The 53,508-nt window shown below is 32.9% G+C and carries 75 protein-coding genes and 22 tRNA genes (2 of these 97 running past the window's edge); 13 read left to right on the forward strand and 84 right to left on the reverse strand.

Annotation, left to right across the window (positions count from 1 at the left end; translation table 11 throughout):
* The 33 genes from CM54_RS05840 to CM54_RS12745 all read right to left on the reverse strand — a co-directional run.
* On the reverse strand, window positions 1-240 hold the 5' portion of the coding sequence (locus CM54_RS05840; RefSeq protein ID WP_037549639.1) for an HK97-gp10 family putative phage morphogenesis protein. 123 nt of this gene lie to the left of the window's left edge; the window shows 240 of its 363 coding nt (coding positions 1-240); the start codon lies at window positions 238-240; its stop codon lies beyond the left edge, outside the window.
* Window positions 240-542 carry a hypothetical protein gene (locus CM54_RS05845; protein WP_037549641.1) on the reverse strand — a complete coding sequence of 101 codons (303 nt, stop codon included), beginning with the start codon at window positions 540-542 and terminating at the stop codon, window positions 240-242. Before CM54_RS05845 ends, CM54_RS05840 begins: the two co-directional genes overlap by 1 nt.
* Window positions 539-868, reverse strand: coding sequence for a phage head-tail connector protein (locus tag CM54_RS05850; protein WP_037549643.1), 330 nt, complete (start codon window positions 866-868; stop codon window positions 539-541). Before CM54_RS05850 ends, CM54_RS05845 begins: the two co-directional genes overlap by 4 nt.
* Window position 869: 1 nt before the next feature.
* Complete coding sequence (locus CM54_RS05855) at window positions 870-1,139, reverse strand: hypothetical protein (protein ID WP_037549645.1); 270 nt, start codon at window positions 1,137-1,139, stop codon at window positions 870-872.
* Between the two features lie 20 nt (window positions 1,140-1,159).
* Window positions 1,160-2,089 (reverse strand): phage major capsid protein, encoded by a 930-nt coding sequence (locus tag CM54_RS05860; protein WP_037549646.1) that lies wholly within the window; start codon window positions 2,087-2,089, stop codon window positions 1,160-1,162.
* Between the two features lie 16 nt (window positions 2,090-2,105).
* Window positions 2,106-2,717 (reverse strand): capsid assembly scaffolding protein Gp46 family protein, encoded by a 612-nt coding sequence (locus CM54_RS05865; protein WP_037549648.1) that lies wholly within the window; start codon window positions 2,715-2,717, stop codon window positions 2,106-2,108.
* A 169-nt stretch (window positions 2,718-2,886) separates the two neighbouring features.
* Window positions 2,887-3,030, reverse strand: a complete 144-nt coding sequence (locus tag CM54_RS12730; RefSeq protein WP_197018894.1) for a hypothetical protein — start codon at window positions 3,028-3,030, stop codon at window positions 2,887-2,889.
* On the reverse strand, window positions 3,023-3,568 hold the full coding sequence (locus tag CM54_RS05870) for a hypothetical protein (protein ID WP_037549651.1): 546 nt from the start codon (window positions 3,566-3,568) through the stop codon (window positions 3,023-3,025). Before CM54_RS05870 ends, CM54_RS12730 begins: the two co-directional genes overlap by 8 nt.
* 19 nt (window positions 3,569-3,587) lie before the next feature.
* The gene (locus CM54_RS05875; RefSeq protein ID WP_037549654.1) at window positions 3,588-4,538 is read right to left on the reverse strand and encodes a minor capsid protein; all 951 of its coding nucleotides are present in this window, start codon (window positions 4,536-4,538) and stop codon (window positions 3,588-3,590) included.
* Between the two features lie 6 nt (window positions 4,539-4,544).
* On the reverse strand, window positions 4,545-6,071 hold the full coding sequence (locus tag CM54_RS05880) for a phage portal protein (RefSeq protein ID WP_037549657.1): 1,527 nt from the start codon (window positions 6,069-6,071) through the stop codon (window positions 4,545-4,547).
* A gap of 12 nt (window positions 6,072-6,083) precedes the next feature.
* Window positions 6,084-7,370, reverse strand: coding sequence for a PBSX family phage terminase large subunit (locus tag CM54_RS05885; RefSeq protein ID WP_037549658.1), 1,287 nt, complete (start codon window positions 7,368-7,370; stop codon window positions 6,084-6,086).
* 2 nt (window positions 7,371-7,372) lie between these two features.
* Window positions 7,373-7,759, reverse strand: coding sequence for a phBC6A51 family helix-turn-helix protein (locus CM54_RS05890; protein ID WP_037549661.1), 387 nt, complete (start codon window positions 7,757-7,759; stop codon window positions 7,373-7,375).
* 249 nt (window positions 7,760-8,008) lie between these two features.
* Entirely contained in the window at window positions 8,009-8,425 is a 417-nt protein-coding gene (locus CM54_RS05895) for a RinA family phage transcriptional regulator (protein ID WP_037549663.1), read from the reverse strand.
* Window positions 8,426-8,495: 70 nt separating this feature from the next.
* The gene (gene rinB, locus CM54_RS05900; protein ID WP_037549666.1) at window positions 8,496-8,666 is read right to left on the reverse strand and encodes a transcriptional activator RinB; all 171 of its coding nucleotides are present in this window, start codon (window positions 8,664-8,666) and stop codon (window positions 8,496-8,498) included.
* A 5-nt stretch (window positions 8,667-8,671) separates the two neighbouring features.
* Window positions 8,672-8,812 carry a DUF1381 domain-containing protein gene (locus CM54_RS12565; RefSeq protein WP_002470009.1) on the reverse strand — a complete coding sequence of 47 codons (141 nt, stop codon included), beginning with the start codon at window positions 8,810-8,812 and terminating at the stop codon, window positions 8,672-8,674.
* A 4-nt stretch (window positions 8,813-8,816) separates the two neighbouring features.
* Window positions 8,817-8,993 (reverse strand): hypothetical protein, encoded by a 177-nt coding sequence (locus CM54_RS12735; RefSeq protein ID WP_002469932.1) that lies wholly within the window; start codon window positions 8,991-8,993, stop codon window positions 8,817-8,819.
* 36 nt (window positions 8,994-9,029) lie between these two features.
* A complete protein-coding gene (gene dut, locus CM54_RS05910) occupies window positions 9,030-9,455 on the reverse strand; it encodes a dUTP diphosphatase (protein ID WP_037549669.1) in 426 nt (141 codons plus the stop codon).
* Between the two features lie 17 nt (window positions 9,456-9,472).
* On the reverse strand, window positions 9,473-10,051 hold the full coding sequence (locus tag CM54_RS05915; RefSeq protein WP_051600347.1) for an SAM-dependent methyltransferase: 579 nt from the start codon (window positions 10,049-10,051) through the stop codon (window positions 9,473-9,475).
* On the reverse strand, window positions 10,044-10,385 hold the full coding sequence (locus CM54_RS05920) for a hypothetical protein (protein WP_037549672.1): 342 nt from the start codon (window positions 10,383-10,385) through the stop codon (window positions 10,044-10,046). Before CM54_RS05920 ends, CM54_RS05915 begins: the two co-directional genes overlap by 8 nt.
* 5 nt (window positions 10,386-10,390) lie before the next feature.
* A complete protein-coding gene (locus CM54_RS05925) occupies window positions 10,391-10,573 on the reverse strand; it encodes a hypothetical protein (protein WP_037549675.1) in 183 nt (60 codons plus the stop codon).
* The gene (locus CM54_RS05930) at window positions 10,574-10,921 is read right to left on the reverse strand and encodes an SA1788 family PVL leukocidin-associated protein (RefSeq protein WP_037549679.1); all 348 of its coding nucleotides are present in this window, start codon (window positions 10,919-10,921) and stop codon (window positions 10,574-10,576) included.
* The gene (locus tag CM54_RS05935; RefSeq protein WP_051600348.1) at window positions 10,922-11,149 is read right to left on the reverse strand and encodes a hypothetical protein; all 228 of its coding nucleotides are present in this window, start codon (window positions 11,147-11,149) and stop codon (window positions 10,922-10,924) included.
* Window positions 11,115-11,294, reverse strand: coding sequence for a hypothetical protein (locus tag CM54_RS05940; protein ID WP_037549686.1), 180 nt, complete (start codon window positions 11,292-11,294; stop codon window positions 11,115-11,117). Before CM54_RS05940 ends, CM54_RS05935 begins: the two co-directional genes overlap by 35 nt.
* Window positions 11,295-11,296: 2 nt before the next feature.
* Complete coding sequence (locus tag CM54_RS12740) at window positions 11,297-11,452, reverse strand: hypothetical protein (RefSeq protein WP_037549689.1); 156 nt, start codon at window positions 11,450-11,452, stop codon at window positions 11,297-11,299.
* Window positions 11,446-12,216, reverse strand: coding sequence for an ATP-binding protein (locus CM54_RS05950; protein WP_037549692.1), 771 nt, complete (start codon window positions 12,214-12,216; stop codon window positions 11,446-11,448). The genes CM54_RS12740 and CM54_RS05950 overlap by 7 nt, the downstream gene beginning before the upstream one ends.
* Before the next feature lie 10 nt (window positions 12,217-12,226).
* Complete coding sequence (locus CM54_RS05955; protein ID WP_037549695.1) at window positions 12,227-13,012, reverse strand: conserved phage C-terminal domain-containing protein; 786 nt, start codon at window positions 13,010-13,012, stop codon at window positions 12,227-12,229.
* On the reverse strand, window positions 12,999-13,760 hold the full coding sequence (locus CM54_RS05960) for an HNH endonuclease (protein ID WP_037549698.1): 762 nt from the start codon (window positions 13,758-13,760) through the stop codon (window positions 12,999-13,001). Before CM54_RS05960 ends, CM54_RS05955 begins: the two co-directional genes overlap by 14 nt.
* On the reverse strand, window positions 13,757-14,428 hold the full coding sequence (locus CM54_RS05965) for a putative HNHc nuclease (RefSeq protein WP_037549713.1): 672 nt from the start codon (window positions 14,426-14,428) through the stop codon (window positions 13,757-13,759). The genes CM54_RS05960 and CM54_RS05965 overlap by 4 nt, the downstream gene beginning before the upstream one ends.
* Window positions 14,429-14,439: 11 nt before the next feature.
* Window positions 14,440-14,985, reverse strand: coding sequence for a hypothetical protein (locus CM54_RS05970; RefSeq protein ID WP_011276639.1), 546 nt, complete (start codon window positions 14,983-14,985; stop codon window positions 14,440-14,442).
* Window positions 14,986-15,016: 31 nt separating this feature from the next.
* The gene (locus tag CM54_RS05975) at window positions 15,017-15,802 is read right to left on the reverse strand and encodes an AAA family ATPase (RefSeq protein WP_037549715.1); all 786 of its coding nucleotides are present in this window, start codon (window positions 15,800-15,802) and stop codon (window positions 15,017-15,019) included.
* Window positions 15,803-16,288 carry a siphovirus Gp157 family protein gene (locus CM54_RS05980; protein WP_002469779.1) on the reverse strand — a complete coding sequence of 162 codons (486 nt, stop codon included), beginning with the start codon at window positions 16,286-16,288 and terminating at the stop codon, window positions 15,803-15,805.
* On the reverse strand, window positions 16,281-16,535 hold the full coding sequence (locus CM54_RS05985) for a hypothetical protein (RefSeq protein ID WP_037549718.1): 255 nt from the start codon (window positions 16,533-16,535) through the stop codon (window positions 16,281-16,283). Before CM54_RS05985 ends, CM54_RS05980 begins: the two co-directional genes overlap by 8 nt.
* A gap of 63 nt (window positions 16,536-16,598) precedes the next feature.
* Window positions 16,599-16,775 (reverse strand): hypothetical protein, encoded by a 177-nt coding sequence (locus tag CM54_RS12745; RefSeq protein WP_197018895.1) that lies wholly within the window; start codon window positions 16,773-16,775, stop codon window positions 16,599-16,601.
* Window positions 16,776-16,930: 155 nt separating this feature from the next.
* Between CM54_RS12745 and CM54_RS05990 the strand changes: the two genes are divergently transcribed.
* Window positions 16,931-17,164 carry a hypothetical protein gene (locus CM54_RS05990; RefSeq protein ID WP_037549720.1) on the forward strand — a complete coding sequence of 78 codons (234 nt, stop codon included), beginning with the start codon at window positions 16,931-16,933 and terminating at the stop codon, window positions 17,162-17,164.
* Here CM54_RS05990 and CM54_RS12750 read toward each other — a convergent pair.
* On the reverse strand, window positions 17,148-17,312 hold the full coding sequence (locus tag CM54_RS12750) for a hypothetical protein (protein ID WP_168997567.1): 165 nt from the start codon (window positions 17,310-17,312) through the stop codon (window positions 17,148-17,150). The two genes, CM54_RS05990 and CM54_RS12750, sit on opposite strands and share 17 nt — an antisense overlap.
* Window positions 17,313-17,325: 13 nt before the next feature.
* Window positions 17,326-17,535: a hypothetical protein gene (locus CM54_RS05995; RefSeq protein WP_037549723.1), complete on the reverse strand. Its 210-nt coding sequence runs from the start codon at window positions 17,533-17,535 to the stop codon at window positions 17,326-17,328.
* A gap of 54 nt (window positions 17,536-17,589) precedes the next feature.
* On the opposite strand from CM54_RS05995, the gene CM54_RS06000 reads away from it, so the two are divergent.
* Complete coding sequence (locus tag CM54_RS06000; protein WP_037549726.1) at window positions 17,590-17,772, forward strand: hypothetical protein; 183 nt, start codon at window positions 17,590-17,592, stop codon at window positions 17,770-17,772.
* On the opposite strand, the gene CM54_RS12755 is transcribed toward CM54_RS06000, so the two are convergent.
* Window positions 17,753-17,908: a hypothetical protein gene (locus tag CM54_RS12755; protein ID WP_197018896.1), complete on the reverse strand. Its 156-nt coding sequence runs from the start codon at window positions 17,906-17,908 to the stop codon at window positions 17,753-17,755. The two genes, CM54_RS06000 and CM54_RS12755, sit on opposite strands and share 20 nt — an antisense overlap.
* A gap of 87 nt (window positions 17,909-17,995) precedes the next feature.
* Here CM54_RS12755 and CM54_RS06005 point away from each other — a divergent pair, with 87 nt between their 5' ends.
* On the forward strand, window positions 17,996-18,334 hold the full coding sequence (locus CM54_RS06005; RefSeq protein ID WP_037549728.1) for a hypothetical protein: 339 nt from the start codon (window positions 17,996-17,998) through the stop codon (window positions 18,332-18,334).
* Here the strand turns inward: CM54_RS06005 and CM54_RS06010 are convergent.
* Both CM54_RS06010 and CM54_RS06015 read right to left on the reverse strand, forming a co-directional pair.
* Window positions 18,320-18,553, reverse strand: coding sequence for a Thoeris anti-defense Tad2 family protein (locus CM54_RS06010; protein ID WP_037549731.1), 234 nt, complete (start codon window positions 18,551-18,553; stop codon window positions 18,320-18,322). The two genes, CM54_RS06005 and CM54_RS06010, sit on opposite strands and share 15 nt — an antisense overlap.
* An 11-nt stretch (window positions 18,554-18,564) precedes the next feature.
* Window positions 18,565-18,807 (reverse strand): helix-turn-helix transcriptional regulator, encoded by a 243-nt coding sequence (locus CM54_RS06015; protein ID WP_037549734.1) that lies wholly within the window; start codon window positions 18,805-18,807, stop codon window positions 18,565-18,567.
* A 177-nt stretch (window positions 18,808-18,984) separates the two neighbouring features.
* Here CM54_RS06015 and CM54_RS06020 point away from each other — a divergent pair, with 177 nt between their 5' ends.
* From CM54_RS06020 to CM54_RS06035, 4 genes are all read left to right on the forward strand, one after another.
* Window positions 18,985-19,317, forward strand: a complete 333-nt coding sequence (locus CM54_RS06020; RefSeq protein WP_037549737.1) for a helix-turn-helix domain-containing protein — start codon at window positions 18,985-18,987, stop codon at window positions 19,315-19,317.
* A gap of 14 nt (window positions 19,318-19,331) precedes the next feature.
* Window positions 19,332-19,796, forward strand: a complete 465-nt coding sequence (locus CM54_RS06025) for an ImmA/IrrE family metallo-endopeptidase (protein ID WP_037549740.1) — start codon at window positions 19,332-19,334, stop codon at window positions 19,794-19,796.
* A 102-nt stretch (window positions 19,797-19,898) separates the two neighbouring features.
* Window positions 19,899-20,111 carry a hypothetical protein gene (locus CM54_RS06030; protein WP_037549742.1) on the forward strand — a complete coding sequence of 71 codons (213 nt, stop codon included), beginning with the start codon at window positions 19,899-19,901 and terminating at the stop codon, window positions 20,109-20,111.
* A 252-nt stretch (window positions 20,112-20,363) separates the two neighbouring features.
* Window positions 20,364-21,413 (forward strand): tyrosine-type recombinase/integrase, encoded by a 1,050-nt coding sequence (locus CM54_RS06035; protein WP_030058906.1) that lies wholly within the window; start codon window positions 20,364-20,366, stop codon window positions 21,411-21,413.
* A gap of 52 nt (window positions 21,414-21,465) precedes the next feature.
* On the opposite strand, the gene CM54_RS06040 is transcribed toward CM54_RS06035, so the two are convergent.
* The 12 genes from CM54_RS06040 to hemE form a co-directional block, all read right to left on the reverse strand.
* A tRNA-Ser gene (locus tag CM54_RS06040) sits at window positions 21,466-21,554 on the reverse strand.
* Window positions 21,555-21,613: 59 nt separating this feature from the next.
* Window positions 21,614-21,685: transfer RNA gene (locus tag CM54_RS06045), tRNA-Glu, on the reverse strand.
* A gap of 1 nt (window position 21,686) precedes the next feature.
* Window positions 21,687-21,761: transfer RNA gene (locus CM54_RS06050), tRNA-Asn, on the reverse strand.
* A 9-nt stretch (window positions 21,762-21,770) separates the two neighbouring features.
* A tRNA-Gly gene (locus tag CM54_RS06055) sits at window positions 21,771-21,844 on the reverse strand.
* 17 nt (window positions 21,845-21,861) lie between these two features.
* Window positions 21,862-21,937, reverse strand: a tRNA-His gene (locus tag CM54_RS06060).
* A 13-nt stretch (window positions 21,938-21,950) separates the two neighbouring features.
* Window positions 21,951-22,023 (reverse strand) — tRNA-Phe (locus tag CM54_RS06065).
* 10 nt (window positions 22,024-22,033) lie between these two features.
* Window positions 22,034-22,109 (reverse strand) — tRNA-Asp (locus CM54_RS06070).
* Between the two features lie 15 nt (window positions 22,110-22,124).
* Window positions 22,125-22,198: transfer RNA gene (locus tag CM54_RS06075), tRNA-Met, on the reverse strand.
* Window positions 22,199-22,508: 310 nt separating this feature from the next.
* Window positions 22,509-23,063 carry an RBBP9/YdeN family alpha/beta hydrolase gene (locus tag CM54_RS06080; protein ID WP_002434723.1) on the reverse strand — a complete coding sequence of 185 codons (555 nt, stop codon included), beginning with the start codon at window positions 23,061-23,063 and terminating at the stop codon, window positions 22,509-22,511.
* A gap of 148 nt (window positions 23,064-23,211) precedes the next feature.
* On the reverse strand, window positions 23,212-24,606 hold the full coding sequence (gene hemY, locus CM54_RS06085) for a protoporphyrinogen oxidase (RefSeq protein WP_002434806.1): 1,395 nt from the start codon (window positions 24,604-24,606) through the stop codon (window positions 23,212-23,214).
* 141 nt (window positions 24,607-24,747) lie between these two features.
* Window positions 24,748-25,671, reverse strand: coding sequence for a ferrochelatase (gene hemH, locus CM54_RS06090; RefSeq protein WP_002434744.1), 924 nt, complete (start codon window positions 25,669-25,671; stop codon window positions 24,748-24,750).
* Window positions 25,672-25,746: 75 nt separating this feature from the next.
* Window positions 25,747-26,781, reverse strand: coding sequence for a uroporphyrinogen decarboxylase (gene hemE / locus CM54_RS06095; RefSeq protein ID WP_037549746.1), 1,035 nt, complete (start codon window positions 26,779-26,781; stop codon window positions 25,747-25,749).
* A 339-nt stretch (window positions 26,782-27,120) separates the two neighbouring features.
* On the opposite strand from hemE, the gene traP reads away from it, so the two are divergent.
* Entirely contained in the window at window positions 27,121-27,624 is a 504-nt protein-coding gene (gene traP, locus CM54_RS06100) for a signal transduction protein TRAP (RefSeq protein ID WP_002434692.1), read from the forward strand.
* 50 nt (window positions 27,625-27,674) lie between these two features.
* Here the strand turns inward: traP and ecsB are convergent, their stop codons facing one another.
* A complete protein-coding gene (ecsB, locus tag CM54_RS06105) occupies window positions 27,675-28,898 on the reverse strand; it encodes an ABC transporter permease EcsB (protein ID WP_037549749.1) in 1,224 nt (407 codons plus the stop codon).
* Window positions 28,891-29,631, reverse strand: a complete 741-nt coding sequence (gene ecsA, locus CM54_RS06110) for an ABC transporter ATP-binding protein EcsA (protein WP_037549752.1) — start codon at window positions 29,629-29,631, stop codon at window positions 28,891-28,893. Before ecsA ends, ecsB begins: the two co-directional genes overlap by 8 nt.
* 132 nt (window positions 29,632-29,763) lie before the next feature.
* Between ecsA and CM54_RS06115 the strand changes: the two genes are divergently transcribed.
* The 4 genes from CM54_RS06115 to prsA all read left to right on the forward strand — a co-directional run bounded on the left by CM54_RS06115 (window position 29,764) and on the right by prsA (window position 32,603).
* Complete coding sequence (locus CM54_RS06115) at window positions 29,764-30,189, forward strand: HIT family protein (protein ID WP_037549755.1); 426 nt, start codon at window positions 29,764-29,766, stop codon at window positions 30,187-30,189.
* A 77-nt stretch (window positions 30,190-30,266) separates the two neighbouring features.
* Window positions 30,267-30,638 carry a YtxH domain-containing protein gene (locus tag CM54_RS06120; protein ID WP_002434824.1) on the forward strand — a complete coding sequence of 124 codons (372 nt, stop codon included), beginning with the start codon at window positions 30,267-30,269 and terminating at the stop codon, window positions 30,636-30,638.
* 192 nt (window positions 30,639-30,830) lie between these two features.
* Complete coding sequence (locus tag CM54_RS06125) at window positions 30,831-31,400, forward strand: DUF3267 domain-containing protein (protein WP_002434864.1); 570 nt, start codon at window positions 30,831-30,833, stop codon at window positions 31,398-31,400.
* Window positions 31,401-31,601: 201 nt separating this feature from the next.
* A complete protein-coding gene (prsA, locus tag CM54_RS06130) occupies window positions 31,602-32,603 on the forward strand; it encodes a peptidylprolyl isomerase PrsA (RefSeq protein ID WP_023350053.1) in 1,002 nt (333 codons plus the stop codon).
* Window positions 32,604-32,757: 154 nt separating this feature from the next.
* On the opposite strand, the gene CM54_RS06135 is transcribed toward prsA, so the two are convergent.
* From CM54_RS06135 to CM54_RS06175, 9 genes are all read right to left on the reverse strand, one after another.
* Window positions 32,758-32,862, reverse strand: a complete 105-nt coding sequence (locus tag CM54_RS06135; protein ID WP_030063529.1) for a type I toxin-antitoxin system Fst family toxin — start codon at window positions 32,860-32,862, stop codon at window positions 32,758-32,760.
* A gap of 190 nt (window positions 32,863-33,052) precedes the next feature.
* The gene (gene yhaM / locus CM54_RS06140) at window positions 33,053-33,994 is read right to left on the reverse strand and encodes a 3'-5' exoribonuclease YhaM (protein WP_002434737.1); all 942 of its coding nucleotides are present in this window, start codon (window positions 33,992-33,994) and stop codon (window positions 33,053-33,055) included.
* A complete protein-coding gene (locus CM54_RS06145) occupies window positions 33,991-36,930 on the reverse strand; it encodes an ATP-binding protein (protein WP_037549758.1) in 2,940 nt (979 codons plus the stop codon). Before CM54_RS06145 ends, yhaM begins: the two co-directional genes overlap by 4 nt.
* Entirely contained in the window at window positions 36,920-38,116 is a 1,197-nt protein-coding gene (locus CM54_RS06150) for a metallophosphoesterase family protein (RefSeq protein WP_002434873.1), read from the reverse strand. The genes CM54_RS06145 and CM54_RS06150 overlap by 11 nt, the downstream gene beginning before the upstream one ends.
* A gap of 404 nt (window positions 38,117-38,520) precedes the next feature.
* On the reverse strand, window positions 38,521-38,865 hold the full coding sequence (locus CM54_RS06155; protein WP_002434673.1) for a YlbF/YmcA family competence regulator: 345 nt from the start codon (window positions 38,863-38,865) through the stop codon (window positions 38,521-38,523).
* Window positions 38,866-38,936: 71 nt separating this feature from the next.
* Window positions 38,937-40,067 carry a DUF445 domain-containing protein gene (locus CM54_RS06160; RefSeq protein ID WP_023350051.1) on the reverse strand — a complete coding sequence of 377 codons (1,131 nt, stop codon included), beginning with the start codon at window positions 40,065-40,067 and terminating at the stop codon, window positions 38,937-38,939.
* 220 nt (window positions 40,068-40,287) lie between these two features.
* A complete protein-coding gene (gene xdrA, locus CM54_RS06165) occupies window positions 40,288-40,752 on the reverse strand; it encodes an XRE family transcriptional regulator XdrA (RefSeq protein ID WP_002434804.1) in 465 nt (154 codons plus the stop codon).
* A gap of 249 nt (window positions 40,753-41,001) precedes the next feature.
* On the reverse strand, window positions 41,002-41,625 hold the full coding sequence (locus tag CM54_RS06170) for a response regulator (RefSeq protein ID WP_002434769.1): 624 nt from the start codon (window positions 41,623-41,625) through the stop codon (window positions 41,002-41,004).
* A 19-nt stretch (window positions 41,626-41,644) separates the two neighbouring features.
* Window positions 41,645-42,757: a GAF domain-containing sensor histidine kinase gene (locus tag CM54_RS06175; RefSeq protein ID WP_037549760.1), complete on the reverse strand. Its 1,113-nt coding sequence runs from the start codon at window positions 42,755-42,757 to the stop codon at window positions 41,645-41,647.
* A 175-nt stretch (window positions 42,758-42,932) separates the two neighbouring features.
* Here CM54_RS06175 and CM54_RS06180 point away from each other — a divergent pair, with 175 nt between their 5' ends.
* On the forward strand, window positions 42,933-43,763 hold the full coding sequence (locus CM54_RS06180; protein WP_002434696.1) for an RluA family pseudouridine synthase: 831 nt from the start codon (window positions 42,933-42,935) through the stop codon (window positions 43,761-43,763).
* A 97-nt stretch (window positions 43,764-43,860) separates the two neighbouring features.
* On the opposite strand, the gene fumC is transcribed toward CM54_RS06180, so the two are convergent.
* The 23 genes from fumC to CM54_RS06290 form a co-directional block, all read right to left on the reverse strand.
* Window positions 43,861-45,246, reverse strand: a complete 1,386-nt coding sequence (gene fumC / locus CM54_RS06185) for a class II fumarate hydratase (RefSeq protein WP_023350047.1) — start codon at window positions 45,244-45,246, stop codon at window positions 43,861-43,863.
* A gap of 153 nt (window positions 45,247-45,399) precedes the next feature.
* Window positions 45,400-45,798: a hypothetical protein gene (locus CM54_RS06190; protein WP_002453579.1), complete on the reverse strand. Its 399-nt coding sequence runs from the start codon at window positions 45,796-45,798 to the stop codon at window positions 45,400-45,402.
* Window positions 45,799-45,962: 164 nt separating this feature from the next.
* A complete protein-coding gene (locus tag CM54_RS06195; protein WP_002434789.1) occupies window positions 45,963-46,142 on the reverse strand; it encodes an SAS053 family DNA gyrase inhibitor in 180 nt (59 codons plus the stop codon).
* A gap of 27 nt (window positions 46,143-46,169) precedes the next feature.
* Window positions 46,170-46,769: a 6-phosphogluconolactonase gene (locus tag CM54_RS06200; protein ID WP_037549763.1), complete on the reverse strand. Its 600-nt coding sequence runs from the start codon at window positions 46,767-46,769 to the stop codon at window positions 46,170-46,172.
* A gap of 180 nt (window positions 46,770-46,949) precedes the next feature.
* Window positions 46,950-47,420, reverse strand: a complete 471-nt coding sequence (gene trmL, locus CM54_RS06205; protein WP_037549766.1) for a tRNA (uridine(34)/cytosine(34)/5-carboxymethylaminomethyluridine(34)-2'-O)-methyltransferase TrmL — start codon at window positions 47,418-47,420, stop codon at window positions 46,950-46,952.
* A gap of 2 nt (window positions 47,421-47,422) precedes the next feature.
* Window positions 47,423-48,586 carry a tRNA epoxyqueuosine(34) reductase QueG gene (queG, locus tag CM54_RS06210; RefSeq protein WP_087671673.1) on the reverse strand — a complete coding sequence of 388 codons (1,164 nt, stop codon included), beginning with the start codon at window positions 48,584-48,586 and terminating at the stop codon, window positions 47,423-47,425.
* Window positions 48,587-48,707: 121 nt separating this feature from the next.
* Window positions 48,708-49,430, reverse strand: coding sequence for an amino acid ABC transporter ATP-binding protein (locus CM54_RS06215; protein WP_037549768.1), 723 nt, complete (start codon window positions 49,428-49,430; stop codon window positions 48,708-48,710).
* A complete protein-coding gene (locus CM54_RS06220; protein WP_023350042.1) occupies window positions 49,423-50,880 on the reverse strand; it encodes an ABC transporter substrate-binding protein/permease in 1,458 nt (485 codons plus the stop codon). Before CM54_RS06220 ends, CM54_RS06215 begins: the two co-directional genes overlap by 8 nt.
* Window positions 50,881-51,023: 143 nt before the next feature.
* Window positions 51,024-52,082: a PTS transporter subunit IIC gene (locus tag CM54_RS06225; protein ID WP_002434721.1), complete on the reverse strand. Its 1,059-nt coding sequence runs from the start codon at window positions 52,080-52,082 to the stop codon at window positions 51,024-51,026.
* Between the two features lie 246 nt (window positions 52,083-52,328).
* A tRNA-Leu gene (locus CM54_RS06230) sits at window positions 52,329-52,411 on the reverse strand.
* 40 nt (window positions 52,412-52,451) lie between these two features.
* A tRNA-Gly gene (locus tag CM54_RS12570) sits at window positions 52,452-52,526 on the reverse strand.
* 16 nt (window positions 52,527-52,542) lie between these two features.
* Window positions 52,543-52,617, reverse strand: a tRNA-Gly gene (locus tag CM54_RS06235).
* Between the two features lie 13 nt (window positions 52,618-52,630).
* Window positions 52,631-52,705 (reverse strand) — tRNA-Gly (locus CM54_RS06240).
* Window positions 52,706-52,712: 7 nt separating this feature from the next.
* Window positions 52,713-52,786, reverse strand: a tRNA-Cys gene (locus tag CM54_RS06245).
* Between the two features lie 5 nt (window positions 52,787-52,791).
* Window positions 52,792-52,863: transfer RNA gene (locus CM54_RS06250), tRNA-Gln, on the reverse strand.
* Between the two features lie 11 nt (window positions 52,864-52,874).
* A tRNA-His gene (locus tag CM54_RS06255) sits at window positions 52,875-52,947 on the reverse strand.
* A gap of 2 nt (window positions 52,948-52,949) precedes the next feature.
* Window positions 52,950-53,023 (reverse strand) — tRNA-Trp (locus CM54_RS06260).
* A 7-nt stretch (window positions 53,024-53,030) separates the two neighbouring features.
* Window positions 53,031-53,114: transfer RNA gene (locus CM54_RS06265), tRNA-Tyr, on the reverse strand.
* 6 nt (window positions 53,115-53,120) lie between these two features.
* Window positions 53,121-53,196 (reverse strand) — tRNA-Thr (locus tag CM54_RS06270).
* An 8-nt stretch (window positions 53,197-53,204) separates the two neighbouring features.
* Window positions 53,205-53,277 (reverse strand) — tRNA-Phe (locus tag CM54_RS06275).
* Between the two features lie 18 nt (window positions 53,278-53,295).
* Window positions 53,296-53,371 (reverse strand) — tRNA-Asp (locus CM54_RS06280).
* A 13-nt stretch (window positions 53,372-53,384) separates the two neighbouring features.
* Window positions 53,385-53,458, reverse strand: a tRNA-Met gene (locus CM54_RS06285).
* A 10-nt stretch (window positions 53,459-53,468) separates the two neighbouring features.
* Window positions 53,469-53,508 (reverse strand) — tRNA-Ser (locus CM54_RS06290); it runs 53 nt beyond the window's last position.

Raw genomic sequence — 53,508 nt, forward strand, 5'->3', positions numbered from 1 at the left:
GAACGAACTATATCCTGCATTAGAGGTAATAGCATACTTCATATCGCCAATTTTTGTATCTCTGATCATTCTAGCTAAATTTCCTGTCCAGTAACCTTTATTCATTACTGACTTAGCACTCACAACAGTATCTTTAGCAAACTCGCCAGCATTGTTTTTGAGAACTTCGTCAATGTCATCATCAATGCTACTGTGCATTCGATCTAGCTTTCTAATTAGAGCATCGATATCTCCAGCCACTATTTAACCTCCTCAGCATAGAATACAGTGTCATGTTCATAGTCGATACGTTTAGTGATAATGTACTTTGAATCTTTGATATAAGCATGAGTCACTTTTGGTTCAAAACGACCATTTAAGCGAATGACGTTAATATCTTTGGTTACATCTCCATACTCAAGATTAGTACGTTGCGGGGATAAAGGAGAAACGTTACAAGGAACTTCGTTGTACACTTGTTCCTTAACATCGTACTTACTTGTTTTAGGGTTGTAACTGCCTTTTGTTTCCTTAGAAAATGAAACGCGCTTGTTGTATCTCAATAGAAAACACCTCTACCACGTTTACTTGTCTCTTTTGGAAACAAAGCATCAATAACATCCATATACTCATCAAAATCATTACTTTGAAAAGTATTAGAACGTCCATCAATACTTTCTTGCGTCATTCCTTCGGCGCCAACACGATTAAAGCGTTTGACTGATACTTCTTCGATAATGTATTCCAATCGTTCTGGAACTTCTTCTATATCGATAGGAAGCAAACTAACCAAACGCTTTTCTGTATTGTTTATGATTATTTTGAGTAGTTCATCTTGCTTATCATCATCGATAGAGAGTAACATTTTTACATTTTTTAATGTAGCCATGTTATCCCTCCAACGTTTTTATAATTACCGCTTTTGTATCGTCCTTAGATACGTCTACGCCATGTTTTTTAGCTATTTCTAACAATTCAGCTTTTGTTGCTTTAGCATCAACATCTAAAGCGATATATTGCTCGTTATATACGTTTTGTTTATGGAATAGTTGTTCGATACGTTCATTAGTAATATCAGTGGAGAATTCATCTCCTACTTTATATTCTTTACCATCTTCTTTATCTACGAACGGTCGAACTACTTTGTAAGAATAAGCCATTGTAAGACCTCCTAGATTAATTATACGGTTTCAGTATTTCCACCAGTTGAAGCAGTACCAGCTGTTAATTTAGCGAATGCTTTGTCATCTGCAATATGGAATGCAACATCCATAGTTACACGTAAAGCAATTAATTCTTGTTCGAATAAGTTTACTGGTGAGCCGTCAGCATTTTGTACAGTTGATAATTGACCATCTTCTGAAATTTTGTAAGACATGTTGTAAGGAATTCCGTAGAACACTTTGTTGAAGTCCCCAGCGTATAAGTCGCCTTTTTTAAATTGATCTGATTTAAGGTCAACAACTGGTAGTCCGTCTAGTGTGTTGTTAGCACGGTCATAATAGCTTTCTTTAGTATCTTCATCACGAACTCCACGTAATGCAGTGCGATTTTGTGTTTTAGATAAGAAAGCGTTAGCTTCAACATCATCTTCTAATAAAGTGTCCTCTAAAGCAAAGATATTTTTTAAAGTGATATCACCTTTTACTACATTGTTAGCTGCAGTAGCTGATTGTTCTACTGATTGTTTGAATGGATTATCTACATTTAATAAACCTGCTTCGTCAAACTTTTTATAGAACTGTTCAGCAATTTGAGGTTTCATTGCTTCGAAGAAACGAGAGTAAGTGTAGTTTAAGTATTCACGAGAAGCAACGATGATAACACCTAATTTATGAGAACGCATAGACGCCTCAAGTAAGCTAGGTTTAGAAGTTTGGATTTTTTGACCTTCTCCTACCCAGTAAGCGCCTGGTTTATCTGCCCAGTAAGTGAACTTTTTCTCTGACTTTCCGCCCATATCTTGGTATTTACCTAATTGCATGATTTTAGAGTTTTGTAATACATCTAAAAGAATAGGCTCGTTGAAATCGTTTAATAATTCCCCTTCTTTGTGCTCATGCATCATTACATTATCTGGATTGAAATTTTGTGGTTTTACGTTTGCCATTTATAATGCCTCCAATTTATTGAATTATTCTATTTTGTCTTGCTATTTCTGCAAAACTATCGCTTGTCTTTTTGTTACTAGATACATCACTTCGTTGTCCAGACGGCGTTGATTGACGAGTAGCTTCTTTTACTTGTTCTTGAACTGCTCTGTCGAAATCTTCCTTAATCGCGTTGACAACTTCATTGATTTTTTCGTTATCTTCCAAATGGATTAGTGACTCTGCAAATGAAGTAGGTAAACCTTTGTCTTTAAGGTCATTCTCCACATCAGCTTTGAGTTCACGTAATCTGAATTCCTTTTCCTTTTCTGCTAAGGCTTGTTCGCGTTTCTCAAATTCTTTGTCTTTCTTCTCTTTTTCAGTTAACTTAGCGTAGCTTTCGCCTTCAGAACGCGCATTTTCAACAGCTTCTTTTAACCTTTGTTCGAATTTTTTCTCTTGATTTGCTAGTGCTGTATTTACAGCTTTATGTTTTTGACTATCCAACTCGCTTTGAGTTAATTCAAAAACCTTTTTGTCATCACTGTTTTGACTATTTTCCTTTGTTTCTTCTGTTTCTTGGTTATTGTTTGAATCATCTTCAGCGAAATGCTGTAAATTTAGCTTTAATCGTTTAATTTCATTCATTTATATCGTCCTTTCAAACAGTCCTAATACAAATGATTTTACGCATAAAAAAAGCACCCATTATAGTGCAATTAAGCCCAATAAAGTGTGCTGATATCTATGTTTATTACATTGTATTAATCCAGTTGATTACGTTATTAGCAGTTTAATGACTTACTTAGGTCATAGTTTAAATAAAATTCTTTGGTTCAAATGATTTCTTTTTATCTTGCTTAGGTTTCGCTTGTGCTCGGTTACTAGGGTTTGTGTCATTCAGACGCTTGAGTTCTTTGTGAATGCCTTCAAGAGCTGCAGCAATACGTTCGTTATACACCACTACCACCCTCTTGAATTGCATCAACAATTTTGTCTATTTTTTCTTGTGTTGTCATACTATCTTTAATGATGTCAGAAGGCTCTTTATTAAATATCTGATTGTATTCGTCATACACATCATCTAATCTATCTTGCAAGTAACTTTCATCGTACTTGTCATACTCATCGATTGTGTCACCATCAAGTTCAGTTACATCATAAAGACCTTCTTCTGTTTCGTAATCCTCTTCGTACTCTTCTTCTATTTCATCTCCAGGACCACCAAGTCCCTCTAAGAAATCTAAATCTTCTTGATCAAAGTCATCTGAAAAATCGTAATCTTCTTCCCAATTCTCTTCTTCAAATTCTTCGTCGTCTGGATCCATAAAGTCATCTTCATATTCTGAATCTTCTTCATCGCTAAAGTCTGTATCGATGACTTCTTCTTCTTCCCAATCAGCATCTTCATAGTCGCCTATGGAATTATCTACAATTTCTTCTGCTACACCTTCATTAGTAACTGGCGGTGTATTTGTAAGATTATTATCATCTGGCATTTACAACACCTCCTTTTAATCACTTAACAACGCCTCCGAAATATCTTCCTTCGCGCTCTTCAAAGAACTTATCACGCCAATCAGGATTGATGTGTGGCGCGACAGAACTCCGACAAAAAGGATGCATAGGCGGAGCGTTTACACCAGGTTGCATATCTTTAACTTTGAAAACTTTTTTGTTTAATCCTCTGCACGTCTTTGTTGTCTTACCATCAATCTTAGCGTGATATTCATATTCTGCGTCAGGTCCATGTTGTTCTAACATATGACGCTTTGCAGCTAACGTTTGCACTCTAGCAGTTTCTGTTATGAGTAAACGTCTTATCTCATACGTACTATTGCCAGTTTCTTTTCTAAATTCTTTTACGAATTCGTAAGGATGGCGACCTCTAAGTAATACTTGACTTGTCGCTTTCTCAACATGGTGTCTAACTACTTTCATATCACGCCATAAACGACGTGACCAGTTAGAGTTTTGAAATGGAGCAGTAACTATCGTTTTTACATCGTTGAGTGATACATGTATTGTTTCGCCTAAAATACCTGCTTGTTGCTCAAGAGAGCGATAATAGGACGATTCCATGTAATTATAAATAGATTGCTCTATACGAGCGTATGAGTACGTTACAATGAGCCCTAACTGTGCTTTAAGTAACTTCTCTCTATTCACATACATCGCTGTGTTGTATTGTTTAAGTTCTCTGTTCGCTCTATCGCTAAAGTCATTGTTTTTAACGTATGATTTCGCTTTATTAGCAAAAGATTGAACGTCGAAGTTATCAATTTTCTTTTTAGCTTCTGAAATACTAATACCTTCACTGTCTGCGTATTTTACATAGAACTTAGATATCTCATTCTCTATATCGTCAATCATGTTGTTAACAATGCGTTCAATCTCTTGGCTTATTTCCTTATCACTCAACGTTTCATCTTCAATAATCTCTTGAGCTCTTTTATCCCAATAAGTCATAGATCATCACTCCTCAATAGGTTGATTGGAGTTGTTAGGTTCATTGTCAGGATCTTGTTCGTTGTACATCAAACTATCAGAGTGCTTAATTTTTTCTTCTTGTTCTTTCTCGATACGTTTGACTTCATCTTGCGGATTGTCTATGAAAGATACAAGAGACATCAGTGTTTGTTGGCTAATTTCTCCACCAGCACTCATGTACATTTGCATTTCTTCTGTAATTGACTTAGGTAAGTTTCGAGTGAACGTAAATACTAAATCTTTGAGATTATCTTTGTCTATCTCTCTATTCACGCCCATGATTTCTCCGACTAACTTGTAACGTCTAACCAATCCCTTTCGGAACAATCCTTCTTTGATTGCTGTACGTTGTTCTAAACCAAATAGCTTATATTTCATGGCCTCACCAGAGGTCTGACCAGCAAAATTCTCGTCGCTCATATCTGGTGTGTTAGTAAGTGTATGAATATCTTTAGCAATTCTTGTTTTATATGATTCAACACCACTTACATCATATTGCTTGTAGATATATTGAGCGTCTACATTACCTTCAGTGACTTTGTCGTCCACTGTTGCGTATTCAGGAGGTGCTAAATGGAATACATTCGCTTCTTTCTGTAAAGTTGCTACCTCTTCGTTTAAATCAACGTTACCTTTAATTAACAACATTGCATCGTTTAAATCACTCATATAGTTAGCTGTATCTGATTGCGCTTCATCATATAAGTCAATAAGGGGAATAACCTTCTCAAAGTCTCCTCTACGTTTTTCATTGTTACTGAACTCTGTAATAGTAACTTTACCGAATGAATGTGCCTCTGGTGGTTTTCGCTCGGACAGCTCTAAGTTAGTTACACTGTTTGCCTCATAGAAGTATGTTGCTTTATCTGTAATAACATCAACATAGTAAATGTTACTTTCAACTTCCGTTAACTCTACGCTATCTTCTGTTGATACCTTCCAATATCTAATAGCCATCAAACTATTCTTCTCTACGCTGGTATCATATATAACAAAAGTATTGCGTGGATCTGATTTGTAAAATCTAACCTCATCTTCTTGGTTACGTATAATGTATTCATAAGCTCTACCAAAGATAGACAAGTCTAAACCTAAAGAGCGATTGTGACTATCTACATCGTTAAGACTGTGTAACTCATTTAATTTACTTTGTGTCATCTCTTTTTCTGATTGCACTTGTATTGCATGTCCGAAGCAATAACCATTAATAAAGTCAGTGATATATGAAGCAAAATCGTGTGCCGCTCTATTATCTGCTAAGTGTTTTTCTCTCCGACGTTTGTTACGCATGATGTTAAAGTTTAAACCTTGATAATAATCATCTAACATTTGTAATCTTGGAACTTGCGCCTCTAAATGATGACGAATGAAGTCACTGATATCGTTAGGGTTATCTAACAAGTCTTGTACTGTGCCATCGTATTTGTACGTTTCAACTGCGTCGCGTCTGTATATTTCATCGCGCATTTGTCGTCGTTCGATATCTCTTTCGAAATTGTTTACGTGTGCCATGTGTTACCTCCTTTATAAGCCCATTGCCTTTGCTCGGCTAATATTCTTCTTAATATTGACGTTCGTTCTGTTATTTCTAGGGAAATGGAAACGTTCTAGGGAATAGCGTAATCCATCGAGCAAATGGTTGTTTCTGTCGATAGGTTGGTTTAGCCAGTTACCTTCTTTGTCTTGGTCAAACGTGTAAGTGTTTAATTCTTCTATCGTATGTTCACAAGATGGATGTACGTATATTTTGAATCCTTGTATAAATTGAACACCTTGCATAATAGACCCTTGACCTTTAATTGATGGTTTAATGTTAGGAATACCTTTACGCTTAATCTCTGCAATCAAACGTTTCTCAGCACTATCTGCAACAATAAGCGCATCTTTATATCCTTTATCTACATACATTTGATATATCTCATCAGTGAGCATACCTTTTTCATAGTGTTCGTCATATATCCATAATTCTCTATTCTTTATGTCCACAACGGTGCTGATTAATGTTGTCGGGTCGTGAGTAAACCCAAAATCGCTTCCGTGCGCTTTCTCTTGAGTTCGTTTGTACACTTTTAACCAATCAAACTCTTTCACTTCGAAATTATCAAACACAAGCCCCTCAGCAACGCCCCACTCTCCATCACATACAATCCTTGCACGTCTCGGATTAGTTCTATACAAGTCCTCATAACGTGCAATATCAACCTCATCAAGCCATTCATTTACTCGATAGGTCGTCGTGTATGAGAATGTGTTGTTTAGCTTAGTATCTTCATCAAAGAATGTAGGTTTAAGCCAGTGACGCTCACTCCAAGGGTTGAACGTTATAGTGATTTGCTTAAAGAACTCTGGATCATCCACAGAACCACGTATAGATTCAACTACTGTACTGAACTTATCAAAGGTTTCTATCTGATAAGTTTCCTCAAACCAAGCCCAGCAAAGTATGCCGTTCTCTACAGTGATAGAAGTTATTTTCAACGGATCATCCAATCCTCTAAATAATATCTTCTGGCCAGTGGGTTTGTATGTTATCTCTGGCAAACTGTCATTAAATTTGAATAAGTGTTTAACTCCTAGTCTATTGGTAGCCCAACGTAAATCTGTGTATGTCGATTGTTTGTTAGTGTTGCTAAAACGTCTTACAACAAGCAAGTTAGACCAACTGTATTGCATAATTCTAAAGATAAAATTAAGTGCAGTTGTTTTTGATTTCTTGCTACCCCTAGAACCTTTAACTACACGATAAAAGTTTTTGTTGTTAAAGAATTTGTTATAGCCACCACCGACGATTTCATCTAATTTAATATCCACAGTTAATCCTCTAACGGTATATTGTTAATAATATTAGGGGTAGTGACTTCTAACTCTTGTTTGTCTACCGGTGTATATCCTGAACGGTCCAATATATCTTTCGAAGCTTGAAATCTAACCAATTCACTTTTAGCATCTAAAAGATTAATCATAGTTTGTAATGCCTTAGGTACTTGATTAGATAAGTATTCAACTTGATAACCTTTAAGACCTTCTCTAAATTTATTGTCATGTTTCCACCGCGATATAGTTGAACGGTTAACATCAATTTCAGCAGCGATTTCACCATCACTTAAACTCATCTCATTCTTGATGCGTATGTACTCTTGTTGTTTTTTAGTCAATTCCAAATACGCTCCAAATGTTGCATTATTTTGCATTTTTGTCATCTCATATATCACCAACTCTCACGATATGCTCTTTAGTTTATTTTTTAACATACAAAAACCTACCCGAATTGTCTTTCGGATAGGCTACTTAGGAGAAAATAATAACTCAATACATTTTTTCAAGGAGTAAAAATGTTAGAAAGGTTTAAGACTTATATCTAATAAGGGTGAATTATACTGTGAAGCGTTAATCTTCACAATATCATAATAACTCGTTTTTCAGAGGACTTATATATGTCAAAAGTCCACTTAAACATAGCCTATGTAATTGGCTAGTTTTTCAATCATTGCGTCACGTCTACGTAAAATGCTAGTTTTATTTGTTCCGAAGTATGCCGCTAAGTCCTCCCAGTGATAACAACCAATAGGACACTCCCAATATCTTTTATTAATTAGATCAAGTGTATCTTCATCTGCCTCATTTACAAGTTTATCCACACCGTTGACAATGTTCCTTAACGTGTTATATCTCTTGTTACTTAACTTCTTAACAGATTCTCTTTCAACTGGATTACCCGGCAAATTACTTTTACCTGCGCCGATGTTTTCAGGCTCATGATTTTCCAAAATTTCATACTCACAGATTTTCATTTCTTTTCTGTACCGTTCTACGTGCTTAATATATTCTTCTAGCTTTTTTATATCGTGTTTTTCAATTGTTATCACTTCTTACCCTCCTCCGACTTAACTACAATCCAAATGATGTAAACGATAGGTATAAGTACAATCCAACCTGTCATCGTCTTACTCCGTTAATATCATATTGGTCACTTTCATTCGCATAATCATTCGGCGCCTTATCCACTTCATCATTCGCACTTAACTTGTAATACAACTCTCTACCCAACCACTTACCTAACTCATACACTGCGATAGTAAACCATATCTTTAATATGCGTTTAACCATTCTGTTCACTCCTTAATTTTATTAATTGCCTGTTCTTTACTCTCTGCCTCCACAATAGAGAGAGTTTCGTTTGTGCGCGCTTTCTCAATGTTTGTGTGGATATGACCTGTGCTATCCGTAAATTCTCTGATTAAGAATTGTGGCATGGTATCACCAACCTACTCTTTCTAATCGTTTTTGATAATATGGTAAACTGTCATAAAACTCTCTGGCTTCTGTTTTCCAATAAAATCTTTTACCATGAGACTTCCCTTCATCGTCAATCCACACTACATTCCATTCGCTCATACTAAATGTATCTGTAAGTTCTTTGATAAGCCCTATCATTTCCCTAACACCTCTTTTACTTTTTCTACTATATCTTTATTCTCCTGTACTTCCATATGCGCCTCTGTCACTTTCATTTTCAAACTCCTTAACTTCTTTGGGTGTAGGATATACAACTGGTGCTACAACTAACTGTGCTAGTCTTTCGCCTTTTTCCACTGTGATATCTTCATCACCTATATTGTCTGTGATGATACCTATTTCTTTATGATATGTTTTGTCTATTGTTCCTAGTGCTACACGTAATTTAGTTTTAAGTGAATTACCTGATCTAGGTCTCACTTGTGCTTCATATCCATGAGTTAAATTAATAGCTACGTCAGTTTTAACTGCTTTTGTTTCTCCTGCTTTAATTGTTGTTGTTTCTGATACATACAAATCTAACCCACTATCTGTAGAATTTGCTCTCTTCGGCATAGTCGCGTTTTCTGATAATAATTTAATTTCTAATGTATTTGTCATTTATTGTTCCTCCTTAATTACTTTATCCATTCTATTGTTGGTTTTCCTTTATATCCGTGTTCAAATACAAACCATGCAAAACACATTGTACTAGCCCATTTTTTGCCGTTTTCATCTACTGGATTACCATTCCTCAATGGATTTTGTCTTTTTGTGAATACGTATACCGTTTTCAACGGTGAGTTTTTAAATAGTTCGTAACGCGAAACACCTTCTAATAACTGGATTTTACAAAACATAGCAACTTTATTGTTTGAAGTCTCTAGCGCTTTCTCAATGAATTCTTTCGCATATTTATATGGTGGATTTGTTATAATATTATCAACTTTCTCAAAGTCGTCATTCAAAAAATCTTTGTACGTTTCACCGTATCCTCGATTTATAATGTCATTTGAATGGACTGTGTGCCCCCTTGATTTCAACACTTCAGATATATGCCCTTCACCACAGCATGGTTCAAGTATATCTCCTTTAAAATCTTCAAAATCCAGTAATTTTAAAGTGCTTTCTGGTGGTGTTGCATAATAATCATTAATCACTCTTTTTCTCGTCAACGATGTTCCCGATAAAGATGTCCCTGTTAATGTATTACTCATCACTACCACGCTCCAAATCGTTCATTTTAGTTTTTATAACTTTAAATGCAGTTAATAAGTTTTCAAAGCGTTCAAATTGTTGTGGACTTTGTGCATAATCTTTTCTATCAATAAAGGTCTCATTTTTGTCTAATACGTATTCCTTTAACTTATCCCACGCCTCTGCTTTCCTTTTCACTTCTGCCATATCATTGATGAGTTCATCACGTTGTTTCTTATAAGCGTCACGTTCATTTCTAAATTTCCACCAATCACTACGTGGATAGCTTTCGTCTAAATCTAAGTCATTGTTTCTAATGAATTCTAATAATTGTTCCTTAGTTACTTCTGCCATCTAATTCACACCTTTACTATGTCGTATCTATCATCAATCTTTACACGCTCACTACCTACCAACACGGTTAAATAAGGTTCGCCATTAAAGTTATAGTGGAACTCTTCCACAACTGCTGGGAATGAGTTTGTAGCGTTAGGGTATTTAAACCAAATATCATCACCTTTATTTAATTTGTGTAATTCCATCTATCTCGCCACCTTTTTAGGAAAAATATCGTTTTCCATTAAATGACTGCACCACTTACCCCTACCGTGTTTTTGAGGCACGTTGAACAAGTGAGGTTTCTTACGTCTTAGTTCTTCCATTCTTCGTCTTTGGATACGTTCTTTTAAACTTTCGACTCGTTCCATTCTTTTTAGTGCATTCCACTCTTTGCGACGCATACCGACTGGCGCTTCAATTGCGTCGTAAAAATCCCAGCCCTTATTTATTCTTTGTCTCAAAGAGAACATGTTTATTCCACTTTCTTTCATTTTCATTTCATCTTTTTCAGTCATCACAAAAGTTTGTTTACCTACTCTAATGTTTTTCATTTAGTCCACCTCAACTAAATCTATAAATTCAAAGTTCTCGTTCATCAATTCTTTTTCTGGGTTCTCCGCAATCACATCAAGTAATTTCTCTTTTTCTTCCTCGATGTCCATCTGGTTTGTAAGTTCTCTGGTGTAATCGCACTTGATTTCAACTGTAGCGTGAACCGTAAACGTTTCCTCTCTCACATTCACTCTATCTCCTCCACACGATGTAAGTTGTATTAACATTGTCATTAAAAACTTTTTGAAAGTGCATACCTGCATAGTTGCCGATATTGAACGTATCTTCTGCTAAAGGTATGACACTGCACATTTTCCAACCGTCTATGGTATATAAGTAATATTTGTCTTTATATCCCTCACGTAGTCCCATCACTACACCTCCACAATCGGTTGTCTGTATGCTTTTTCTTCTAACTTTCTATTGATTAAGTTGTTTAGTTCCTCATCATCTTTCGCCCAATCAATCATCTTTTGAGCATACAGATCACTGCATTTCAATATCTCTATGATGTTTTCTTTTGTTACCATGCGTCACGCTCCCTAAAGTCATCGCCTAGCACTTTTACTGTTCTAGCGTTATGTTTCATTCTTGAATTGATACGCTGCCAATTCATATCTTGATTTAAGTGTTTATCACTAAAGTTAGTAGTAAAGATGTTATTTTTGCCTACTCTGTTATCTACTATGCTAAATAGCTTATTGAGTGTATGTTCTGTGTTTTCTACGCCTACATCATCAAGTACAAGCAAATCTATATTACTTAATAACTTAACGAGTTCGTCTGTCGTCTCAGTCGCATTTTTGTTGTAAGTCGCTTTAATACGCTCCATTAACATTGGAATGTGCATAAAAGCCACTGAATATCCTTCGTTTTTAATTGCTTTAGCTATGGCATACGCTATATGGCTTTTTCCGGTACCGTATGAGCCTTGTAAGATTAAAGACTTAGGTTTATCTACCGAGAATGTTTTGACGTACTCTATAGCTGTTTTTTTAGCGTATACTTGCTTTTCGTTCTGAGGTTGGTAATTATTTACTGTTGCATCTCTTAGCGAACCGTTTACAGTAGATTGATTGAAGATATTATTTATATATTTTTGCTTACGTTTTTTCTCTGCTTCTTTACCAGCTTGTATCATTGAACAGTCACAGCCATGTCTGAACTCATGACCGTTACTAAATTTGTAATAGTCGTATGTGTTCCCACATTTACTACATTTAAGGTTGTGTTGTTCTTCTACGATGTTTTTATTGGGCTTTATGTTTCTGGCTAGGCTTTCCATCGATTGCATTCAATCACTCCTAATCCCAGTAGCTAGGGTCGTATTTCATTCTTTCAAGTTGATCTACGCCACTAGGTTGTAACTCTTGATTAAGGTAACCCTCAAACTTAGTACCGAATAACGTTTCGGGTCTTAGATACTGATTCATTTTTTCGTCGTTTAACCATTGTGAAGTCATATTATCTATGACCTTCCTAAATTCGTTTTCTGTAAACCCTTCGTTCCACCGAGCTTCTATACATCTTTTAGTTTTACCAGTAGAATGTTTATAATGTTTTCCAGTTTTCAAATTGAGATAGTCTACTATATTTTCAAAAGGTATATATTCTTCTTTCCTTTCTTTTTTCTTTCCTTTTTCTTTTTCTTTTTCTTTATTCCATAGACTATCTATACTGTATGGATAGTCTATGTGAGAGGTATTTTTTTCTAAACTATTCACATAGTCTAAATATTGTTCAATAAAGCTAATTTCTTTTACATTGTCTAATTCTTGTTTGATACGGTTAACAACTTTTTCCGAATTATTCCAATTAAACTTAGCCCAATTTAATATAAAAAGTTCTTTTGTATTCTTTGAATATTTTATCTTTCCGTATTCTACGAATCTGTTTAATAGCTTTTCTACAGTTTCGCGATTATATCCAGTTTCTAACTCAATAACCCTATATGGTAATTCGTATATTCCACATTGAGAAGTTTTGCTGTTAGTCATGATATACAAGTAAAAATACTTTTCTTCTGGGGTGAGGTCTAAAACAAAAGCGTCTTGCCAAAATTCTACATTAACAAATCTATGCTTCCCCATTTCTGATCACCTCATCAATCTGATATAACAATTCCTCCTCGAAGACCTTATAAGTTTTAGTTTGTTTAGCTACATCAATAGGAATATCAAAACTATCAAAATTTTCGCTCCATATTCTCATAATCTCTTTTAACTCAAAATCTCTATAAAAAATGTTTCTGTTTTTGAAGATTCCTCTTATATAACTACTTTTTTTAATGTATTCTGCTACTGGGTGTTTTTCATAGTAAGCAATTTTTTCGATTTTATCGAATACAATATTACTATCAGATTCTTCATAGGCTGCAAAAGCTTTATCAGTAGCATAGACTAAATCTTTAAAATCATACTTCATTAACCAGCGTTTTAGTTTTTTCTTACCTACTTCCGTTATTCTTGTTGATAGAGTTTCTTCAATATATTCGGTTAACATATCTACTTTATGATTATCTAAATTAATCAATTCTTTCTTCCATTCCATCATTTGTTCTAGTTGTTTTTTACGTTCATTCAATAAAATCAATTCGTTATGTTGTTTTTCTAATTCAGATTTATCACTTAGTTTTTTGTTTCCTTTTCCGTTATTACACTCGAAACATGAAGTGATGAGGTTAGATATATCGTTTGAACCACCTTTAGAAACTGGTTCTATATGGTCTACGTTCAATACAACTTCAGGCGCTGATTTTCCGCAATATTGACAAGTGAAATTATCTCTTTTAAATATTTCAAATCTTGTTTTGTTAGATAAACTTTTTCTTTCGCTCACTTAATCCGTTCTCCTTTCAACATTTGGTTGAGCCGACTATCCACATCCACCCAACTGTCATGTAATTTGTATTTCTCGTTGAAACTGTCTATACCTATTTGATGTTGTTCTCTGTGGTGATTAGGACATAGTGCTAATACTTGATTGCCTATATGATTAATCTTGCGTCTGTTACGTCCTCGACCTACTGCGTGATAATGTGCAAGTTCAGCCTTTGGCTTACCACATATTACACAATTTCTGTTGATAGTAGCCCAGTAAAGATAACTCTTGTCTTCTTTCATCAACTTACTTGTCTTTAATCTCATAGGAACTTGATGATGAAACATAAAAGCAATAATCAATTCAATTAACTCTCTAGCTATTTTTTTAGAACAATTCTTTAAACTAATAGGATCATAGCCATTCATTATTTCTAATTCGAATTGAAAATCTTGCCTCATAGCTTCTTTAGGTTGACCTAAATGTAATTCAATATCTTCGCATAATAAGAAAATTGTTCTGCGTTGTTTATGAGTTATCTTTTCGTGGTCTGGAACTTCTATATCTGCATTAAGTGAGTAACCGTTATCTAATAAATCTATATGACTTTGCTCTAGTTCAACACCAGTGGCAACGACGGAGTATGTACCGTCGTTATCTTTCTGGTATCTTGTAATGCGTTGCATTTAATCACATCCTAGAATGCTAAATCATCTTCATAACCTAATGGGTCATTGTTACCAAACGGGTTATCTTGGCTTGTCATTGGCGTTTGTTGTGAATTGCTTTTCTCTTCAGCTTTTTGCTTTTCGGTTTTAGGGATCGGTTTATTAATTATTCCTTCTCCATTTTTGTAAGGTTTAATAAATGAAAAATCAGTGAAATATTTACCTTCATCTTTATTGAATTTCCATTTCAAAACTAAATGACATGGTTTTCCAATTAATTCGTTAGTATCAAAGTCTAAACTTGGAAGATTTAATTTAATGCCTAATCTAGTTAGTAGTTCTATCAATTGTTTTTCTTGGAAATCATATTTGTAAGGTGGAACAAATTGATTGTGTTTGTATTGTTTACCTTCATCATTTTCGAATACGATTGTAAAATATCTATTCTCTCTATCATTAAATTCAATATTTTTAACTTTTACTGTGAATTCTCCAGCTTGAAAACCTGTTGTACCGTTATAGAACTTTTCTTGATTTGTTTCTTTAATATATTGAGCTTGTCCTGAAATTTTCATAATTGATTACCGTCCTTTTTATTTATAATTTTTAATTTCCGTTTTGTGCCATATCTACAATTTTTGAAATCGAAGCATTCTTAATGTTTGGGTTGTTTATTGTTATTTCTGGATTGTGTCTGACTTTCGTTGTATATAAATTAGATGGCTCAACCGAAAAAACATAATCATGTGTTGAATTACCATCTTCATCGGTGTGATCTTCTATAAACGTATGACCTATAATGTCAAATTGTGTTACTAAATTATTGTGTATTGCAGCTTGTACTTCGATTGATATTCTAGGATTTATAATGTTTCCGTTTTCGTCTTTATCTTCTGAATTAAGCCCTTCATGTCCTGTTATAACAACGTGGAAACCCAATTTATCTTTTAGTTTTAATAAATGTCTAATTGAATTAACAATGAGTTTCGACGTTTCTCCATAATCTTGAATTCTAGCTTTAGGCACAGCGTTTATTTGTAATACATGGGCTAATGTTATATCTCTTAATTTTTGTGCAGTTTCAATCACAACTACATCTACTGGTATGCCTCTGTTTCGTGCTTCTTCGATTATTTTGTCTATATTAGCTACTATTTTTCTAAAAGAATTATAACTATCAACTTTCTTAACAAATCCTTTTTTGGTAACTCTAGTCCCATCTTCATGAACATCTATAATAAAAGCATTGTTTTCTCTAGTTGCTAAAGTCGTTTTGCCGGTTCCTGATTTACCGTATGCCATAATTGAATAATACTTTTGAATATTTTCATTGATTTGTTCAATACCTAATTCTTTAAAGATATCAATTTGTTTATTGTTTTTTTCAGCCATCTACTTCACCACCAGACTAACTGTTTGTTTTAGTTGCGCACCTGGTATTTCTTTACCTGCCTTTAAGTCATCAGTTAGCATTTTTGAATTTAGTTTAGGCGCTTGTGAAACCCAGTATTCTTTAGGTATTTTAGATTCATCTACTACATCTTTACTCGCACCATTTTTACGTTTGTAAATGTAATTCTTAGATGTTCTGTAGTTATCTAATTGGCGTTGGTCTAGCATGTCAGAAAGATAACCTTTCAAACGGTCTGAAAATTTTACTTTTGATTTTTTTAACTCTTGTAGACGTTTAAGTTCTTTGTCTATAGCGTCCACATCTGAATCAACACTACGTTTAAGTCCAACAATGTTATCTACTTTTTCGTTTAGTTCTAATTCAATCGAGTCCAGTGTGTCTTGTATAACTTGTGGGTCAACATCTTCATCAGCCATGTTTAAAACTGATAAGAATTTATCGTTAATTTGGTAAATGTTACTCATCAATCAAACACTCCCCTTTAATCACTTTTTTAGCTAAGTCGAATTTGTCACGAAGTTGTTCTGATGTGTGATATTCAGCGAATATAATGTTTTTAACTTCTGCCTCATACTCATCTGAGTAATGAAAGAAGAATAAGACGACTTCGTCATCGTAAATTCCTGTTCCAAATTGACATTCAACATTCTCTTTACTATGGATAATTAATGCATTTAAGTCGTTAGCAATTTTTAGTAATTTGTGTTTCAACTTGACGACCTCCTTATTTAGTTGTAAATTTTAAGTACATATATTTTTAAAAATCTTCGACTGTTACTCATTGGCGTGGGTATCAGTCTTTTTTGTTATCTCAAGCCACTTTTCCCAAAAGAATGTGCTAAAGATAAAAGTCAAGATTGCAACGCCTATAATTGTTGTAAAACCACCTCCTAAAATTAATGTGATGATCATTGCGATAAACATCGTCATGTAGCTTAGTAGGTACTTCATTTATCATCCTCTCCTTTCATTTCTAAAAGTTTTTCGATATATCCTCTTTCTAATGCGAAATCAAATAACATTTGTTGAATGTGTTCAGGCATTACGGCCACTCCCTTCGTGTATAATATATTTATCGCTACTGCGTTAGATTGGGGGTGTTGATCATGTTGTATAGTGAATACGAAAAGATTTATTATGAAGTTGTTAATAAAGCTAATGAATTATATGGTGGCGAAAGCAAACATTTCAAAAATAATCTTCAGAAACTAAAGAAAAATGCTGATGAAAGTGTTTCTTACGAGATTATTTACTCCGTTGCTTTGCATGAGTCATTAAAATATCAACAAGATTTTATCTTCTTAAATTTAGGAAAAAGACTGTTTAGCGAAAATCATTAAAATGTCTTATTAATCTGATGCCATCATTTTGTTTTTTAGGGTAAACAAATTTTTTTCCTATAGCTTTTTTATAATTCCTAGCACTTCTAATCTCCTCCGCCAAGATGACGATTAGGAGTGCTATTTTAATGAGTTGTAGTTTGTTCATCGGTAAACCTCCTCTAAAGTGCCGTTTCCGACATCAATATATTTTGTTTAATAAACTCGATTCCTGGTTTAATCTCGATGTAACGTTTATGATTCTTTCCGAATCGATACATACAAGATTGTTGAAACTCTTTATTTGAATAAACGTGTTTTTCTAAGTCGTTCTTAGAAATGCCACTCACTTTTACAAATTCGTTTGCGTCTGCAAAGCCGATGTATTCCATTAAAATCACTCCTTTTGTGTATAATTTGGTTATCAACCTAAGGAGGTGATAACTATGTCTGAATTATCTATTGAGCAACGCGCCCATGATTTAGCTTTATTAAAAGCCGAAATCTTAGCTAATCAACAAATTGCTGAAACTGGCACCGTTAATATTGAGCTAACGAGTGAGTATGCAATTGCTTATGCTGAAGCTAAAGATGCTTTAGAGAAAATCTTTACAAAAGACCAAGATTAACTCTTACTTTTCTCGCATTTTCTTTGTTTACAACTCTAGTAAGTGTTTCTGGTTTTAAACTTTTCTCAATTTTTACAATCTTCCACGTCACAACTGCCATTGTGATGAGGAGGGTTGTTTTAAATAGTTTGTCCATTCTATTCACTCCTTAATTTGTTTGCTCGATTGTGGGTTAATATATAAATTTATCTTTCTGCTATACTCCTTATGAGGAGGTGATATTGTGCTTACTAATGAAGCCGAGTTCGTTTTACTTCAACTTTATCGTTGTTATGAAGACGATATTCAAGATGGTAAAACCAAAAGAGAAGCAAGATATTTTGAAGATGAACATAGTGTTCGTGATAATTACTTTATTGGTATAAATTCAGAAGATTTTCATTTAGCTTTAATGGAACTTTCAAACCACGGTTATTTAAATACACCGAAACCCACAATGGATGGTTATCCGGAATTTATACTTGAACCATCAGCTATAGCTGAAATGCAAAATCGTTATACAAAGAACCTAAATAAAGTTCTAAAAAGGATTAATGAATTGAAAAAGTTAATTCTTTTTTAGACCCACCACTTCCCAATCATCAGCTAATAAGTCTTCTGCCATTGGTTGCCACAATTGATAGAAGGCTTTTTGCCTTGGCTTCACAACTACGTATCCATAACTATTTGTAGGTAAAAGTTCTAAGTTGTCTCCTGGTTTTCTAAATGTTTCAAATTCAGATGAGCGATAAATTGGTTTACCTCTTTCCATAGCTAACTTTGTTGCCTCTTGTATATTCATAGCGACCTCCTTTAAGTTTTTTGCGGTTCTCGTTTCATTTTTGAGACGTTATGATTAAAAAAATAATCGTCCATACTAATATTCAATACATCGCAAATCGCACTCGCTTCGTCGATAGTAAAATTACTTTTATTCCTATTTATCTTTTGACTAAAGCGTGCGGGGTTCATGCCAATCATATTAGCTACGTCTTTATGAGAATATTCACTTTCATCAATGAAATTCCTTAAGTTTTGATATCTCATTTTGTTCATGTTGAAATCACCTCTTTCGTCTCATTTATGAGATTACACTGATTACTATACAGGTTCGATATTTCAGTGTCAACAAATAAATTTCATTTTTGAGAAATAAATTTGTAAAATGTGTTGCAAAAATGAGAACAAACTTATATAATAAGTTTGTAAAATACAAACAAGGAGTACAAAAAAATGACTAATTTCTCAGACAACCTTAGTAAATTAAGAAAATCTCGCAACTTATCATTAAAAGAATTGAGCGATAGACTTAATGCAAGATATGAAGTTAAATTTTCAAAAGCATCGATAGATAGATGGGAAAAAGGTTTTACAAGTCCTTCGATGGAACACGCTAGCGCATTATCAGATTACTTTAATATATCTTTGGATGAATTAAGTGGAATTAAAGAAATGAAAGAAAAAGAACCTACTACTCTTGCAGCGCATCTAGAGGGTGAACTTAAACAAGAAGATGTTGATTACATAATGAGTTTAATAGATAGATTTAAAAACGAAGATAAATAAAGGGATTGGTTTTAATGTCACGTTACGAACAATTACTCGCTGAGAATGAACACATTAAAATTAAAGATACACATTCACTACCTGATGGGTATAGTGGTTTCTATAAAGACGGCATAATATTGATAGATAAAGATTTATCCGAAACACGCAAAGCAGAGGTTCTCTTCGAAGAATTAGCGCATCATAAACTTACATATGGGAATATCTTAGACCAGTCTAAATGGATTAACCGTAAGTTTGAAAGTTACGCAAGACGTCATGGATACGAGGCAGCACTACCCTTGCGTATTATCGTAGAATCACATCATTACGGTGTAAATAACTTATATGAACTAGCTCAATATGTTCAGTTAAGTGAAGAGTACGTATTAGAGATATTGGCATATTATAAACAGAAACATGGTATTGGCACTCACTATGGCGATTACTCTATTACGTTCGAACCGTTGCGAGTTTATAAGTTGCATCATATTGATTAACAGCGCCCTAGTGACGGATATAAATTAACAGGATAAACACATATGCTGAACTTTATGGAAACATAAAGAAACCACGGATAAAAAACCGTGGTGATAACAATATTGAGTATGATTGGCTCTCCTGCATTTAAGGCGTTTAAAGAAATTGAAAATAGTCGTCCTGAACTTTCTAAAGAATTCGGAATTAATAACTTTAAAGGGGTTGAGGCTATTAATATTCCTTCAGCAGTGAAAGAACAAGCAAGATTCGCACGTAAATTTGCTAAAGATGCCAATATCGGTAATTACATTGCCCTGCTATACAGTAATGTATAGTTTGTATCGGGTGAATTCAAAGGAAGCCTAAGTCTATTGATATGGTGACTTTGAGCCAAGCCTTTTAAGGAAGGTGCAACGCATAGTTTCTGAAATAACGAAACCACGAGCGCCCGATATCCTGTTGACTTTATTATAACATGAAATTATAGGTATGTATTTTGTTAATAGCTTGAAACTATTAATACCGTTTTTCTAGGGTACCTAGTACCCTTATTATTTTTTTACCTTTTTTGAGGAGGAATAGGCAAAATGGCAACATTTACAGTTAATAAACGTAAAAATAAAACAAGTTCATCGTGGCAGTACGACGTTAAACACCCTAGTTTAAAATCGGGGAAGAAACGTAAATCTGGATTCAAAACTAAAGCAGAAGCCACTAATGCAGCGCAACAATTAATTAGAGATTTAGAAGATGGAAACCACATAGAAGAAAGTAAAAGGTTTGTTGATTATTATAATGACTGGATTGAAATTAAAAATAAGAAACAGTTATCTACCAAACAATTTTATTGGTATGAAAGAGCTATCAAGTTATTTACCGAACACTTCGGAGAACACATGTTAGTGAAAAATATTACTCGAACAGAATATCAGAAGTTTTTAAATAGCTACGGTAAAGGGCGTACAGATGAAACAGTAAGAAAAGTACACGGATGCTTAATGAGATGTATTAGAGATGCAGTTTATGATGGTTATTTAAGGAAAGACCCTACTTATAATGTGACTGTTAATGGAACTGAAAATGCGAAAGATGAAAAATTTAAATATATAACTATTAAAGATTATTTAGCAATGATGGATTATTTTAAATCAAGAAATGAAGAGAGTTATATATTTCTATATATATTATCGATAACCGGTGCGAGATATAGTGATGTGATCAACATGACGTACAAAGATTTAAATAAAGCGCCTGGAGTCGTTCATCTTCCAGGAACAAAAACGAAAAATTCAAAACGAGATGTTGAAGTTAATCCAAAAGATATTACACATATTAATACAAAATTATCAAAATTGCCTCGTCGTATTAATGGTAAGTTGTTTAACGTTAGTCATACAGCCATAAGCAACGCTTTTAACCACACTAAACAAGTAATTGGATTAAACGATAATAACATCACACCCTATTCACTTAGACATACACACACTTCTTATTTATTATCTAAAGGAATACCAATTGAATATATAAGTAAACGTTTAGGGCACGCTACTATATCACAAACATTAGACACGTATTCTCATTTATTAGAAGAACATAAAAAAGAGCAAGGTCAACGTGTCAGAGAATTATTCTCTTGACACATATTTGACACTTGCTCTCTCAAAACCCTGTCATATCAAGGGTTTAGTACGGAGAGTGAGGGATTCGAACCCTCGAGACGCTTGTGACGCCTACACACTTTCCAGGCGTGCTCCTTCGGCCAACTCGGACAACTCTCCACTATTGAATTTTATTTAAGATATAAAAAAACAGAAGCGATATTTCACTTCTGTTTGTATGACTCCTACGGGACTCGAACCCGTGTTACCGCCGTGAAAGGGCGGTGTCTTAACCGCTTGACCAAGGAGCCATGGCTCCACAGGTAGGATTCGAACCTACGACCGATCGGTTAACAGCCGATAGCTCTACCACTGAGCTACTGTGGATTAATAAAATGGAGCGGGTGATGGGAATCGAACCCACAACATCAGCTTGGAAGGCTGAGGTTTTGCCATTAAACTACACCCGCGTAGTATAATACGATTATGGGGCGGTTGAAGGGAATCGAACCCTCGAATGTCGGAACCACAATCCGATGCGTTAACCACTTCGCCACAACCGCCAAAAATAGCGAATGGTTCAGGACAGAGTCGAACTGCCGACACATGGAGCTTCAATCCATTGCTCTACCAACTGAGCTACTGAACCATAATAGTAATGGCGGTCTCGACGGGAATCGAACCCGCGATCTCCTGCGTGACAGGCAGGCGTGTTAACCGCTACACTACGAGACCTATTAAAATTATGTATTGCGGGAGGCGGATTTGAACCACCGACCTTCGGGTTATGAGCCCGACGAGCTACCGAACTGCTCCATCCCGCGCTAATATTATTTTTGACTACCTTATAATCTTACCATTTTCTTCTTTACAATGTCAATACTTTTTTAAAGAAAATTAACATTTTGTTCATTTCAACTTCAAACCTATTTGCAATAATTGAGATGAATGACGCTTTAATTAAGTACTTTATTAGTATATAAACTCCAATACATTTCGTCAATATTGTTTTGAAATTAAATTGTGTAAAAATTAACCTCATATATCTTTTTATATTATTCTTTACTAAAAGATATATGAGATACCTTGATAATCACCTATTAAACAACTTGTGCTCTACCTTTAGATATATACTTACTTAGTCATGTAACCTTGCATTCTAGATTGTAAAGAAGTAAATGTTTTAAAACCTTCATCCTCTAAAAAGTGTCCACCTTCATCGACTATTCGAATCTTACCTTCCAACGTATCCATCAACCTTTTAGTCTCTTTATAAGAAACATATTTATCATCTTTAGATGTAAGTCCGTAAAAATGATCGACTTGAGATTTAACTTTTTCATAATCTATTGATATGCCCTCTAAGTTGACATTCTCATCAATATCATGGGCATCTTCTTTGAAACCTGCAATACTAAACAATCCTTCAATATGATGATGAGTCCCCTCAATATATTTTAGTGCAGCTATCGTACCAAAACCATGGGTTACAAAATAAGTATCATATTTACGAATTTCAATTTGTTCTTTCATTTGTCTTACCCATTCATCAATTTTTGCATGATCATCTGCCTCTAAATTAAACAACGTCACATGATAACCTTCTAAAGTTAAATTATGCTTTAACCACTCATACCAATGATTTGTGGCATTCCCATATTTTGAATGGATTATAATCACGTCAGTCATTTTTCAACACCTCATTCAACGATTGATTCATTTAATTCTTATTTTAAAATAAAAACACTTTAAAAAGAAATGATATTCAAATGATTTATCTATCTCACCGCTTCTTAGATTTAAATCATACCATTCTCATTAAAGTGTTTTACATCATCTAAATTTCTTCTAAAATTTCTTCAACAGCATTTTTTCCTTGTTGAATACAATCAGGTAAACCTACCGCTTCAAAAGGTGCTCCAGTAATTCTTAATCTAGGATAAGTATTCTTTATATGTTGTTGAATTATCTTGATATTTTTTATATGCCCTACGTGATATTGAGGCATACTTTTAGGCAAACGATTCACTATCGTAAAGTCAGGATCACCCTTGAATGTCATCATTTTCCTTAAATCTTTACGAACAATTGATACAATTTCATCATCAGTATGGTCATCTACTACAGTGTCGCCTGGTTTACCTACATAAGCTCTAATTAATACTTTACCTTCAGGTGTAGTAAACGGCCATTTTTTCGAAGTCCAAGTACAAGCTGTAATATCTGTTTGACTCGTTCTAGCTATAACGAATCCAGTACCATCATACGTATTCTCTATATTCTTTTCATCAAAAGCCATAACCACTGTTGCAACAGTAGTCGAGTCCATCTTATTAAAGTAATCAAAGGCAGGATCATGGCTAAACCATTTCATAAATACTTGTTGTGGTGTAGTAACAAGTACCCCATCAAATGTTTCACTACTATCTTCGAGTAAAATTTCATAATCTTTCTGAGAAACTTTAATGTCACGTACTTGAGTATTGTAACGAATATTTACTCCCTTATTCTGAACATTTTCTGCCAATGCTTCAATAAATGAACTTAAACCATGTCTAAACTGTTTAAATTGTCCTTTAGGTGCCCCTGGGTATAGTTGACGATGTTTAATACGTTGTTCTTTCTCATCTTTCATTCCTTTAATCAAACTGCCAAATTGTTCTTCTTTTTCTTTAAAGTTTGGAAATGTACTCATTAAACTTAATTCATCAATATTAGTACCATATATGCCACCCATTAAAGGTTCAATGAGATTTTCTAATACTTCATCACCTAGTCTTTTTCTAAAAAAGTCGCCGACAGAAATATCATCCTCGATTTGAATCGGTTTCTTAAACAAGTCCATTCCAGCTCTTAATTTACCAATTGGAGAAATAAGCTTCGTTTTAATAAATGGCTTTATATCTGTTGGAATGCCCATAATAGAGCCGCCTGGTATAGGAAATAATTTATTTTTAGCGTATATATACGATTGACCCGTAGTATTAGTAATTAAGTCATTTTCTAGACCAATATCTTTAGCCATATCTGTCATGATAGTTTTACGTCCTAGATAGGATTCTGGACCTAACTCAATAGTATACCCTTCATGTCGATATGTTTGAATTTTACCTCCGGGACGATTAGAGGCTTCAAATATCGTTACTTCTATAGTTGGATCTTGTTTTTTTATAAAATACGCACTCGATAAACCAGTAATACCTGCGCCGATAATCGCAATTTTTTTACTCAACTTTTTCACGCTTCCTTTCAATTCCACCTGAATCTATCATGAAAATGTATCAAATTTTTTAATTTATTTCTCTCAAAAAATGAATTCCCCCGTTATACTGGAGGAATTCTGTCATCACTTTATTAATGCTTTAACTTAATTTTAAAAATGAGCTTTAATTTCGTCAACAATTGCTCCTATAAATAGCGGGTTTGTATTAGGCATTTCAGGACGATAGTATTTAGCACCAATTTCATCACATACTACTTTACATTCGTAGTCATTGTCATAGAGCACTTCTAAATGCTCACAAACAAATCCTACTGGTGTATAAATAAAGTTTTTGAAATGATGTTCTTGATATAATTCTCGCGTAAGATCTTGAACATCAGGTCCTAACCAAGGTGTACCGGTGTTTCCTTCAGATTGCCAACCTTCTGCTACATGAACAATATTGGAGTCTTGTTTAAGAATTTGAGCTGTTTCATGCAATTCTTTAGGATATGGATCATTATTACGCTCAATCAGACCTTTAGGTAAACTATGTGCTGAAACGATTAAAACTGTTTCATCGTGCTCTTCTTCAGGAATTTGATTTAACGTTTCATTAATTTTATCTGTCCAATATTTAATAAATTTTGGTTGGTGATAATAATGTTTAATATGAGTCAATTTAATGCCATATTTATCTGCTTCTTCTTGTGCGCGATTATCATAAGAACCTACTGAAAAACTTGAATAGTGTGGCGCGAGCACAACTGTTACAGCTTCATCAATGCCATCTTTATGCATTTTTTCTACGGCTTCTTCAATATAAGGAGAGATATGTTTTAATCCTAAATATAATTTAAATTCAACATTGTCATACGTTTCATTTAAAGCTTTAGTTAATGCCTCAGCTTGTCGATCTGTTGTTCCTGCTAAAGGTGATAACCCTCCGATAAATTCATAGCGTTGTTTTAAATCTTGTAGTTCTTCTTCAGTTGGTCTTTTACCGTGTCTAATATCAGTATAATAAGGCTCGATATCACTCTCTTTGTATGGTGTACCGTACGCCATCACTAATAATCCAATTGTTTTACTCATTGATAAAACCTTCCTTTAATTGATAGTTATCGTTACTTTATTTAGGTTTGGAGCGACACCAAATCTTCGAAAGAACTATTTTTGAGTATAGTTATGAACAAATTCACTCACTTTTCTTAATGTCTCAGGTTGAACTTCCGGAAATACACCGTGACCTAAGTTAAATATATGCTTGCCACGCGCCATTCCTTGATCAAGAATATCTTTTAGTCGTGATTCGATAACATCCCATGGTGCTAATAATAATGAAGGGTCGAGATTACCTTGTAGTGTCTTGTTTACTCCCATTTGATCAGCCTGATTAATAGATGTTCTCCAATCTAGACCTAAAACATCAATAGGTAAATCATTCCATTCATTAATTAAATGACTTGCGCCTACCCCGAAAAGTATCACAGGTACATCATAATGAGCTTTGATACCACTCACTAATTTCTTCATAGCTGGCTTGATATAATAATTATAGTCTTGGACGTTTAGTGCTCCTACCCAAGAATCAAAGATTTGTATTAATTCAGCACCAGCCTCAATTTGAGCGACTACATATGTGATTGACACATTTACAAGATGGTCCATTAGTGCAAACCATGTAGGTTCGTCTCCATACATCATGGCTTTAGTAAAATTATAATTTTTAGAAGGACCTCCCTCAATCATATAAGATGCTAATGTGAACGGCGCACCTGTAAAACCAATCAACGGTACATTTAATTTTTCCTCTGTAAGCAATTTGATTGTTTCTAAAACATAAGGTACATCTCTTTTAGGATCTATCTGAGATAATTTTTCAACATCTTGTACTGACTTAATAGGGTTTGAAATCACTGGTCCAATACCAGATTTAATTTCTACATCTACACCTATGGGTTTTAAAGGTGTCATAATATCCTTATAAAGAACAGCCGCATCAGTATTGTAATTATCTACTGGTAAATGCGTAACATACGCACATAATTCTGGTTGATGCGTAATTTCAAAAAGTGAATATTTTTCTTTAAGTTTGCGATACTCAGGTTGAGAACGTCCTGCTTGTCTCATAAACCAAACTGGAGTGTGTGACGTTGATTCACCTTTTATTGTCTTTAATATCGTATCGTTTTTACTATGCACCCTAGCGTCCTCCTACATTAAAATCATTCTTATCTATAATAGCATATTGTATACAATTTCGTATTTTATTATGCTTAAATGTCATAAAAAAGACATAGTACTTTTATTTATAAAACCTAGCTTTATAAACTTTAAAAATATACTTTATTTTTATTAAAAAACGGGTAAGTAATTCCTAGATATTCTAATAACGTTAAATTATATATTTAATTTTATTTTTAGTTAAATTTGTAAATTTAGGATGAATTCTATTACTTTTAATTAGAAAATCTGAACTTTTGCAGTAGCAAAAGGAATTTTATAATCGTATAATAAGACAAAACAAGGGAGGTTTGTATCATGAATTTATATACATCTTATGGGACATATGGATTCTTAAATCAAATTAAATTGAATAATCCAGATCATGACCTATTTCAGTTTTCTGCTTCCGATACATCAGTCATTTTAGAAGAAACTGAAGATAAGTCAGTTTTAAAACATCCTAGTTCTTACAATGTACTCTACCAAGTTGGAGAATTTAACGAAAATCATTTCTACTGTGCTTTGTTCATTCCCTCTTCAGAAGATCATAGTAATCAACTAGAGAAAAAATTATTGCACTTAGGCGCACCTTTTGATTCATTCGCTGGATTCAAAAGTTATCGATTATTAAAACCTTTAGAAGGGAATACTTATAAAATATACTTTGGCTTCGCAAATCGCACTGCCTATGAAGACTTCAAGGCTTCAGAATTATTTAATGATAATTTTTCTAAGGTAGCTTTAAGTCAATTCTTTGGAGCAAGTGGCCAACATTCAAGCTATTTTGAGAGATACTTGTATCCAATTGATGAAAACTAATATCAAAATAAAAAGTTCTTAGCGTATTGTATTGAACGCTAAGAACTTTTTTAGTCTCTTAATAAAGTTTCCTGATATTTTAACTTTTTAATGGTACTTCTTATTGTTAACCACCCTACAATAAAGAAAAGTAAAGCAAAGAAGAACAATGTAGGATGTTTTATAACAAATACTATTGTAAAGATAATACCTACACCGATCATTAATCGGTATAAAAATTGTTCATATCCTTTGATAACTTTCGTATCAGGGACTGGCCATACTTGTGGCCATAAACCATATGCTTGTTGAGTATAGAACTGAGCCATTTGTAATAATGTAATATACATAAATAAGCTTCCTATAATCAGAGATACGATTGGATTTGATAACCATAACATTAAAACGAGTGCTATAATCACTAACCGAAGAATGATACTAAACGCGTCTCGTCCTCTTACAAAGCTTCTTACAAATAAGAATAAGTACATACGATTTTCATTAAACTTGTTACCTTTTGGTGTGGGTAATATGAAATCTAAATAACTTCTACGTACTGCTGACTCTCTTAAATGTTTCACATCAGTAAACATATTTACAAATTTATAATAATTCGTATGTTTTTGTTGCTCAATCGCTATCATTCTCTCCCAAGGAAATAATTGCTTTTTGCTATTCAATTTTAAAATCAATAACAATACCCCTACGATGAAAATAAATATAATAGCAAAGTAATTATGAAATCTTAAAATTAAATAAAATGTTATACCAAATAGTACAAATAATAATAAATTAATTGTCCAACTTGAAAGATTTAGCTTTAACCACTGCCATTTAACAAGTAATCCTAAATAAGGAAAAATGATAGCACTTATAGCAAATACAATATAAAATGCAAAATGGTTATCATTTAATTTATAAAATAAAGGAAATAGTATAATAAGAAGTATGACTTGTAAAAAAATTCTTGAACTATAACTATATATTAAACTTACTTGCATATAATCTTTCATATGTTTCTCAAATGGTAATAGAAAAATTTTATCTGCATCTTTTAAAAGTGTTCGAATTGGAAATAATGAAACTAATGCTACAGCAATACTTGCAAATAGTGCATAATCAATATGTTGTGGTATATGTTGTAGCCATTCACCATATCCAAAAATAAATGCACCTAACAATATAAGTAAAAACACCGTGAAATGACCATTAAAAATGAATTTGTTATAGTAACTTTTTTCTTTACGAATCGCTTTATATCTCCGATTAAACAGAGATAATGATTGATTATTCATTGGCATTGCCACCTTGTGTAACATGTATATAAATATCATCTAAGGTTCTATCATACAGACCTGTTTGTTCACGTAGTTCATCTAAGTTACCAAACGCAACAACTTTCCCTTGATCTAAAATAATAAATCTATCACAGTAACGTTCCGCTGTAGCAAGTATATGTGTACTCATTAAGACAGTTCGATTTTCGTTTTTCTTTTCAACCATTAAATCAAGCATTGATTGTATTCCCAAAGGATCGAGACCTAAGAATGGCTCATCGATGATATACAATTCTGGATCAACGATGAAAGCACAAATGATCATGACCTTTTGTTTCATTCCTTTTGAGAAATGACTTGGAAAGACTTTTAATTCATTTTGTAAACGAAATACTTTTAAAAGTGGCTCAGCACGACGCATTGCCTCTTCCCTACTTAGTTGGTAGGCCATAGCAGTCATCTCTATATGCTCTTCTAATGTAAGTTCTTCATAAATCACTGGTGCTTCTGGAATATATGATAATTTTCTTCTATATACTTCAATGTCATCATTAATATTTGTATCAGAAATGGATAATGAACCTTTCATTGGATTAAGAAGTCCTAACATATGTTTAATTGTTGTACTTTTTCCTGCACCGTTAAGACCAATTAAACCAACAATTTCGCCTTTTTTTAATTCAAAATTTATATCTTTGATTACAGGACGTTTTCCATATCCGCCTGTAAGATGTTCAACTTTTACTGTCATAAGGCACCTCCATGCAAACTATTGTACCAAAAAATAATGTTTTAACCTAAAATAATCATTGCTATCATGTTGTTTTAAATTGAGTAATGCTATAATAATGACTAACAAATGATAAAGAGGAGTGTCATTGTTATGTCAGAAACTATTTTCAGTAAAATTATTTCTGGAGAAATTCCAAGCTTTAAAATTTATGAAAATGACTACGTTTATGCCTTTCTAGATATTTCACAAGTGACGAAAGGTCACACATTATTAGTTCCTAAAAAAGTTTCGGCTAATATTTTTGAGACTGATGAAGAAACAATGAAACATATTGGAGTGGCTTTACCTAAGGTAGCCCATGCTATTAAAGCCGCTTTTAACCCTGATGGATTAAATATCATTCAAAATAATGGAGAGTTTGCAGATCAGTCTGTATTTCATCTTCACTTCCATCTTATCCCAAGATATGAAAATGATATCGATGGCTTTGGATATAAGTGGGAAACGCATGAAGATACAATTAATGACGACGCTAAAAAAGAAATTGCTGAACAAATTCAAGCACAATTTGATTAATCGTGCATATTCCTTGTTATACTGGGTATGATAAAAATAATACAAATATCCGACATATAAAGTGAGGAGAATAAAAAATGAAAGTCACAAGAATATTATTTGGCTTAGGTGTAGGTGCTGCAGCAGGATTTGCAGTAGCATTAAGAAATCGTGACGACCATAGTGTCAAACATAATACAATTGATGCGAGCCAACCTACAGGAGCACAATCTGAACTTGAACGAGAAATTGAAACTATGAAACAAACATTTAATGATATTCTTAATTATGGTTCTCAAATTAAGAATGAAAGTGTTGAATATGGTAGTTCAATTGGAGATGAGTTTAAAGAGTTAATTGGTAACTTTAAATCTGATATTAACCCTAATATTGAAAAGCTCCAAACTCATATTGAAAATTTACAAAACCGTGGAGAAGATATAAGCAACGCTTTCTCTAAAGATAAGTAAAATAAAAAAGCTATGGCATGATGCCATAGCTTTTTTATTTTACTTAATCATAATTTCTTATAGACATTTTAACACTAGCTTCATTAATGACTTTATCAACTTCTTTTTTGTAAATTAAACTGCCCCTTGACTATTCCTGTGAACACGTAGATAATACGTATCGAACATTAACACAGAGATGAGGCTTACACTATGTATTTATGCACTCGACAAATTGATATACACGCAAGATTTGGAATTCAAAGAATTGCTTTCATGAGTATAGTAGCAACTATTATTACCTTTTTAGTAAGCTATGAAATTATGTACTATTTCTCTGATACTCCTTTATCAGATCGACATTTTATCATTTTATTAATCTTTATAATTTTAATGTATCCCATTCATAAAATCATGCACCTTGTTTTCTTTTTGCCATTTTATAAATCTTTTAGAGTTCATAAACTAGTTAAAAAGAAATGGCTGCCATATTTTAATACGTATGTTAATACGCCTGTCCATAAAGTATATTTTTGTATAAATTTAATTTTACCCATATTATTATTAACTGGCATTTTTGTTCTGTTAAGCATTCATCTACCGCAATATGGTCATTATTTTATGTTTTTATTATCATTAAATATTGGCTTCTCTATGATGGATATTTTATATTTGAAAATCTTACTTTTCTCAAATGATGGTCACTATGTAGAAGAACATCAATCTGGTCTACATATTTTAAACAAAGTGAATAATCCTAAATCAACTAGAACATCGCTCTAGTTATGAGTATTACCATCTTTTGCGTAATTGTATTTAGTTTTCATAAATATTAATAAAATATGCAAAATTAAAATATATAATATTTAATCAACTCCCCCCATCCTAGTCATACTATAGTCTTAGGACGGGGGTTTCTAATTGGTAGTCTCTAAATAATATGTTATATTTACGATGATTAATACATAAAGGAGCTATCAACTTATGAAATTGATGAATAAAATTATTGTTCCCGTGACCGCTAGCGCGCTGTTACTTGGTGCTTGTGGCTCAAATGCAACAGAATCTAAAGATAATACATTGATTTCTTCTAAAGCAGGAGATGTAAAAGTCGCTGACGTGATGAAGAAAATCGGAAATGAACAAATTGCTAATACTTCATTTAACATTGTTTTAAATAAAATCTTAGCTGATAAATACAAAGATAAAGTCGATACTAAAGACGTTGATGAAGATATTAAGAAAGAAGAAAAACAATATGGCGGTAAAGATCAATTTGAAAGCATGCTGAAACAGCAAGGTATGTCATTAGATGATTATAAAGAACAGAAAAAACTTTCTGCTTATCAAAAACAATTATTACTAGATAAAGTGAAAGTCTCTGATAAAGATATTAAAGATAATTCTAAAAAAGCTTCTCATATTTTAATAAAAGTAAAATCTAAATCTAGTGATAAAGAAGGTCTTTCAGATAAAAAAGCAAAAGAAAAAGCTGAAAAAATCCAAAAAGAAGTAGAAAAAAATCCTAGTAAATTTGGCGAAATCGCTAAAAAAGAATCTATGGATAGTTCTTCAGCTAAGAAAGATGGTTCATTAGGTTATGTAATTAAAGGACAAATGGTAGATAGCTTCGAAAAAGCGCTATTTAAATTAAAAGAAGGTCAAGTTTCTAAAGTAGTTAAAACTGATTATGGTTATCATATCATTAAAGCTGATAAAGAAAATGACTTTAATAAAGAAAAATCCAACCTTAAAGAAAAAATTATTGAACAAAAAGTACAGAAAAAACCTAAATTGTTAACAGATGCTTATAAAGATTTATTAGATGATTATAAAGTAGATTACAAAGATAGAGATATTAAAAAAGCTGTTGAAAATTCAATTTTAGATCCAGATAAAATTAAACAACAACAGCAGCAACAGCAATCTTCACAAGGTGGTGCCTCTGGTTCAGGCTCTGCAGGTTTAACAAGTAGTGGGTCATAATCAATAACTCATTGATGTGATTGATATAAGTTTTGCATTTTATATAGAAAGTGTTATAATACAATTAACAAGGATATCAAGCATATATGCACCAAATCCCCTCACTATGGCAGTAGTGAGGGGATTTTTTGGTGTGGCTTATTTTAGTTGTCGCCTATTTACGTTTATCGTTGCGAGTGCGTAGCCAATGCGCGAATAAAGCAACGATACAACCACTGGTTGCCGTGGCCATGATGTGTACAAAGATATCAAATAACATATATGCACCTCCTTCCCTTGTCATATTGACGCCTGAGAAGAGAAGATAGGCGACCTATTTATTATAACACTGAACTTTAGCTAATTAAATTTGAATATAAAAAAGTGCAAAGCCCGTTGTATCATAATACCACTTGAATCAATCCCGACTCTGTAGCAACTTTACAAAGATAGCTTTGCACTAAAAATATTTAATCTAAACTTGTAGGATTATAGAATTGGCGATTTTCTAAACCAAAAATGCGTTCAGTAAATTGACCTTTATCCGTTTTCTTAAATGCTTTCTCAAACATGTTCATTTTTGCATCAATATTATCAATAAAGAATAAAATTTCAGCTTCTTTCAAATGAGGTAGTTTAGGTGACCCGAATTCCATTTTACCGTGGTGTGCTAAGATCATATGTCTTAATAACATCACTTCTTCACCTTCAATACCTAATTCTTTAGCCGATTCAGCTACTTCATCACTAGCAATTGAAATATGGCCTAGCAAATTACCTTCGACAGTATAAGTCGTTGCAACTGGTCCACTTAACTCTCTGACCTTTCCTAAGTCATGTAAAATAATCGCACTATATAATAAGCTTCTATTTAATAGCGGATAAATATCACAGATTGACTTAGCAATACGTAACATAGTTAAAACGTGATAGCTTAGACCGCTTGCAAAATTATGATGATGTGAACTTGCTGCTGGATACGTAAAGAAACGGTCTTGATATTTCTTTATTAAATGACGCGTTATACGTTGTAAATTTGCGTTTTCAATATCTAACATAAAATGCGAAAGCGCTTCTTTAATTTCATCAGGCGTCATAGGTGCTCCATCAACAAAATCTTTAGTTGATAAATTGTCTTCAGGTTTAGCTAAACGCACTTGATTAACTTTCATCTGTTTACGACCACGATAATTAATCACATCGCCTTTGACATGAACAATTTCTTCAGGTTTAAGGTTCTGCATATCCTCTTTCGTTGCAGTCCATAATTTCGCTTCTATATCACCACTTTTATCTTGGAGGTAAAGTGTCATGTAATCTTTACCTTGAGCAGTGACACCCTGAGTTGCACGATGAATTAAGAAAAAGTGATCAACTGAATCGCCGGGATTTAAATTTTCTACATTTCTCATTTTTTCCCGCCTTCCTCTAGTTTATTAAGAATAATCATTTCTTTTGAAGGGATAATATTATCTTTAGTGCATGTAAAGTAAAGCACTTGATAATTTTGAGATAATTCTCTTAAATAATTTAACATTCTTTCTTTTCTATGTTTGTCAAAATGAACAAATGCGTCATCCACAATAATTGGGAATGGATAGTACGGTTTTAATACTTTAATTAAACTAATTCTAAGAGCAACATACAATAATTCTTTTGTAGATTGACTTAGTTCAACAGGTTCGAAAACTTGTCCATTATCATGTTTGACATGAATTGAATCATCTTCAGTATAATTAATCATTGTATATGCACCATTTGTAAGATACTTGAATATAGATACAGCTTCTTGGATAACTTGTGGTAAACGCTTATCTTTGATTTGCTTAATATGTTCTTCTACTAAATTTTGAAGATAACTTAAGCTTGCCCAATCTTTAGCGATATCATTTAGTCTATTTTTTAAACTGTAATATTCATGTCTTAATTGTGCAAGTGTCGAATCTGTTTCCATATGATTAATTTGAGCAGTTAAATCACTGACTTCAGCTTGCATATTTAAATATTGATCGTTATATTGATCTACTTGTCTCGCTAATGTATCATCTTCTTCGTCTAATTGAGCGGTTGTTTTTTCACTTAATTTAGAACTCATTTCATATGAGTAATTTTGGTTCTCTAAGTATTGAGTTAAATCATTAAATCTATTTAAGTTACTATGATACGTTTCGTAATCTTGATGATGTGAATAATAACTTTCCTCATCTTCAACATTGACGAAATCAAATAGCTCTTTGATGATATTTTTATTTTCACTTAAGCGTGATTTAAGATGCTTGAGCTCATTTGTTAATAACTGTGTTTCTTCTTGATTCTTATGCCAATTATCGTTATTGTCTTTAGCATTTTTTAGCCATTGATTAACATCGTGGAAGAACGACATTGTATTAAAATGACTAAAATGTGGACTCGTTACGTCTTTAGCGTGTTTATAAAATTGATTAATTTCATCCATAAGTTGACTACGCTTATGATTCAACTCTTTGACGTAATTATCATGAGACTTAATATTACTCATTGAGGTAATACTTTCAACGATAAGTTCATCAGATATCTTAGGAGATAAATATAATTCTTTCTTCACGTTGTTAATATTATCTGATAATGAATCTAAACGATGTTGCGCCTCATCCATTGATTTATTTAAATATGCATTCTTTTCATCTAACATTTCTTTTGCTTTAATAGCATTTTGCCATTGCTCACGAATGCGATGTTGATGATCTAAATCAAAATCTAAATTGTAGTTGCTTTCTAAATGTTCAAGTTGACTTTCCAAGTCATTAATTTCTTGGTTCATTGCTACACCATAATCAACATCTTTAGTTTTTGCTAAGAAGATACCTACAATAAAGATGACGGTTAGAATCGCAAAGACAATACCAAAAATCATGTTAGTCGTTACAAATGAAAATACAGTTAATGCCGCACCTATGATAGCTAAAGCAATAAATGCAAGTCTAAGTAATTTTTGACGTTGATTTTTACGAATTTGTTCTTCTTCAAATGATTCTTTTAATTTTTCATATAAGTTTTCTTTTTCGTGTAATTCTAATACCTGCTGTGAATATTCCTTTTTCTTTTCAAAAGTTTCCTCAGGAACTAATTCATTCTCTAGTTGATCAAGTTCATTACTATTTGAATTACGTTCAATTTTATTATCTTCAAGACCACGTTCTAGTTGTAAAATATAAGCATTTTGTTCTTGCTTACCACGAATTTGCTCACTTACATGACTTTTCATAGCTTCAGAACTATCTACTTCATGATGTGGTTCATTCCACCCAATAGTGTTTTGTAAACTTACTTGTTCTCTTTGTTTATCAGAGATATCTTTTTCAACTGAACGCAACTCATATTCCTTTTGTTTAATTTCATTTTCTTGTTGATATAAGGAATTAATTGCATCTATATCTTTAGGTTCTACTGGAAAGATATTTTTAGCTTCTTGCTTAAGTTGAGCTAAACGTTCTTCTTTAAGACCAATATCCTTTTCAAGTGATTGTTGAAACGACTTAGCAGTCTCATAACGGTCTATACCTTTTTCAGGAAATTTTAGAGGTTCGATATTTAGAACTTGTTCTAATCCTTTCCATTCTTGCGTTTGATCATGCAGTGCAACCTCTTTTTGTTTAGCTTCATGCATCTTGGATAACTGATTTAAATTTTGTTTTAAATGTTCTAATCTGCGAGAAGATTTATCTCTCTCATCTACTAAGCGATGATATGTGTCTAATTTACTTTCTTCTTCACGTATCTGGCTTTCAAGGTGCTTAAGTTGTTCGATTTGTTGGTTAATAATTGGATTTTTACCAGACTTTTTATACAATTCTTCTTTCTTTTGTCCTATGGTATCTCTCATGCTAGTGAATTCAGTTGAACCTAAAGCGCCTGCTTGTAATAAGTAATCTTGTAATTGTTTTTCATCTAAATTACGGTGAATATCTTGTAACCCTAAAACGTTGAAAGAGAATATACCTTGATACGTTTTCTTTGTAATGTAATTGAGTTTTTTATTTAGCCATGACTCATCCCGTATAGAACCATCTGAGAGGTAAACTTTGACATCACCTTGAGCGCTACCTTTAATTCTCTCAACTTCAGCTTCAGTACCATCGTCAAATATTAAAGCTAATTTACCACCATATTGATTTCCTAATCTAGGTTCCAAACGAGGTTCTCTAGATTTTTTAGTAGGAAAACCGAATAAAATTGAATGTATAAATGCTTGAATCGTTGATTTTCCTGCTTCATTTTCACCAAAAATTTCAGTAAAACCTTTATTAAAGTCTATCTTACGTTGAACAAATTGACCGTATCCATAAATTTCTAGTGATTTAATTATCATTTTGTTCACCTCTCATATCATCTTTTAAAAGACTTTCAGCATGATTAATTAATTCGGTTTTATCAAATTCTGTATAATCATCTAAGAATTTAGATGCACGAGGATTTAAGTATAAATCCGTCATAGCAGAATCAAAGACCGATGTGTCTTCCAACAAATCTGAGGAGAACTCATTTACAAGAGGTGATTCATCATTTTGAACATATTTAATATTTAAATCTTCTATAAACACAAACTGATTTTCATTTTCTTCATACTCTGTAATCATCTCTTTAACTTGAACCAAGTCTTGTGGTGCAATAAAATCTTCACTATTTACGCGTACATTTAATCTATAGAAAGCTTTACCTTCAGGTCTTACTTTATCTTTGAATGACTGTATATCTTCGTATAGCTCTTGTTTAGACGTATGATTAGTATCAATGGTTGCTTCCTCAAATTTAATAAATTGAGTAGGATAAAATTGTGTTGTTAAATTAAGATGATCTCCTTCAATTAATAAACAACCTTTTTCACCTAATTCATTAAAATGTCTACCTTGAATATTACCGGGATAGTTAATTACTGGCATATCACTGAGTTGTTCACGTTCATGTATATGACCTAACGCCCAATAGTGGTATAATCGACTATTTAAGTCTTCTAACCTAAATTCTGTATAACGGTCTTTGACTGAGGATTTACTATACGTGCCATGTAAAACACCAATATGTATCCCTTTTTGACCTTGGCTTGATGGATAAGCATCAATTTTATTTTCATAACTTGTATCATTTTGATAACTAAAGCCATGTATAAAAATTGTTTCCCCATCTTTAGTAATCGCTTGATACGTTTCTACTTGATTTGAGAAAACTGAAACGTTGTTTGGCCAATTTGAAGATATCTTTGAAGATAGAGGATCATGATTACCATGACATACATATACAAATACTTGTTCTTTACGTAATCTTTCAAACTGTTCTTTTAAAAAGACTTCCGCACGTAATGTTCTATTCTCATTATCGAATAAATCCCCAGCAATGATAATGAAATCTACTTCTTTTTTTAATGCCAAATCTACTATATTTTTAAAACTTTCATAGGCACTTTTTTGTACATCTTCAAATATTTTAGGGCTTAAATGACTTTTAGATTTGAAGGGACTGTCTAAGTGTAAATCAGCACAGTGTATAAATTTAACCATAAGTTTAATTCTCCTTATAAAAGCCGTAAAGTTAAAAGAAATAATGCAATTTGAATATACTTCATTTGTTGATAAAAATTATAAATATTGATATTAAGACAGACTAATGACTATATATTAATAAGCTATGTATCATGAAAAATAACTTTACTTTATATTAAATTATTTTACCATAACACTTTGAGTCCAGTCGACGACAAACCAAGACATTCATTTTAAATTTATACCTACTCAAAACTATGACGTTAATACAAATTTTAAAGTATCACCTTTGAACTCGTTTATAAATTTGTAAACGAGAGTATTCTAAGGTACAAATGTATAAAAAATGTCTACAAAGTCTGTAACTTTGTAGACATTCAAAATTTAAAATGATTTCTCACTTTTATAGAAAAGTATTAAATTTAGTCAGCGTAAATTTCATCTAATGGTTTTACGATGATTTGGTTAATTTCTTGGAATACTTGGCTCATTTTTTGCTCAGCATTCATTAATTCAGAGATATTTTCATCTTTTTCGATAGCTTGAGCTTGTTCTTGAGCTTTTTGTAAATCCTCTTCAGGAATTTCTTCACCTTGCATTTGTTTTTGTTGGAAACTAATTTGAGTTTCACGGAATTCGTCGAATAATTTTTTTGATTCTTCGTTTTCTTTAACTTTAGCAAATGCATCTTTAATAGCTTTATATTCTTCACTGTCTCTTAAAGCTTGTTCTAATTGATTTGCATAATCGTATAAATTTACTGCCATAGTTGTTTGCACTCCTTTGAGTTAATTTGTGTTTTAACCACTCACAAATAACTTTAACATATATGTCACCTTTAGACAAAGATTGCAATTACACCTTGGAAGAAACCAATAATTCCTCCAAGTAAAAATCCTAGTGACATAATCAATTTTAATTCTTTATTAGCAATTTCTATAATTAACTTTTCAATGTAATCTAAGTCAAATGTATTAATTTGATCTTCTACTAGTTGTCGCAAATTAATCTTTTTCATTATATTGGTAAGATGTCGTGAAATATTATGAACAATGACTTGAGTAATTTTAGTAGCTGCTTCATTTTCAAGGAAGTGAATAAACTGAGGTGCAAGTTCATATATTGGTAAACGAGCTTTACCATTAAGATCAATATATGAGATTAAAAGATCTGTCGTGGATTTAGAAATAGATTCAAATTGCTCATCACTAACTAATTCTTCTAAATGCTTATTCTTAAGTGTCTCATATTCATTGCGAATGATCTTATTAATAATTACACGTGCTTTCGGATGTTGAGTCAATCGAATAAGTTCGTGTTGAATACGTTCTGCGATGCTTTCTTTAGTCATGAACATTTGTAGAAGACCTACAATTTTTCCTTTTTCCTGAAAGAAGGTATCTAACATTTCATATATATCGTGTGAACCTTTGTCAGAATTCAAATATTTTCTAGCTCTCTCGCATAATAAATCAGCTAATTCTTCTACTTTATCATCTGCTAAAACAAACAATTGCTCTGGCAAACATGCTGTTAATGCCTCTTGCTTATGTTGTTGATAAAAGTTTATAAGTTTGTCATTCAAAGTTGTTTTTACCTTATTATTTAATAAATCAGTTACATTAATGTCTAATGCTTGAGCAAAATTTTCAATTGTTGCATCTTGAGATTTAAGCTTTTGTATTTGAGTAAGAACTAAGTCTTGAATCGCATCTTGAGATTGTGGTTGATTTAACTTATGACGAATCATTTCTTCAGTAATTAAATGATCTTCGATAACTTGACCTATTTTCTCAGCTATTTCTCCACGTCTTTTTGGAATTAAACCTGGAGTGAATGGAATTCTCATTTTAAATATATAATATGGTTTAAATGGATGAAATAACATACGTATCGCTATAACATTTGTTATACCACCTATTATAGCCCCTATAATCATCATAAAAGCAATCACTAAAAAAGCGTGCATATTGTTAACTCCCTATTTAAATTTGAAATTGTGGTTAGATTATAACATCAATTAACCTAACTTCATTCTTTTAAAACTTATAAATACAAATTACTAAAAATAAAACGATGAAAATCAAAAATGAATTTCATCGTTAAGTAGAAAAATAATTTTGTTTAATTAAGACAATACATCTGAAATAAGTGATTAAATCATTATAAGATTCTACTATCACTTTTAATTATACATGTAGTAATTCTTCTTTAGCATTTCTATTAAAGTAAGTTTCAGCCTCTCTCATTTTAGAAGTCCCGAAGATTGGTTGCTTATCTGCATTTAATACTCGGTAAATGTTACTTACTTTATTACTTTGTAAAATAAATCCATTACGCGTTTCGATTGTATTCCAATAAATATCACTTGTAGTAGCATGATTAGGGTAAGCACAATGATTTCTAGAAATAGTTTGAACGATTTCTAATGGGTCGCAACCAAATGTGCTATTGAGTACATCTGAATCTCTAAATAACGCGCAAATTGAGACACAAGTCGTCCAGTTAGGTAAGACTCTTTCTTTTTCAATTTGTACTAATGTTTTTTTAGAAAGTCCGATTGTTTGAGCCATTGTATCTTGAGTATAGCCCGCTTCAATACGTACCATTTTAAATTTTGTTTGAATTAAATCTGTGAAACTCTGTCTATCCATTCTATTTATCTACCTTTCTAATTGGAAATATTTTATCCGGACACAAGAAATTGCAATAATACACATTTCTTGAAACACAAATTACATCTTAATATATTTTTAATAAAAATAAAAGAGAGAAATGCGTTTTTCTAACTATTTTATTAAAGGCAAAATTATCAAAATAGTTAAATATTTACATTTAACGACATTTTGACTAATTAAATTTAAAATATGTATATTTATTTTATATAATTGCGTTTGGCACATTTATATTAATTTATTTTCCATAGCATAAATAGCAGCTTGTGTTCTATCCGTAACTTGTAATTTATTAAATATGTGACTTACATGTGTTTTAATAGTCTTTTCAGATACAAATAATGTTTGAGCAATTTCTTTATTTGTCTTGCCTTTAACCATCTCTCTCAATACTTCAACTTCTCTTTTAGATAATTTATTAGTAAAATGAGGCTTTTTAGATACTGTTTCAATCACACTTTTAGCTTCAGGATGAATGATACGTTCACCATTTAAAACTTTATGAATTGTTTCAATCAATTTTTGTGGTTCTACGTCTTTCATTTCGTAACCATCTGCACCTTTGTCTATAGCTGATATCACATGTTCATCATCTACATAGCTCGTTAAAACTAAAACTTTGACTTGAGGATATTGTCTTTTTAAAACTTCAGTAATTTCAATTCCATTCATTTCTGGCATCACTAAATCGAGCAACACAATATCAGGCAGATGATGTTGCTCTATATATGATAGAAATGTTTTGCCATCAGAAAAACCCTTGACTACTTCTAAATCATCAACTGTTGAAAGTAAAAACTCTAATCCTTGGCGTACGATATGATGATCATCTACTAGTACTACTTTATGCATAATCGTTCTCCTTTTTTTATTACTTTAAAGGTATATTTATTGTAATGGTAGTACCTTTATTCAATTGTGATTGAATATCTAATTTACCATTCAATGTATGTGTCCGTTGTTTAAGATTATTGATACCACTTGAAGCATTAACATTTACTTCATGCAAGTTAAATCCCTTTCCTAAATCTATAATTTCAATAATGAGATTATCCTGTCTTTGCGTTAGATTTAATGAGACTTCATTAGTATCGGCATGCTTTCTGACATTATTCATCGCCTCTTGTATCATACGATAAATATTTTCTTCTACATGATTAGTTAAATTGATTAAGCCATCAACATGGACGTCTAAATTTAGATTTAAAACATCACTATAGTTATTTAAAGCGTGAATTAATCCGTGCTCTAGTCCTACAGGCTTTAATTGCCAAATCAATGCTCTCATTTCATTAACAGCATTTTGACTCGTTTCTTCTATAGTTTTAAATGCATTTTTAGAAAAATCATCCGATGCCATTCCTTGGGCAGCATGAGCAGTAAGTTTTAACGAGAATAACATTTGATTAACAGAATCATGCAGATCTCGAGCTAAACGGTTGCGCTCATTAATCTTAGCCGCTTCCTTTTCTCTATCTGTCAATAATATACGTTTTATCGCCGAACCTATTTGAAATGCTACAGATTCTAGTAATTCTAAATCTTGCTCGCTATAATGTTTTTTATTTGGTGAAGCAACGTTAAGTAGTCCAAATTGTTCCTCTCCAGAACGCAGTGGCACAGTTGCATGATGCGTAATATCATCTGTTTCTTCTTGATATGCACGATTAGCTAAATTAATTCTTGAACAATTTATAATATTGGACGCTTTAGTTAATTTTTTATTATTATATGCTTTGACACACCAACATGATCCGTTAGTCATATAATGACAATCTTTTTTAGATAATGCACCAGGGAGGTCTACTGAGGAAACGAGTTCATGGTTCCCCTCCTCATTGATAAAAAATATCCATCCAGTCGTGAAGTTACTACCATTAATAAGATAACGTAGTCCTCCTTGCATCATGCTATACATCTCTGTTTCTTCATTAAGAAATTCAGCTATTTCTTTTAGTAATGCAAGTCTTGTTGGCTTCTCCATTTTATCGCCCCAATACTATATCAATAATATTTATATTATACATGCCTTAGCTTTATTTTGAAAATGTAATTAAATACACAATTGATAAGTGTTTGAAAATTCATTTTCAAAAATAAACATGATATAGAGAGTAATTAATTTGTGTTATGATAATAATGAACTATAGGAGGATATTATGAAATTTACGATACCTGAACAATACACTGAGAAATCTTTAAGAGAGATATTTCAAAATCTCAATCTCCCTAAAAAAGACTTACATCAACTTAATATGTCAAAAGATATAACAATCAATAATCAATCTGCTAAATTAACTGATGTAGTGAGAACCGGTGATTCGGTGTTCATACCTACACCAGAGGAAAAAAGTAATTATTTACCTAGTTATCGTTACGCACAGGTTTATTATGAAGATGATGACTTTGCGATAGTGATGAAGCCTAAAGGTGTTAAAACTCATCCAAATGATTTAAAAGAGAGTAATACACTTATGAATCATGTAATTTACACAGTTGACAGTGAATATGTCGAACCTATTCATCGTTTAGACCAAGAAACAGTGGGTTTACTTATTGTTGCTAAGAATCCAATTATGAAAAAAATCTTAGATCGAATGTTAGAAGAAAATGAGATTACTCGTATTTACAAAGCTAACGTTAAAGCATTGTTACCAATCAAACCTCAAACAATAGATATGCCTATTGGTAAAGACAAATTCCATCCTAATAAGCGTAGAATTTCAAATACAGGACAACGAGCAATCACTCATATTTTAAATTCTGAGATGATTAAAGAAGGTATATGTCAACTTGATATTAAACTTGATACAGGTCGTACGCATCAAATACGCGTACATTTAGCAGAAATCGGTCACCCTGTAATTGGTGATCCATTATATGGTGATTCAACATTGCGTAAATTAGAACTTAATAGTCATAAAATTGAATTGATTCATCCATTAACACGTGAGTTGGTTTCGGTAAGCTTGGATGATAAAAAGGCATAAGTCTACTATGGAACAGATAGAGGCTCAATAATATGTAATATTAAATAAGCGAGAGACGTATTATTCAATACGCCTCTCGCTTTTATCATAGATTTAATTAGTGAGGGTCAACCATGTCTTCTGGTTTAATCCATTCTTCAAATTGTTCTTCAGTAACATATCCGCTATTTATAGCTGACTCTTTAAGAGTTAATCCCTCTTTATGCGCCTTTTTAGCAATCTGAGCCGCTTTTTCGTAACCTATATGTGGGTTTAATGCTGTAACTAACATTAATGATTGATTTAAGTAATTGTCGATATTTTCTTCAATCGGCTCAATACCTACTGCACAATTATCATTAAATGTTTGCATACCGTCAGCTAATAGATAAATTGATTGTAAAGTATTATGAAGAATAACTGGTTTGAATACATTTAATTCGAAGTTACCTTGTGAACTTGCAAAACCAACTGCAGTATCATTACCCATAACTTGTACTGCGACCATAGTTAACATTTCACATTGTGTTGGATTAACTTTACCAGGCATAATAGATGAACCAGGTTCATTTTCAGGAATAGAAATTTCTGCTAAACCTGCTCTTGGACCTGAAGCTAACCATCTTACATCGTTTGCAATTTTCATTAAATCGCCTGCTAATGCTTTCAATGTACCATGTAATTGAACTACTTCATCATGTGCAGTTAAAGCATGGAATTTATTATCAGATGAAACAAAGGCATACCCTGTGTTATCTGAAATAAATTTAGCTACTTTAGCTCCAAACTCTGGATGAGCATTTATTCCAGTTCCCACTGCTGTGCCACCGATAGCTAAACTAAGGATATGTTTCTTAGATTCACTTAAAAGTTCTTCACATTTATCTAACATATATCGCCAACCACTAATTTCTTGGCCTAATTTAATTGGGGTTGCATCTTGTAAATGTGTACGTCCAATTTTAATAATTGATTGATATTGATCTTCTTTTTCTTTTAAAGTATTACGCAGATTCTTAAGCGCTGGTTCTAATTTTGTTTCAACTTCATGATATAAAGCAACGTGCATTGCTGTTGGGAATGTATCATTAGAGCTTTGTGATTTATTTACGTCATCGTTAGGATGAATCGTTTCATCACTATTATGTTCTTTAAGATACTCATTAGCTACATAGCTTACGACTTCATTTACGTTCATATTACTTTGAGTGCCGCTTCCTGTTTGCCAAACTACTAATGGAAAATGTTCGTCTAGCTCCCCTTTTAGAATGCGATCACATGCATATACTATGGCATCTTTTTTCTCATCACTTAACTTTCCTAACTCATTGTTAGCTAACGCTGCCCCTCTTTTTAATTGAGCGAATCCATAAACTACTTCAATTGGCATGCGTTCCTTACCAACTGGGAAATTACGTTTACTTCTTTCAGTTTGAGCACCCCAAAACTTATCTCCAGGTACTTCAATTTCTCCAAAAGTATCATGTTCAATTCTGACTGACATACATTTCTCTCCCCTTATTCATCTTTATTTAATTGTAGTATAGCACTATTTAATTTGTATGGGCAACGATGAGGTGAAACGTTTTCATTTCAAATATTAAAACCCTCATTATGTTCTAAAGTGATTAGAAGTAATGAGGGAATATATAATGAATTAAGCATTTTTATATTTACTTTTAATAGCTTGTACAATTGCTATAGCTGTTAAAATAAATAAAATTACACTTAACGCAATAGTGAATGGACTAATTGAAACTAAAAACCCTAAAAATCCAGTTAAGCTATTATAAAAGCTATTAAGTGTATAGATAAGAATACCTGTAATGGCTAAACAGCAAATAACACTGATTACAACGCCGGATTGATTACTTTTAATAAAAGTTTGAGCACTCACATCATCGATTAAACCCTTTGAGAGGTTTAATTGAAGCTGAACAATTTTAAATAGTAAGGGTAAATAGAGAGCTCCTAAAGCAAGCGGAAACGCTTTAATTGAAATTAAACTAATAATGATGGTTGCTATCATCAAATGTAGCCAATATTTTCCTAACATATTTTGAATCTCCTTGAATTATTCACTATTTAGTATCTTATCACAATTCCATAATGAGGTGGAACTTTGTTATAGTAGATGAAAATTTAAAACTAAAAATTAATAAATTTAAAAAGAACTCCAATAAACTAATAAAAGCTAGCTTATTGGAGTCAAATAAATTATTATTCATTATTAAGGTCAGAACGAACATCTTCATCATGAGATTGGTTTAATTTATCTTCATCATTTTCTTCTGAAATTTGTTCCATTTCTTTTCCTAATTCTTTTAAATCATCTAAATCTGTAACCATAGCATTTTCTTCTTCATGATAATTCAATTTAGATTCATGTTCTTTATTCATTATAAAATCCCTCACATAGTTTATTGATTAAACATAACGTGCTGTGAAGTATTCTTTAACATCCTCAGGTAATCCTGCAGCCGCTTCTTTATCTAAAATAACATTTACCATGCGGTGTGCTTTAAGATCTGCTGGCTCATAACTAGATTTGCCGTTTTCACGATAAAGTTTTTCAATAACTTCACGTTTATTACTACCTGTAACAACTAAGAAGATTTCTCTAGCTTCCATAAGGCCTTGACGTACACTTACATCTAACTTGCCACTTTCATCAATTGAAAGAACTTGAAGGATTAATTTACCTTTATTTTCTTTAGTTTTCATTTTATCTGAAATAAAATCAATTGCATCTCGTTCATAAGAAATTGAATACACTTGGCTTTCAGGTACACCTAATGCTTCATAATAAGATCTATTATCATCATAATCTAAAATATTAATTTGGCTGAAATCTACAGCATGCGTATCTACATTTTTCTTAAGTTCATCTAATACAGGTGCGTGATCTTTTTCTAAGTGAAAACCTGCAATTGTAGTTGGATTATTATTAAATTGTTTACGAATAATATCTGCAGCATATTCTGCTACTCTTTCACTATTTTCAAATACTTTAAAGTTCATTGCCATATTAATTACACTCCTCTAAGTTTGCTCTTTACATAGAATGGTTGATATTAATTTCAAGTATACCCTTTTAAACAATTTATCAAACCAAGTAAATTCAGATTAATGTTAGTACTTCATGATTAAATATAACATTTCTAACTAAATGATGACATTTATATATTTTTAAAAAATAAAATTTAATTATGAAAGATTTGGAAATTCTTGTTGTCTTAAGGCTTCATAAATCAATAGTGCAGCCGTATTAGATAAATTTAATGATCTAATTTTATCGCTCATTGGTATTCTTAAAGCGGTATCAGCATATTTCTCTTTTACCCAATCAGGAAGCCCAGTTGTTTCTCTTCCAAAAATAAAATAATGATTCTCTATTGTATTAGAAAAATCAAAATCGCTATAAGTTTGTTTGCCAAATTTAGTTAACAAGTAATAATTACCTTCAGTGCTATCAAAAAATTCTTCAATGCTTTCATGATATGTAATATTTACATGCTCCCAGTAGTCTAACCCAGCTCTTTTTAACATTTTATCATCTGTACTAAAACCTAAGGGTTTAATAAGATGTAAATGTGTGAAAGTACCAGCACATGTTCTAGCTATATTTCCAGTATTAGCAGGTATCTCTGGTTGAAATAATACAATATGATTTGTCATATTCAGTCTCTCCTCATGTCCAAGCCTTTTTTCATTTCTACTTGAACTTCCTCTATTTCTTTTTCATAATTTTCATTAATAAAAGCCTTTGCGTCTTCACCTTGAATTTGACCTATAGCCCAATAAGCTGTACCTCTAATCATAGGTCTAGGATCATTAAGTGCAACTTCTTTTAGTTCTGGTATGGCACTTTCCTCGTTAAAATGCGCTAAAGCTAGAATTGCGTTTCTTTGTATAGGTTTTTTACCTCGCCACGCTCCAGCCAAATGACCATAAGTGTTCTTAAACTCTTTATTACTCATTTGCAATAAAGGAACTAAACGTGGTTTTAGGATTTCCGGTTCAAGTACTATATCATCATGTTGAGTATTAATACCTCTATTTTTAGGACACACTTGTTGACATGTGTCACAACCATATAAACGATTTCCTATTTTATAACGGTATTCATCTTGTAGATAACCTTTTGTTTGGGTTAAAAAGCTTATACATTTTTGACTATTCAACTGACCATTACCAACTAATGCACCCGTAGGACAACGATCAACGCAGATTGTACAGTCTCCACAACTGTCTAAAATAGGATCATCTGGTTCGAAAGGTATACTCACTAACATTTCACCTAAATAAGTCCAAGTCCCCAATTCTGGAGAAATAACAAATCCATTTCTACCAACAAATCCTAATCCTGCGCGTTCTGCTACAGCTCTGTCTGAAAGTACACCAGTGTCTACCATAGACTGTATCTCGACATCGGGTACCTTTTCTCGTAGAAATTCACTTAATTTATCAAGTCTTTTACGCATAATTGTATGATAATCTTGACCCCAAGAAGCTCGCGCAAACATGCCACGTCGATCACCTCTTACACTTTTAGGTGCACCTTTTAATTTATTTGGGTAACCTACAGCGATTGCGATAATGGAACGCGCACTCGGTAAACTTAGTTTAGGTTCAGTTCTTAGAGCGATGTCTGATTCTTCAAATCCAGATGCAAAACCTTTTGAATGATAGCTTTCCAATTTTTGTTTTAGCTCATCAAATGGATCTGCAGTTGTGAAACCTATACTATCAATGCCAATCGAATGGGCATAGTCGATAATCTCTCTTTTTAACTGCTTGTAATCCACAAGCTTTGCCCCCTCACATAAAATTACATATGTCATTTTAACACATGTTTAAATAGGATAACGTTGTGAGTTTTTATTTTTCTAAAAAAAGATAGAAGTGAAATCAATGACATAGTGAAAGATTTCTACGTTCTATCTTAATTTAAATATCAGCTTATTATAATACACGAGATAAGAAATTTTGAGTTCTTTCTTGTTGAGGATGTTCAAAAATTGCTGTTGGCTTACCTGATTCCACTACAACGCCATCTGCCATAAAAATCACTTTATCACTAACTTCTTTAGCAAAGTTCATTTCATGCGTAACAATTACCATAGTCATTCCATCTTTAGCTAAATCTCTCATTACTTTTAATACATCTCCTACAACCTCCGGGTCTAACGCAGATGTTGGCTCATCAAATAATAAAACATCTGGTTTCATGGCTAATGCCCTAGCGATGGCAACCCTTTGTTTCTGTCCTCCAGATAATTGATTAGGATATGCATCTGCTTTATCCTTTAAACCTACCTTATCTAATAAAGCTAAAGCGGTATTTTTTAACTGCTCTTTATCCCCTTTAAGTAACATCTTAGGTGCTAACATAATATTATCTATCACTTTTTTATGAGGAAATAGATTGAAGTTTTGAAATACCATCCCCATTTTTTGACGTAATTCATCTAAATGAACATTTTTATGAGTTAAATCATTACCTTCAAAAATAACTTGTCCTTTCGTAGGTGTTTCAAGTAAATTCATACAACGTAACAACGTACTTTTACCACTACCTGAAGGACCTATAATAGCAACTACTTCTCCTTGAGAAACTTCTAGATTAATATCTTTAAGAACTTCATGATTTCCAAACTTTTTGTTCAAATTTTTAATTTTAATCACTAGCTTTCATTCTCCCTTCAACTAAACTCATGATGCGTGATAATGCAAACGTTAAAATAAAGTATAGAACTGCAGCAACGATTAAAGGTGTAAAAGGATCGAATGAAATACCTTGAACAACTTGAGCATTAAACATAATTTCGCCTACACCAATAGTTGAAACAATCGATGATTCTTTAATGAGCGTAACAAATTCATTTCCTAAAGCTGGTAAAATATTTTTAATCGCTTGAGGCATAATGACCGACTTCATAGTTTGAATGTAGTTTAAACCTAAACTTCTTGCTGCCTCCATCTGACCTTTGTCCACAGCATTGATACCTGCTCTAATAATTTCTGCTATGTAAGCTGATGAATTTATGATAAGTGCTATTGTTCCACATATAAGTGCGGAAACATCTAAGCCAAGTGCTGCTGTGGTACCAAAGAATACAATAAATACTTGTACTAACATTGGTGTTCCTCTTAAGAATTCAATATAAATACTTGCTAACCAAGATAATGGTTTAAATTTATTTATTTTCAATAATGCGATAAAAGCACCTAGTATAGAACCTAAAATAACGCCTACTAATGAGATTAAAATAGTGTTTTTAATTCCCTTAATAAAGAAACTTCCATATTTTGTGAAGAAATTCCCATCATCTTGCATATCCTGAGCAGCTTGATTCATATACTTATCAATAAGGTTTTTGTTGTTTACTTCATCAATAGTTTGATTTAAATGCTTTAGTAAAATTGGCGAATTTTTAGGAACTGCTATACATGTAGGTTTCTTTTCTTCATTAAATTTTACATCAGCGAATTCTAATTCAGGATTTTGTTTTAAATACGCTTCTCCTACTGGTTTTTCAACAATTGTTCCTACAACTTTACCACTTTTAAGAGCTAAAATTGACTCAGGTAATCGATTTAGAGAGGATACTTGACTATCTTTTATTTCATTATGAGCTATTTTCTCTTGATCAGTTCCTTTTTGAGCAGCAATTTTCTTACCTGTGAAATCTTTCAAATCTTTATATTTATTTTTATCTGATTTTTTAACTAACATTACATTATTTGTCATCATATACGGCTCGGTAAAATCTACTTCCTTTTTTCTTTCCGGTGTTGTAGTCATACCAGATATAATGACATCAATTTTTCCAGTTTTTAATGCCCCTAATAAACTATCGAATTGCATATTAATAATTTTTAACTTCAAATGATTATCTTTGGCTATTTTCTTCGCTAGCTCAATATCGACACCTGCATAATCAGTTTTACCATTTTTTATTTTTTCAAATTCTAAAGGTGCATAATCAGCAGATAATCCAACACGAAGTTCACCACGTTGTTTAATCTTGTTCCAATTAGAATCTTCTTCAGCACTAGCAATTGGATTTATATATGTAATTGCAGAGCCTAAAAGTAGTGTAATGACTATAAGAATTTTAATAATTTTGTACATACTTTATGAGCCCTCCTAAATAAATATACATTATTATACATAATTACTAATAATAATGCAATTTAATTTTGAAGAAAGACAAAAAAATAAGCAATGTTTCAATAGATACTACCATGAAACATTGCTCGCATGCATATAATAATTTATTCTTTTGGTATTTCGAATTTATAGATTTCATCGCTATATGAATGAATAAATCTTTTGCATAAATGATGTATAATAAACGCACCAATAAATGGAACAACAAAATAACCAATTATCAATAAAATAATATTGAAAGACGTATCACCAGACATTCGATTAAGCGCATTAATCGGTCCAACTAGACCTGTATAACCAAAACCAGCTGACAATGGTGTCCCCTTAATATTTAAAAGATACGCTACTATACCACAAATAATCCCATTTAGTGTTAAGGGAATAGCAATAATTAAGTTCTTCAAATAGACAGGTATCATCATTTTAGCTGCACCAATTAATAGGACCAAATTGACACCGATTGAATTGACTCTTAGTGATCCAAATAAAAACGTTACACATGCTGCAACAATACCCATATTTGCAGCACCACTACCTAAACCAGTTAAACTTATAGCAGTAGCTATCGCTACGAGAGAAATAGGTGTAACCATCAATAAAGAAAATGTCACACATATAAGGATAGACATTAATAATGGGTTTAATTCAGTAAAACCATTAATGAGTCTACCAATAGATTTAGTAATGATTTGAACATATGGGAGTGTCATTAAACCTATCGCTCCACTAACTACGGGTACTAATACCGGTAGTATAATCATTTCAAATGAACCAAGTTTACCCTCAAGAAACATATAAATGGCACAAGCGATAACGACCACAATAATGACATTAATAATATCTCCTATACCTTTTAAAGCTATGCCACCATTACTAAACTGTATAGCTCCAGAACCTAATATAGCAGAAGTACCTATCATTGCAGCTCCTGCTCCTTTAAATTTAAATTGATGCGCCGCTAACACACCTATTATAAAAGCCATAAATGATTGAATAACAGTTACTAATTGGAATATAGTTTCTAATAAGTGATTTCCTTCTTTAAATAACTTGAGTAATTCACCTAATAATGCATTAGGTAATAGAGCAACAACTACCCCCGCCCCTACAGCATTTAATATATTGTTAAAAAATGATTTTCCACTAAATTGAGATTGACTCATGATGTACCTCCAACAATTGCATTAGATTAATAGTATTATAGATAAGTATGATTAACAATAACTAAATTTAGAAAAAGTAAAAATTTAAGGGTGTTTTAGTATTTTTTTATTTTTCAGGTTAATATCTTCTTTAACACATTAAGTTCTGATAATCATATTCGTATTTATTATAGTATTAAAAAAAGAGTGAAAACGTTGATTTAACAACATTCTCACTCTAAAAGTTCCTAAAAGAATATAAAATTATACCGGTGGTCGGGATCGAACCGACACTCCAAAAAGGAACGGGATTTTGAGTCCCGCGCGTCTGCCAATTCCGCCACACCGGCTCAATAGATAAATAAAAAACTTCCCTATGGAAGCATATTATGGAGCGGAAGATAGGACTTACACCTATACCTCGTTCCGGGAAGGAACGTGTTCTAAAAATTGAACTACTCCCGCTTAATATTAAATTATATGGAGCGGAAGATAGGATTTGCACCTATATCTCATTCCGGGAAGGAATGTGTTCTAAGAGTTGAACTACTCCCGCATATAAAAATTAATGGAGCGGAAGATAGGACTTGCACCTATACCTCGTTCCGGGAAGGAACGTGTTCTAAGAGTTGAACTACTCCCGCTTAATCCTGGAGGCGGCAACCGGATTTGAACCGGTGATAAAGGTTTTGCAGACCTCTGCCTTACCACTTGGCTATGCCGCCAATAACTGGGCTAGCTGGATTCGAACCAGCGCGTGACGGAGTCAAAGTCCGTTGCCTTACCGCTTGGCTATAGCCCATTAATAATAAGGGCGGTTGAAGGGAATCGAACCCTCGAATGTCGGAACCACAATCCGATGCGTTAACCACTTCGCCACAACCGCCATGGCAGGGGCAGTAGGAATCGAACCCACATCAAAGGTTTTGGAGACCTCTATTCTACCGTTGAACTATGCCCCTATTTAGATGGTGGAGGGGGGCAGATTCGAACTGCCGAACCCGAAGGAGCGGATTTACAGTCCGCCGCGTTTAGCCACTTCGCTACCCCTCCAAGAGATGGTGCCGGCCAGAGGACTTGAACCCCCAACCTACTGATTACAAGTCAGTTGCTCTACCAATTGAGCTAGGCCGGCGTGCTAAATGGTTCAGGACAGAGTCGAACTGCCGACACATGGAGCTTCAATCCATTGCTCTACCAACTGAGCTACTGAACCATAATAAATATATCGTAATGGCGGTCTCGACGGGAATCGAACCCGCGATCTCCTGCGTGACAGGCAGGCGTGTTAACCGCTACACTACGAGACCTATAAAGAAAATATTGCGGGAGGCGGATTTGAACCACCGACCTTCGGGTTATGAGCCCGACGAGCTACCGAACTGCTCCATCCCGCGATAATAATAATGGCGGAGGAAGAGGGATTCGAACCCCCGCGGCCCGTTAA

The organism is Staphylococcus sp. TE8 (assembly GCF_000692055.1).
GTDB lineage: Bacteria > Bacillota > Bacilli > Staphylococcales > Staphylococcaceae > Staphylococcus > Staphylococcus capitis.

What these genes read in the sequence shown, in the direction of transcription:
- CM54_RS05850 (WP_037549643.1), bottom strand. Translation starts at nt 868, where the DNA reads ATGGCTACATTAAAAAATGTAAAAATGTTACTCTCTATCGATGATGAT.
- CM54_RS05855 (WP_037549645.1), bottom strand. Translation starts at nt 1,139, where the DNA reads ATGGCTTATTCTTACAAAGTAGTTCGACCGTTCGTAGATAAAGAAGAT.
- CM54_RS05860 (WP_037549646.1), bottom strand. Translation starts at nt 2,089, where the DNA reads ATGGCAAACGTAAAACCACAAAATTTCAATCCAGATAATGTAATGATG.
- CM54_RS05865 (WP_037549648.1), bottom strand. Translation starts at nt 2,717, where the DNA reads ATGAATGAAATTAAACGATTAAAGCTAAATTTACAGCATTTCGCTGAA.
- CM54_RS05870 (WP_037549651.1), bottom strand. Translation starts at nt 3,568, where the DNA reads ATGCCAGATGATAATAATCTTACAAATACACCGCCAGTTACTAATGAA.
- CM54_RS05875 (WP_037549654.1), bottom strand. Translation starts at nt 4,538, where the DNA reads ATGACTTATTGGGATAAAAGAGCTCAAGAGATTATTGAAGATGAAACG.
- CM54_RS05880 (WP_037549657.1), bottom strand. Translation starts at nt 6,071, where the DNA reads ATGGCACACGTAAACAATTTCGAAAGAGATATCGAACGACGACAAATG.
- CM54_RS05890 (WP_037549661.1), bottom strand. Translation starts at nt 7,759, where the DNA reads ATGACAAAAATGCAAAATAATGCAACATTTGGAGCGTATTTGGAATTG.
- rinB (WP_037549666.1), bottom strand. Translation starts at nt 8,666, where the DNA reads ATGGTTAAACGCATATTAAAGATATGGTTTACTATCGCAGTGTATGAG.
- CM54_RS12565 (WP_002470009.1), bottom strand. Translation starts at nt 8,812, where the DNA reads ATGCCACAATTCTTAATCAGAGAATTTACGGATAGCACAGGTCATATC.
- CM54_RS12735 (WP_002469932.1), bottom strand. Translation starts at nt 8,993, where the DNA reads ATGATAGGGCTTATCAAAGAACTTACAGATACATTTAGTATGAGCGAA.
- dut (WP_037549669.1), bottom strand. Translation starts at nt 9,455, where the DNA reads ATGACAAATACATTAGAAATTAAATTATTATCAGAAAACGCGACTATG.
- CM54_RS05915 (WP_051600347.1), bottom strand. Translation starts at nt 10,051, where the DNA reads ATGAGTAATACATTAACAGGGACATCTTTATCGGGAACATCGTTGACG.
- CM54_RS05920 (WP_037549672.1), bottom strand. Translation starts at nt 10,385, where the DNA reads ATGGCAGAAGTAACTAAGGAACAATTATTAGAATTCATTAGAAACAAT.
- CM54_RS05925 (WP_037549675.1), bottom strand. Translation starts at nt 10,573, where the DNA reads ATGGAATTACACAAATTAAATAAAGGTGATGATATTTGGTTTAAATAC.
- CM54_RS05930 (WP_037549679.1), bottom strand. Translation starts at nt 10,921, where the DNA reads ATGAAAAACATTAGAGTAGGTAAACAAACTTTTGTGATGACTGAAAAA.
- CM54_RS05935 (WP_051600348.1), bottom strand. Translation starts at nt 11,149, where the DNA reads ATGTTAATACAACTTACATCGTGTGGAGGAGATAGAGTGAATGTGAGA.
- CM54_RS05940 (WP_037549686.1), bottom strand. Translation starts at nt 11,294, where the DNA reads ATGGGACTACGTGAGGGATATAAAGACAAATATTACTTATATACCATA.
- CM54_RS12740 (WP_037549689.1), bottom strand. Translation starts at nt 11,452, where the DNA reads ATGGTAACAAAAGAAAACATCATAGAGATATTGAAATGCAGTGATCTG.
- CM54_RS05950 (WP_037549692.1), bottom strand. Translation starts at nt 12,216, where the DNA reads ATGCAATCGATGGAAAGCCTAGCCAGAAACATAAAGCCCAATAAAAAC.
- CM54_RS05955 (WP_037549695.1), bottom strand. Translation starts at nt 13,012, where the DNA reads ATGGGGAAGCATAGATTTGTTAATGTAGAATTTTGGCAAGACGCTTTT.
- CM54_RS05965 (WP_037549713.1), bottom strand. Translation starts at nt 14,428, where the DNA reads ATGCAACGCATTACAAGATACCAGAAAGATAACGACGGTACATACTCC.
- CM54_RS05970 (WP_011276639.1), bottom strand. Translation starts at nt 14,985, where the DNA reads ATGAAAATTTCAGGACAAGCTCAATATATTAAAGAAACAAATCAAGAA.
- CM54_RS05975 (WP_037549715.1), bottom strand. Translation starts at nt 15,802, where the DNA reads ATGGCTGAAAAAAACAATAAACAAATTGATATCTTTAAAGAATTAGGT.
- CM54_RS05980 (WP_002469779.1), bottom strand. Translation starts at nt 16,288, where the DNA reads ATGAGTAACATTTACCAAATTAACGATAAATTCTTATCAGTTTTAAAC.
- CM54_RS12745 (WP_197018895.1), bottom strand. Translation starts at nt 16,775, where the DNA reads ATGAAGTACCTACTAAGCTACATGACGATGTTTATCGCAATGATCATC.
- CM54_RS05990 (WP_037549720.1), top strand. Translation starts at nt 16,931, where the DNA reads ATGTTGTATAGTGAATACGAAAAGATTTATTATGAAGTTGTTAATAAA.
- CM54_RS12750 (WP_168997567.1), bottom strand. Translation starts at nt 17,312, where the DNA reads ATGAACAAACTACAACTCATTAAAATAGCACTCCTAATCGTCATCTTG.
- CM54_RS05995 (WP_037549723.1), bottom strand. Translation starts at nt 17,535, where the DNA reads ATGGAATACATCGGCTTTGCAGACGCAAACGAATTTGTAAAAGTGAGT.
- CM54_RS06000 (WP_037549726.1), top strand. Translation starts at nt 17,590, where the DNA reads ATGTCTGAATTATCTATTGAGCAACGCGCCCATGATTTAGCTTTATTA.
- CM54_RS12755 (WP_197018896.1), bottom strand. Translation starts at nt 17,908, where the DNA reads ATGGACAAACTATTTAAAACAACCCTCCTCATCACAATGGCAGTTGTG.
- CM54_RS06010 (WP_037549731.1), bottom strand. Translation starts at nt 18,553, where the DNA reads ATGAATATACAAGAGGCAACAAAGTTAGCTATGGAAAGAGGTAAACCA.
- CM54_RS06015 (WP_037549734.1), bottom strand. Translation starts at nt 18,807, where the DNA reads ATGAACAAAATGAGATATCAAAACTTAAGGAATTTCATTGATGAAAGT.
- CM54_RS06020 (WP_037549737.1), top strand. Translation starts at nt 18,985, where the DNA reads ATGACTAATTTCTCAGACAACCTTAGTAAATTAAGAAAATCTCGCAAC.
- CM54_RS06025 (WP_037549740.1), top strand. Translation starts at nt 19,332, where the DNA reads ATGTCACGTTACGAACAATTACTCGCTGAGAATGAACACATTAAAATT.
- CM54_RS06035 (WP_030058906.1), top strand. Translation starts at nt 20,364, where the DNA reads ATGGCAACATTTACAGTTAATAAACGTAAAAATAAAACAAGTTCATCG.
- CM54_RS06080 (WP_002434723.1), bottom strand. Translation starts at nt 23,063, where the DNA reads ATGACTGACGTGATTATAATCCATTCAAAATATGGGAATGCCACAAAT.
- hemH (WP_002434744.1), bottom strand. Translation starts at nt 25,671, where the DNA reads ATGAGTAAAACAATTGGATTATTAGTGATGGCGTACGGTACACCATAC.
- traP (WP_002434692.1), top strand. Translation starts at nt 27,121, where the DNA reads ATGAATTTATATACATCTTATGGGACATATGGATTCTTAAATCAAATT.
- ecsB (WP_037549749.1), bottom strand. Translation starts at nt 28,898, where the DNA reads ATGAATAATCAATCATTATCTCTGTTTAATCGGAGATATAAAGCGATT.
- ecsA (WP_037549752.1), bottom strand. Translation starts at nt 29,631, where the DNA reads ATGACAGTAAAAGTTGAACATCTTACAGGCGGATATGGAAAACGTCCT.
- CM54_RS06115 (WP_037549755.1), top strand. Translation starts at nt 29,764, where the DNA reads ATGTCAGAAACTATTTTCAGTAAAATTATTTCTGGAGAAATTCCAAGC.
- CM54_RS06120 (WP_002434824.1), top strand. Translation starts at nt 30,267, where the DNA reads ATGAAAGTCACAAGAATATTATTTGGCTTAGGTGTAGGTGCTGCAGCA.
- CM54_RS06125 (WP_002434864.1), top strand. Translation starts at nt 30,831, where the DNA reads ATGTATTTATGCACTCGACAAATTGATATACACGCAAGATTTGGAATT.
- prsA (WP_023350053.1), top strand. Translation starts at nt 31,602, where the DNA reads ATGAAATTGATGAATAAAATTATTGTTCCCGTGACCGCTAGCGCGCTG.
- CM54_RS06135 (WP_030063529.1), bottom strand. Translation starts at nt 32,862, where the DNA reads ATGTTATTTGATATCTTTGTACACATCATGGCCACGGCAACCAGTGGT.
- yhaM (WP_002434737.1), bottom strand. Translation starts at nt 33,994, where the DNA reads ATGAGAAATGTAGAAAATTTAAATCCCGGCGATTCAGTTGATCACTTT.
- CM54_RS06145 (WP_037549758.1), bottom strand. Translation starts at nt 36,930, where the DNA reads ATGATAATTAAATCACTAGAAATTTATGGATACGGTCAATTTGTTCAA.
- CM54_RS06150 (WP_002434873.1), bottom strand. Translation starts at nt 38,116, where the DNA reads ATGGTTAAATTTATACACTGTGCTGATTTACACTTAGACAGTCCCTTC.
- CM54_RS06155 (WP_002434673.1), bottom strand. Translation starts at nt 38,865, where the DNA reads ATGGCAGTAAATTTATACGATTATGCAAATCAATTAGAACAAGCTTTA.
- CM54_RS06160 (WP_023350051.1), bottom strand. Translation starts at nt 40,067, where the DNA reads ATGCACGCTTTTTTAGTGATTGCTTTTATGATGATTATAGGGGCTATA.
- xdrA (WP_002434804.1), bottom strand. Translation starts at nt 40,752, where the DNA reads ATGGATAGACAGAGTTTCACAGATTTAATTCAAACAAAATTTAAAATG.
- CM54_RS06170 (WP_002434769.1), bottom strand. Translation starts at nt 41,625, where the DNA reads ATGCATAAAGTAGTACTAGTAGATGATCATCATATCGTACGCCAAGGA.
- CM54_RS06175 (WP_037549760.1), bottom strand. Translation starts at nt 42,757, where the DNA reads ATGGAGAAGCCAACAAGACTTGCATTACTAAAAGAAATAGCTGAATTT.
- CM54_RS06180 (WP_002434696.1), top strand. Translation starts at nt 42,933, where the DNA reads ATGAAATTTACGATACCTGAACAATACACTGAGAAATCTTTAAGAGAG.
- fumC (WP_023350047.1), bottom strand. Translation starts at nt 45,246, where the DNA reads ATGTCAGTCAGAATTGAACATGATACTTTTGGAGAAATTGAAGTACCT.
- CM54_RS06190 (WP_002453579.1), bottom strand. Translation starts at nt 45,798, where the DNA reads ATGTTAGGAAAATATTGGCTACATTTGATGATAGCAACCATCATTATT.
- CM54_RS06195 (WP_002434789.1), bottom strand. Translation starts at nt 46,142, where the DNA reads ATGAATAAAGAACATGAATCTAAATTGAATTATCATGAAGAAGAAAAT.
- CM54_RS06200 (WP_037549763.1), bottom strand. Translation starts at nt 46,769, where the DNA reads ATGGCAATGAACTTTAAAGTATTTGAAAATAGTGAAAGAGTAGCAGAA.
- trmL (WP_037549766.1), bottom strand. Translation starts at nt 47,420, where the DNA reads ATGACAAATCATATTGTATTATTTCAACCAGAGATACCTGCTAATACT.
- queG (WP_087671673.1), bottom strand. Translation starts at nt 48,586, where the DNA reads ATGACATATGTAATTTTATGTGAGGGGGCAAAGCTTGTGGATTACAAG.
- CM54_RS06220 (WP_023350042.1), bottom strand. Translation starts at nt 50,880, where the DNA reads ATGTACAAAATTATTAAAATTCTTATAGTCATTACACTACTTTTAGGC.
- CM54_RS06225 (WP_002434721.1), bottom strand. Translation starts at nt 52,082, where the DNA reads ATGAGTCAATCTCAATTTAGTGGAAAATCATTTTTTAACAATATATTA.